The organism is Bifidobacterium sp. LH_512, assembly GCF_056356435.1.
The window spans coordinates 1-57,671 of record NZ_JBKEUE010000003.1 but is presented as its reverse complement, the minus strand read 5'-3'; the positions used below and the strand labels follow the sequence as shown (position 1 = coordinate 57,671).

31 protein-coding genes and 1 rRNA gene (1 of these 32 running past the window's edge) are annotated in these 57,671 nt (G+C 56.4%); 24 read left to right on the top strand and 8 right to left on the bottom strand.

Going from position 1 to position 57,671, the window contains the following annotated elements; translation table 11 throughout:
• Both AC1AWD_RS07045 and AC1AWD_RS07040 read left to right on the top strand, forming a co-directional pair.
• Positions 1-590, top strand: the final stretch of a protein-coding gene (locus tag AC1AWD_RS07045) for a transglycosylase domain-containing protein (protein ID WP_476565063.1). 1,843 nt of this gene lie to the left of the window's left edge; only the last 590 of its 2,433 coding nucleotides appear in the window; its start codon lies beyond the left edge, outside the window; the stop codon is at positions 588-590.
• Positions 591-775: 185 nt separating this feature from the next.
• A complete protein-coding gene (locus tag AC1AWD_RS07040; protein ID WP_476565061.1) occupies positions 776-1,888 on the top strand; it encodes an NADH:flavin oxidoreductase/NADH oxidase in 1,113 nt (370 codons plus the stop codon).
• 119 nt (positions 1,889-2,007) lie between these two features.
• Here the strand turns inward: AC1AWD_RS07040 and AC1AWD_RS07035 are convergent, their stop codons facing one another.
• Positions 2,008-3,156 carry a quinone-dependent dihydroorotate dehydrogenase gene (locus AC1AWD_RS07035; protein ID WP_476565260.1) on the bottom strand — a complete coding sequence of 383 codons (1,149 nt, stop codon included), beginning with the start codon at positions 3,154-3,156 and terminating at the stop codon, positions 2,008-2,010.
• Positions 3,157-3,489: 333 nt separating this feature from the next.
• Between AC1AWD_RS07035 and AC1AWD_RS07030 the strand changes: the two genes are divergently transcribed.
• From AC1AWD_RS07030 to AC1AWD_RS07010, 5 genes are all read left to right on the top strand, one after another.
• Positions 3,490-4,293, top strand: coding sequence for a DeoR/GlpR family DNA-binding transcription regulator (locus AC1AWD_RS07030; protein ID WP_476565059.1), 804 nt, complete (start codon positions 3,490-3,492; stop codon positions 4,291-4,293).
• Positions 4,294-4,301: 8 nt separating this feature from the next.
• The gene (gene galT / locus AC1AWD_RS07025; protein ID WP_476565057.1) at positions 4,302-5,549 is read left to right on the top strand and encodes a galactose-1-phosphate uridylyltransferase; all 1,248 of its coding nucleotides are present in this window, start codon (positions 4,302-4,304) and stop codon (positions 5,547-5,549) included.
• 48 nt (positions 5,550-5,597) lie between these two features.
• Positions 5,598-6,848 (top strand): galactokinase, encoded by a 1,251-nt coding sequence (galK, locus tag AC1AWD_RS07020; protein ID WP_476565055.1) that lies wholly within the window; start codon positions 5,598-5,600, stop codon positions 6,846-6,848.
• A 377-nt stretch (positions 6,849-7,225) separates the two neighbouring features.
• Positions 7,226-7,498 carry an ACT domain-containing protein gene (locus tag AC1AWD_RS07015; protein WP_476565053.1) on the top strand — a complete coding sequence of 91 codons (273 nt, stop codon included), beginning with the start codon at positions 7,226-7,228 and terminating at the stop codon, positions 7,496-7,498.
• A 115-nt stretch (positions 7,499-7,613) separates the two neighbouring features.
• Complete coding sequence (locus tag AC1AWD_RS07010; RefSeq protein ID WP_476565051.1) at positions 7,614-8,978, top strand: DUF711 family protein; 1,365 nt, start codon at positions 7,614-7,616, stop codon at positions 8,976-8,978.
• Positions 8,979-9,117: 139 nt separating this feature from the next.
• On the opposite strand, the gene AC1AWD_RS07005 is transcribed toward AC1AWD_RS07010, so the two are convergent.
• Positions 9,118-10,584: a DHA2 family efflux MFS transporter permease subunit gene (locus AC1AWD_RS07005; RefSeq protein ID WP_476565049.1), complete on the bottom strand. Its 1,467-nt coding sequence runs from the start codon at positions 10,582-10,584 to the stop codon at positions 9,118-9,120.
• Between the two features lie 165 nt (positions 10,585-10,749).
• A complete protein-coding gene (locus AC1AWD_RS07000) occupies positions 10,750-11,424 on the bottom strand; it encodes a tRNA (cytidine(34)-2'-O)-methyltransferase (protein WP_476565047.1) in 675 nt (224 codons plus the stop codon).
• Positions 11,425-11,444: 20 nt separating this feature from the next.
• On the opposite strand from AC1AWD_RS07000, the gene AC1AWD_RS06995 reads away from it, so the two are divergent.
• From AC1AWD_RS06995 to AC1AWD_RS06975, 5 genes are all read left to right on the top strand, one after another.
• The gene (locus AC1AWD_RS06995) at positions 11,445-12,332 is read left to right on the top strand and encodes an HhH-GPD family protein (protein WP_476565045.1); all 888 of its coding nucleotides are present in this window, start codon (positions 11,445-11,447) and stop codon (positions 12,330-12,332) included.
• A gap of 149 nt (positions 12,333-12,481) precedes the next feature.
• Complete coding sequence (locus AC1AWD_RS06990) at positions 12,482-13,111, top strand: hypothetical protein (protein ID WP_476565044.1); 630 nt, start codon at positions 12,482-12,484, stop codon at positions 13,109-13,111.
• Positions 13,112-13,674: 563 nt separating this feature from the next.
• Positions 13,675-14,661, top strand: coding sequence for a DUF559 domain-containing protein (locus AC1AWD_RS06985; protein WP_476565042.1), 987 nt, complete (start codon positions 13,675-13,677; stop codon positions 14,659-14,661).
• A 234-nt stretch (positions 14,662-14,895) separates the two neighbouring features.
• Positions 14,896-18,453 (top strand): DNA-directed RNA polymerase subunit beta, encoded by a 3,558-nt coding sequence (rpoB, locus tag AC1AWD_RS06980; RefSeq protein WP_476565040.1) that lies wholly within the window; start codon positions 14,896-14,898, stop codon positions 18,451-18,453.
• Between the two features lie 115 nt (positions 18,454-18,568).
• On the top strand, positions 18,569-22,579 hold the full coding sequence (locus tag AC1AWD_RS06975; RefSeq protein ID WP_476565038.1) for a DNA-directed RNA polymerase subunit beta': 4,011 nt from the start codon (positions 18,569-18,571) through the stop codon (positions 22,577-22,579).
• Between the two features lie 85 nt (positions 22,580-22,664).
• Here the strand turns inward: AC1AWD_RS06975 and AC1AWD_RS06970 are convergent, their stop codons facing one another.
• From AC1AWD_RS06970 to AC1AWD_RS06950, 5 genes are all read right to left on the bottom strand, one after another.
• The gene (locus AC1AWD_RS06970) at positions 22,665-25,352 is read right to left on the bottom strand and encodes a transglutaminase-like domain-containing protein (RefSeq protein ID WP_476565036.1); all 2,688 of its coding nucleotides are present in this window, start codon (positions 25,350-25,352) and stop codon (positions 22,665-22,667) included.
• The gene (locus AC1AWD_RS06965; RefSeq protein ID WP_476565034.1) at positions 25,349-26,590 is read right to left on the bottom strand and encodes a DUF58 domain-containing protein; all 1,242 of its coding nucleotides are present in this window, start codon (positions 26,588-26,590) and stop codon (positions 25,349-25,351) included. Before AC1AWD_RS06965 ends, AC1AWD_RS06970 begins: the two co-directional genes overlap by 4 nt.
• On the bottom strand, positions 26,587-27,798 hold the full coding sequence (locus AC1AWD_RS06960) for an AAA family ATPase (protein ID WP_476565032.1): 1,212 nt from the start codon (positions 27,796-27,798) through the stop codon (positions 26,587-26,589). Before AC1AWD_RS06960 ends, AC1AWD_RS06965 begins: the two co-directional genes overlap by 4 nt.
• The gene (locus tag AC1AWD_RS06955; protein WP_476565030.1) at positions 27,779-33,376 is read right to left on the bottom strand and encodes an Ig-like domain-containing protein; all 5,598 of its coding nucleotides are present in this window, start codon (positions 33,374-33,376) and stop codon (positions 27,779-27,781) included. Before AC1AWD_RS06955 ends, AC1AWD_RS06960 begins: the two co-directional genes overlap by 20 nt.
• A gap of 411 nt (positions 33,377-33,787) precedes the next feature.
• Positions 33,788-35,017 (bottom strand): serine/threonine-protein kinase, encoded by a 1,230-nt coding sequence (locus tag AC1AWD_RS06950; RefSeq protein WP_476565028.1) that lies wholly within the window; start codon positions 35,015-35,017, stop codon positions 33,788-33,790.
• A gap of 362 nt (positions 35,018-35,379) precedes the next feature.
• Here AC1AWD_RS06950 and AC1AWD_RS06945 point away from each other — a divergent pair, with 362 nt between their 5' ends.
• The 12 genes from AC1AWD_RS06945 to AC1AWD_RS06890 form a co-directional block, all read left to right on the top strand.
• A complete protein-coding gene (locus AC1AWD_RS06945; protein WP_476565026.1) occupies positions 35,380-39,900 on the top strand; it encodes a PD-(D/E)XK nuclease family protein in 4,521 nt (1,506 codons plus the stop codon).
• A 2-nt stretch (positions 39,901-39,902) separates the two neighbouring features.
• On the top strand, positions 39,903-43,964 hold the full coding sequence (locus AC1AWD_RS06940) for an ATP-dependent DNA helicase (protein ID WP_476565258.1): 4,062 nt from the start codon (positions 39,903-39,905) through the stop codon (positions 43,962-43,964).
• Between the two features lie 158 nt (positions 43,965-44,122).
• The gene (locus AC1AWD_RS06935; RefSeq protein ID WP_476565024.1) at positions 44,123-44,845 is read left to right on the top strand and encodes a GNAT family N-acetyltransferase; all 723 of its coding nucleotides are present in this window, start codon (positions 44,123-44,125) and stop codon (positions 44,843-44,845) included.
• Positions 44,842-46,197, top strand: a complete 1,356-nt coding sequence (locus tag AC1AWD_RS06930) for an MFS transporter (RefSeq protein WP_476565022.1) — start codon at positions 44,842-44,844, stop codon at positions 46,195-46,197. Before AC1AWD_RS06935 ends, AC1AWD_RS06930 begins: the two co-directional genes overlap by 4 nt.
• A gap of 55 nt (positions 46,198-46,252) precedes the next feature.
• A complete protein-coding gene (dapB, locus tag AC1AWD_RS06925; protein WP_476565020.1) occupies positions 46,253-47,005 on the top strand; it encodes a 4-hydroxy-tetrahydrodipicolinate reductase in 753 nt (250 codons plus the stop codon).
• A 138-nt stretch (positions 47,006-47,143) separates the two neighbouring features.
• Positions 47,144-48,052, top strand: coding sequence for a 4-hydroxy-tetrahydrodipicolinate synthase (gene dapA, locus AC1AWD_RS06920; protein ID WP_476565018.1), 909 nt, complete (start codon positions 47,144-47,146; stop codon positions 48,050-48,052).
• A gap of 112 nt (positions 48,053-48,164) precedes the next feature.
• Positions 48,165-50,075 carry a ribonuclease J gene (locus AC1AWD_RS06915; protein ID WP_476565015.1) on the top strand — a complete coding sequence of 637 codons (1,911 nt, stop codon included), beginning with the start codon at positions 48,165-48,167 and terminating at the stop codon, positions 50,073-50,075.
• A 108-nt stretch (positions 50,076-50,183) separates the two neighbouring features.
• On the top strand, positions 50,184-52,793 hold the full coding sequence (gene pepN / locus AC1AWD_RS06910; RefSeq protein ID WP_476565014.1) for an aminopeptidase N: 2,610 nt from the start codon (positions 50,184-50,186) through the stop codon (positions 52,791-52,793).
• 355 nt (positions 52,794-53,148) lie between these two features.
• Positions 53,149-54,534, top strand: a complete 1,386-nt coding sequence (gene glmM, locus AC1AWD_RS06905) for a phosphoglucosamine mutase (protein ID WP_476565012.1) — start codon at positions 53,149-53,151, stop codon at positions 54,532-54,534.
• A 128-nt stretch (positions 54,535-54,662) separates the two neighbouring features.
• Positions 54,663-55,316 carry a peptide deformylase gene (locus AC1AWD_RS06900; RefSeq protein ID WP_476565009.1) on the top strand — a complete coding sequence of 218 codons (654 nt, stop codon included), beginning with the start codon at positions 54,663-54,665 and terminating at the stop codon, positions 55,314-55,316.
• A gap of 241 nt (positions 55,317-55,557) precedes the next feature.
• Positions 55,558-57,066 (top strand): PolC-type DNA polymerase III domain-containing protein, encoded by a 1,509-nt coding sequence (locus AC1AWD_RS06895; RefSeq protein ID WP_476565007.1) that lies wholly within the window; start codon positions 55,558-55,560, stop codon positions 57,064-57,066.
• Between the two features lie 392 nt (positions 57,067-57,458).
• Positions 57,459-57,671, top strand: a 16S ribosomal RNA gene (locus tag AC1AWD_RS06890); the annotation flags it as partial.

Sequence of the window (57,671 nt, the reverse complement as noted above, 5' to 3'; positions counted from 1 at the left end):
TTGCATACACCCTGAATCAGGGCGTTGTACGTTCCGACGGCGCAGGCAGCGTAGCCCAGTTGGCGAATGGTCGTAAAACCTTCGCCAAAACCGGTACGCATGAAGACCAGTTGGTGACCACGGGCGGCTTCATTCCGAACGAAATCGCCACTTTCGTGCTGGTCGGTGATGTACAGAACCCGGTCGGCAATCCGATCGCCAATATCTCCATCAACGGCGAATATCACTCCTATTGGGACGGCAGTACCATCGCAGCCCCGGCATGGCGTGATTTCATGAACGCTTATGCGGAGCGCAAGCAGCTGCCAATCGATAACAAGTATGGTCAGCCTTCCAGCAAGTACACGGCGACTAGCAGTACCGTTACGCGAATCAATGGCGCGACTGTCGATTCGGGTAATTCGTACAGAAATTCCACTAATTCGAATTCCACTAATTCGATGAATACGAATGGCAATACGAATTCAAATACCACGAATAATTCGACGAATACCGGAGGCACAACCGATTCGAATAACGCCAACACTTCAAATGAGGCGAACGGTACAGCCGACGGCGGCAACACTGCTGGCGGCGACACCGGTCAGTAGTCGGCATCGCTCACAGGTTTTCCGGACAGGTGATTCGCATGTAATCGGAACCGGTGAGTAACGCAAGGTTGTGTGTGAACACTATATGAACGCCCGCCCGGCAAGGCGGGCGTTCTGCGTACAATACAAGCAGTGCGTAAAGCCGCATGATGCGTTCCGCATCACAATCGGAGAAGGACCCGCATATGGATGAAAACAAGGCCGCCAATACTGTTTCTCGTCTGTTCGAACCGTTGATGCTGCACAATGTGACCGTGCGCAACCGCATCTGGTTGCCGCCGATGGATACCTATTCGGCTTTCGCACGAGATGGACGTCCGACCCCGTTTCACTATCAGCATTACGTTTCGCGTGCCGTTGGCGGGTTTGGCTTGATTATCGTTGAATCCACGGCGGTAAGCCCTCAGGGGCGCATATCGCCGTGTGATCTGGGCTTGTGGAACGGCGATCAGATGGATGCATGGCGTTGGATCGTCAACGATGCGAAAGCCGCCGGCGCGACGATGGCCGTACAGTTGAATCATGCCGGGCGAAAAGGGTCCAGTGGATGCTTCTCAATGAACGTTCCTAACAGCCAGAGCGTGCCGGTAGACCAGGGCGGATGGCGGACGGTGGGCCCAAGCGCGAAGCCGTATGGGCATATGGCCATGCCCCACGTGCTATCGGTTGACGAGATTCATCAGATCGTGGCACAATTCCGCGACGCCGCATGGCGTGCCGCAAATATCGGGTTTGACGCGATTGAAATTCACGCCGCACATGGTTACCTGCTCTCGCAGTTCTTGGATCCGCTGGTTAATGAGCGTGAAGACGAATATGGGGGCGGTTTTGAAAACCGCATTCGCATGCTGGTCGAAGTCGTGGACGTCGTGCGTTCAGTGATTCCTGCGGATATGCCTCTGTTCGTGCGCATTTCGGCCACTGATTGGGCTGCGGGCGGTTGGGATTTGGATCAAAGCGTCGACCTGGCATGTGTGCTGAAACATCACGGTGTTGATCTGATGGATGTATCCACCGGCGGCATTGTGCCCGATGTGACGATTCCGGCGAAGCCGAAGTATCAGGTTCCGTTCTCTGAAGAAATTCGCGCGCGTGCCGAAGTTCCGGTTACCGCAGTCGGCCTGATCACCAAGCCCAAGCAGGCCGAGAAAATCGTACGCAAGGGTCAGGCTGATGCCGTGCAAATCGGTCGTGCCGCACTGCGCGATCCATATTGGCCGCTGCGTGCCGCCGACAAACTCGGCGTCGCTGTCGAGGACGCGCCATATCTGCCGCAATATGTGCGCGGCGCATTCTAATCGCGAATCCTCTGCAATTTTCAAAAAGCACATGGCTGGCCATCGATATTGACGGCCAGCCATGTGCTATATGTCATCATGTCGTATATATATGGGACATGCCAGGGCATCGCTCGCCGTCAGGCGTCGATGCCGACGGCTTCGGACACGTGCTCGAAGCCGTCGCGGCGCAGCAAATCAGCCAGACCACGCTTCAACACCGTGATTTGCTGCGGGCCGCGGTACATCAGCGAGCTGATGAACATCACCAAGCTCGAACCGTAACGAATCTTCTCGTACGCCTGCTGCGGCGTGGAGACGCCGCCGATGCCGGCGATCACAAAACGGTCGCCATATTCGCGGTATACACGGCGAATCATCTCATTGCTGGCATGGTACGTCGGGCCGCCTGAAAGGCCACCCTTCCAATCGCGCGGAATATCAAGGCCTGTGCGATCCTTCTGCAGGTTCGCAATGCTCAAGCCCTGCACATTGTGCTCAGCCAACACGTCAAGTAAATCCTTGTATTCCGCCCAGGACTTGTTCAACGGCATCTTCACCAGCGTCGGCTGCGGGCGGTCAATCTTGTCGAGCTTGGTGAACAGGCGGTCCAGTGCGTCCGGGCTCTCGTTGAACGGCTCGCCGGCCATCGTATTCGGGCAGGAAATATTGACCTCCACCATGGCGGTGCGGCCGGCCGCGCGACGCATCGAAATGCAATAATCTTCGATTCCTTCGTCGATGTCGCCGGTCAGATTGTCGTTCGTGCGGGCGATCGACACGGAAATCTGCATGGACTGCGTCTTCGTCCACGCCTGCTCCGCTCGCGCGATCACTTTGTCGGAGCCTTCGTTGGCGAGGCCCACATGCACCATCATCGAATCGTATTCGGGCAGACGATGGAACCAGGGCTTCGGATTGCCGGGGCAAGGGCGGGCTGTGGTGGAGCCGATCGTTTCGAAGCCGAAACCGGCGTTATCAAGCAGAACCGGCATCTCGCAGTTCTTGTCAAGGCCGGCGGAAAGACCGAACGGATTGGCGAAGTCGATGCCCATCACATTCGTTTCAAGAATCGGGTCGGTATAGTCGAGCATTTCACGGCACAGCCACATCAGCGGCGGAATGTTTTTGGCGATGCGGCAGAATTCAATCATCTGGTCATGTGCCTCGTCCGGGCGGTGATTGAACACAAAATTCGGCTTGATGATGTGCTTATACCCAAAGGTGAACAGATCGGTGGTCGCTTTGTTCACGGCGTCGTGCCAAAAATTTTCGCTCACATAATTCATGCTTCCCATTGTCTCACCTCACCCCGGCATACAGAGTCATCCCCGATTATTCCGCACTTGTCATTTCCGTCACATCAAGTGGTGATGTGACATTCTGCGGTGTTTCGGGTTGCCGTTCGTCATATCGGTGCTGTTGCGACGGTTTTGTGGTGTTTCGGGTTGCCGTTTTCGTCATAACAGTACTGATATGACGGTTTGGAGGAGGGGGAGATATTGATGGAATGAGCGATTTTGTGATGATTATTGTTGATGATGTTGCGTACGGTCGGCGTGTTTTGTTGGAAACGCTCAAATCAGTTTTTATTTTGGAATAATGTGTGCGATAATGTTCGAATGATATCGTCACAACGTCAGCATTTGATTTTGAGCAGGCTACGCACACGAGGAGCGGTGCGCATTACCGCTCTATCCAAGGAATTGGGCGTTTCCGCCATGACTATTCGTCGCGATATCGCCGATTTGGCTGATAAAGGCTTGCTGAAACGAGTTCATGGCGGCGCCGTCACGACCAGCACGTTGCTGAGCGAACCGCTGTTCTCTGTAAAGTCGCAGATGGACATCGGTCTCAAGGACGCCATCGCGCAGGAGGCTGTCAAATATGTGGCCCCCGGCGACGTGATCGCCATCGGCGGCGGCACGACCGCATACGTCTTCGCGCAGCATCTGCTCGAATCGCAGCAATCCTCCGGCATCACCATCCTCACCAATTCCATCCCCGTGGCGGAATTGGTGCAAGCGCTCGAATCCAAAGACGTGGAGGTCATCGTCACAGGCGGCGTCATCACCCGATCCAACTCGCTGGTCGGGCCGATCGCTGACAAAGTCGTCGCGTCCCTTCGCGTCAATACCGTCTTCTTGGGCACGCACTCCGTGTCCATTCCCAGAGGCTTCCTCATGCCCAACTCGCTGGAAGCTGCAACCGATATGGCGATGATGGACATCGCCGATCGCACCATAATCTTGACCGATCACACCAAGTGGAGCTGCACGTCGCTGTCGCTGTTTGCACGCTTCGACCAAGTGGATACGGTCATCACCGACGATGGGCTTGACCCCGAATCGGTGGCGGAAACAAGAAATCTGGTCAAGGAACTCGTTCTGGCGCACCAGAGCGAACATATTGAAGAAAGTGAGTGATTCCGACAATGAGTGAATTCGCCAATTACACTCCGGGAACATATGCGAAGGAGCATATCCGCATCACACCGACCACGCTGGCCGATGGACGCGAATTCTTCTATCTCGACGACGATCCGGAGTACGTGTCCGGTGCGAAGACGCGCGAACTGAACGATCCCCGTCAGCTTGCATACCGTTTCGCCAACCAGCTCAACGCCGCCGGTGAAGAAGTGCCGTACGCGGCTCCCGAAATGCGTCGCGATCCGCTCACCGGCGACTGGATTCCGATGGCGACCGCTCGCATGAACCGACCGATCACCGCAGGCCCGGGCGCCACCGCCAAAGGCAACCCGCTGGCCGCACGCAAGCCGGGCGACCCGTACCAGGACGGCGAAGTGCCGGACACCGACTACAACGTCGTCGTCTTCGAAAACCGCTTCCCCTCCATGGTCCGCGTTCCGGGACGCTCCGAAGACGTGGAATACATCAACGGCAACCCGCTGTGGGAAAAGAAGCTCGCCGCCGGCCGCTGTGAAGTCATCTGCTTCGATCCCGACGAGAACGGCCTTCCGGCCGACCTGCCGGTTTCCCGTCTGCGCACCGTCGTCGAGGCTTGGGCGTTCCGTACCGCCGAAATCTCCAAGATGGAAGGCATCGAACAGATCTTCCCGTTCGAAAACCACGGTGCCGAAATCGGCGTCTCCCTCGCACACCCGCATGGCCAGGTCTACTGCTACCCGTTCATCGCGCCGAAGATGGAAACCGAACTGAAGCACACCGAAGCCTACCATGAGAAGACCGGCGGCAACCTGCTCAAGGACATCATGAACGCCGAAATCGAAGCCGAAGAGCGTATCGTCATGCGCAACCACTCTTGGGTCGCCTATGTACCGGCCGCGGCCCGCTGGCCTTTGGAAGTGCATGTCGCCCCGGTGCGCGACGTCCTCACCCTCGATGAGCTGAACGACGACGAACGTTGGGACCTCGCCCAGATGTACTCCACGCTGCTCAAGCGCGGCAACGCCTTCTTCGACACCGGCGACGGCAAGGGCATGGACCTGCCGTACATCGCCGCATGGCATCAGGCACCGATCCACGACAAGCGCCGCGAGAACTACCGTCTCAACCTGCAGTTCTTCTCCTTCCGTCGCGCCGCCAACAAGATCAAGTATCTGGCGGGCTCTGAATCCGGCATGGCCGCATGGATCTCCGACACCACGCCGGAACTCATCGCCAAGCGCTTCCATGAGCTCGGCCCGATCGACATCGCCTAAGCAGTGTCCGAGCCGCGCTGAAATCTCACAACAAAGAAAGATCGTTCTATGAGCACCGTTGAATTCATCAAACCGCTGTCCCACGAAGACGGCGTGCGCATCGCCACGGACCTGTTCCGTGCCGCCTACGGCAAGGAGCCGACCGGCGTGTGGGCCGCCCCTGGCCGCGTCAACCTGATCGGCGAACACACCGACTACAATGCCGGGCTGTGCCTGCCGATCGCACTTCCGCACCGCACCTTCATCGCCCTCGCCCCGCGCGAAGACACCGCCGTGCGCGTCGTCTCCGACGTGGCTCCTGATAAGGTCGCCGAAGCGGACCTCGACGGCCTCCAGGCCGGCGGCGTCGAAGGCTGGGCCGCCTACCCGGTCGGCGTCGCATGGGCAATGCGTGAAGCAGGCTTCGACGCCGTAAAGGGCTTCGACGCCGCCTTCGCCTCCTGCGTGCCGCTCGGATCCGGCCTGAGCTCGTCGGCGGCCATGACCTGCTCCACCGCACTCGCGCTGGACGATGTGTACGGTCTCGGTTACGGCAGCACCGACGCAGGCCGCGTCACCCTGATTGACATGGCCATCCGTTCCGAAAACGACATGGCAGGCGCCTCCACCGGCGGCCTCGACCAGAACGCTTCCATGCGCTGCTCCATGGGCCACGCCATCCGCCTCGACTGCCGACCGGGTCTGAGCGCACTCGAAAGCGTCTCCCCGGAAGCCTTCGACCTCGACAAGTACGGCCTCGAACTGCTCGTACTCGACACCCAGGCTCCGCACCAGCTCAACGATGGCCAGTACGCCAAGCGTCGCGCCACCTGCGAGGAAGCCGCTCGCGTCCTCGGCGTCGACAACCTGCGCGTCACCGCCGAAGAAGTCGCCGCCGCGGCGGATCCGGAAGCAGCGCTCGCCGACGTGCTCGCCAAGCTTGACGATGAGACCATGAAGAAGCGCGTGCGCCACGTCGTCACCGAAATCGCCCGCGTCGACCGTTTCGTCGAAGCCTTCGCCATCGGCGACATCGAAGAGGCCGGACGCCTGTTCAACGCATCGCACGACTCCCTGCGCGACGATTACGAAGTTACGGTCGACGAGCTCGACGTAGCCGTGGACACCGCCCGTGCCAACGGCGCCTACGGCGCCCGCATGACCGGCGGCGGTTTCGGCGGTTCCATCATCGCCCTCGTCAACAAGGGCGAAGGCCATGCCATTGCGCAGAAGATCGCCGACGAATTCGAAGCCCGCGGCTTCAACGCGCCGCGCGCACTGCCGGCCTACGCCGCAGCCGCCGCGTCGCGTGAGGCCTAATGCCTGATCGCATGGCCCTCCCGGTAGCGGCCGCCCAATAGCGGCCCCCAATCCGGGCGGTGGTCTCAATCCGGCAGTGGCCGCCCGTCGACGGCCTCCAATCCGCAGACCCTCATTTCGTCACAACAGTACTGATATGTCGATTCTGCGCAGCTTCGCGCTTTGCCGGCATCACCGCAGCGCCGCACGTCATCACTGCAATGTTCCGTAATATCGCGTAAATCCTGCCGATGAGCCGGCACAACGCCTATACTGGGCACGTGCCGCCCATCGGCAGCTGCCCCCGCGCAATCCCGCCGGTCGGCGCGTCACACAACGGTACAACGGTATAACAGGCGCCCAAACCGTACGGCAGCGCCCAATACATAGGGAGACTCATGAACAAGGCCATCATCACCGTCGTCGGGCAGGATACCGTCGGAATCATCGCACGCGTGTGCACGTATCTTGCCGATCATAAAGTCAACGTTCTTGACATTTCGCAGACCATCATTGACGGATACTTCAACATGATGATGATCGTCGACGTCACTGCCGCCGACAACGAATTCGGCAAACTCGTGGAAGAGCTCGCCGCGCTCGGAGAGGAAATCGGCGTGCGCATCCACTGCCAGCGTGAAGAGATCTTTACGAAGATGCATCGCGTGTGATCACGTGAATTCTCAGCACGATATCCATCACGGTATTTGCTGAAGTATCTGCTGAAGTATTCAACGATGTTTGAATATTCATGACAACATTCACCGCAATAATCAAGGAACACGCATGCTGAACATCATGGAGGTCCACGAGACCAACCGAATGATCGAGCAGGAGAAGCTCGATGTGCGCACGATCACGATGGGCATTTCCCTGCTGGACTGCGCCGACAACAATGTTGACACTGTTTGCAGCAATATTTACAACAAAATCACCACGTACGCCAAGGATCTGGTGTCCACCGGCGAGGCGATCGAACGCGATTACGGCATTCCGATCGTCAACAAACGCATCACGGTAACGCCGATTTCTCTGGTCGGCGCCAGCTCTTGCAAGACGAGCGAGGATTTCGTCAAAATCGCGCACGCGCTCGACCGCGCCGCAAAAACAGTCGGCGTTGACCTGATCGGCGGCTACTCGGCGCTGGTGTCCAAGTCGATGACCCCCGCCGAGGATCTGCTGATCCGCTCGCTGCCGCAGGCATTGAGCGAAACGGAGATCGTCTGCTCGTCGGTGAACGTCGGCTCGACGAAAACCGGCATCGACATGAATTCCGTCGAACTGCTCGGGCATATCATCAAGGACATCGCCGCCCGCACGGCTGACAACGACTCCTACGGATGCGTGAAATTCGTGGCCTTCTGTAACGCCCCGGACGACAATCCGTTCATGGCCGGCGGTTTCCACGGCGTCACCGAAGGCGACGCCGTGATCAACGTCGGCGTTTCCGGTCCGGGCGTCGTCTCCCGCGCGCTCGACGAGGCGAAAGGCAAGGATTTCGAATTCCTGTGCGAAACCATCAAGCGCACCGCGTTCAAGATCACGCGCGTCGGTCAGCTTGTGGCGCAGGAGGCCTCCCGTCGTCTGGGCGTGCCGTTCGGCATCATCGATCTATCCTTGGCGCCGACGCCAGCCGTAGGCGATTCGGTCGGCGAAGTGCTGGAGAAGATCGGCCTCGAACAGGTCGGAGCCCCGGGCACGACGGCCGCGTTGGCCATGCTGAACGATCAGGTGAAGAAGGGCGGCATCATGGCGTCCTCCTATGTGGGCGGCCTGTCCGGCGCGTTCATCCCGGTCTCAGAAGACAAGAACATGATTGATTCAGCCTCTTCCGGCTGCCTGACCATCGAAAAGCTCGAAGCGATGACCTGCGTGTGCTCGGTCGGTCTCGACATGATTGCCATCCCCGGCGACACGACCGCCGCGACGATTTCCGGCATCATCGCCGACGAAGCCGCAATCGGCATGGTCAATCAGAAGACCACCGCCGTGCGTGTGATTCCGGTCGCCGGCAAGGGCGTCGGTGAGATGGCCAATTTCGGTGGTCTGATGGGCTATGCTCCGATCATGCCGGTCAACCAGACCAGCTGCGAGGCGTTCGTGACGCGAGGAGGGCGCATCCCCGCACCAATCCACAGTTTCAAGAACTGACCCCACACCCTTCGCTCCGTCGAACGGCAGCCGGGAACATACCAATATCAGAGGGGCGGCGCGGGAACGATTCCCCGCGCCGCCCCTCTGATCGTTTTCGCCTCCGTCATTCGACGGAGCGGGCGGGCGTCATCGGTGTTCAGCGCCCGTCACGTGGGCATTCCAAACCTTTCGGCTCCTTCATCATGAACGATCCGGCCAGCACCAGCACGATCAGTACCAGTCCGAACACGTATCCATAGCGGGACCCGTTCACAAAACCCTGTGCGGCGTCTCCGGACGCCTGCCCCAAACCAAGCAGACACGTGGCGACGGCAGTGCCGACGGCGCCCACCACCTGTTGCATCGTATTGAGAATCGTGCTGCCGTCCGCGGCCATCTCACGTGGCAGCCCCTTCAACGCGGCCGACTGCGTCGACTGCTGCATCAGCGGAATGCCGACCATAAACACAACATGGGCGGCGATGAAGAACAACGGCGACGAACCGACTCCGATGCACAGGAACATGATGGAACCGATGATGGCCACCACGCCGCCGATGCGTACCAATACGGCCGCGCCATGACGGTCGAACAGACGACCCGCCACAAACGAACACACCGCATTCACGACACCTGCAGGAAGCATCAGCATGCCGGCCAACGTCGAATCCAGGCCAAGACCGCGCTGCAGTTCCTGCGGCACCAGATACATCATCGCCAGCGTGCAGGCGAACGAACACGTCACCATGATCGCAGGCATGCGGAATGACGCAATGCCCAGAGCACGCAGGTCCAGTACAGGATTCGCGACATGCAGCTGACGGTGGGCGTAGAACGCGATCACGACAACGGCAACGACCAGCAGGCCGACCACCAGCGGCGAGAAGCCCATATCGGCGATCATGCTGACGCCGCCGACCAGACAGCCGAATCCGATGACGGACGCCAGCACGGACAATGCGTCCACGGACGGACGAGTCTGTTCGATCGGCGTGACGAAAAACGCGGCCGTGCAGACCAGCGCAACCACGGCAACCACGGCGAACAACACGAAGATGGCACGCCAGGAGAACGCTCCGATCACCATACCGGACAAGGTCGGGCCGATGACCGGAGCGAACATGATGACCAGGCCTGCGACACCATTGGCCGCACCCAGCATATGAGGCGGGAACACCCGCATGATGGCCGCATACATCGTCGGCAATACGATGCCGGTGCCGATGCCTTGGATGATGCGGCCGGCCAGCACCAGCGGGAATACTGGGGCGGCCGCGGACATCACGGAACCGACCAGGAAGCAGGCCAATGCCGTCAGCACAAGGCGCTTGGCCGGAATCCATTTCAGCAGGAGCCCCACGCACGGCAGCACGACGCCGATGGCCAGCATGTAGCCGACGACCATCCACTGGGCGGTGCCGGAAGTGATGGAGAAATCATCCATCAACGCGGGAAGCGCGATGTTCATCGACGTTTCGGACAGCATGCCGAGGAACGCGCCGATATACAGGCCGAGCATCACCTTATGCGGATTCCGGAAGTGGGAAACGGGCGGTGTCTGGGAACGGACGCCGCTTTCGGGGAATGTCTGATTGGACGAATGTGTGGGTGAAGATGCCGTCACTCTGCTCCTGTTCTCTGTCATGCAACAAAAAACCGCACGACCTTGGAAAACGACCTAGGCCATGCGGTTATCAAAACAGGAAATCAACCTAACACGCTTTCTGATTCTTCGTAAGTCGATTCAGCGTGTCGCCTTTGATTGCAAGCGTCTCGCCGCTGCGCGGAACTACTTGCCGCCGGCGAAATTCAGCTGACGCCATGCCTCATAGATGGCGATGGACGCGCAATTCGTCAGATTCAGGCTTCTCAGGCTCGGGCGCATCGGCAGACGCACCTGTTCGGCCACATGCGGGCCGGCCATGATGTCCATGGGATCGGGGATGTCTCCCGGTTCCGGACCGAACAGCAGAATATCGGTCGGCTTGTATTCGATGTCGGTGTACAGCTTCGTCGCATGCGCAGTGAACGCGATGATGCGGGAATCCGGCATCGATTCGACCAGATCATCGAAATTCGGATGCAGTACGACATGCGCCATATCGTGATAATCCAGGCCGGCGCGGCGCAGCTTCGTATCGCGCAGATTGAAGCCCAACGGCTCCACCAAATGCAGGATCGTGCCCGTCACCGCGCACAGGCGGATCGCTGACCCCGTATTGCCTGGAATGCGGGGGGAGTAGTAGCATAGATGAGGCGTCGATGTCTCCGCCTTCGCGGCGTCCTTTGCCGAAAGCATCGCGTCGACCACGGAAATCGGATTGCCGTGTGCATCCGTCACCAATTCGTCCGGCCCGTAGTTCGACTTGCGATAGCCGTATTCAAACATTTTCTCCACGCGGGATTCGGGATTTTCTCCCGCACGTTCGCCCACGGTTGCATCATTCATCTGTTCGTTCGTCATAGCTGCTAAGAATATGAATGATGAACGACACACAAATCATTCACCCGCTGTTCGAATGGTGGCATACCAACGCCCGCGACCTGCCCTGGCGTTTCGGCCGCGCGGACGCATGGGGCGTGCTGGTTTCCGAAGTGATGAGCCAGCAGACGCAGATGAGCCGCGTCGTGCCATACTGGCTTGACTGGATGGAACGCTGGCCTGATGCGGCTTCCTTGGCACAAGCGCCTACTGCGGATGTCATCACCGCGTGGGGGCGGCTCGGCTATCCGCGTCGCGCGTTGCGGCTTCGTGAATGCGCCGCCTGCGTTGCGAACGAATACGATAACAAGCTGCCTCGCACCTATGAGGAGCTCGTTGCCCTTCCCGGCATCGGCGACTATACGGCCAGCGCCGTGCTGAGCTTCGCATTTGGCGAGCGCGTCGCGGTGATTGACACGAATATTCGTCGCGTGCTGTCGCGTGTGTTTCTTGGTAAGGAATCGTTGGGCGGCGCGGCTTCCGCGCTTGAACGTGATTTGACGAAGCGCGTGCTGCCGCCGGGAGACGATTCCGTGACATGGAATCAGTCGGTGATGGAGTTGGGCGCGGTCATTTGCACTGCGAAGTCACCGCTGTGCGAAAGCTGCCCACTGGCTGATTCGTGTGCGTTTCTTGCTGCCGGCCGTCCAGGATTGGGGGAGCGCCGCACTCGTCCGCGCCAACGTTTCCAAGGAACCGACAGACAAGTACGTGGTTTGATTTTGCAGGCGTTGCGCGCGCTTCCGGAAGGCGGCGACCGCGTTTTGACGCGCGACGCAATCGAATCATTGTGGCCTGACCATATTCAATTGGACGCCTGCATCGCCTCATTGGATGAGGATGGCCTGATCGAGATGCTTGATGGCGGCTCTGTACGTCTGCCCGCGTAGTCGATGATCATATTTGATTGTTTTGTTCGTATTAATCGTCTGATTCTGATGATTGCAATCATCATTTCGTTTTCGTCATATCATGATGAAAAGCGGTTTGAAAAAGGCAATTCAATTATGGCATCTGTTACGGCAACGAAATCGGAGGAATGATGGCAGGCGGCGCAACCAGGCGACCTTCGAAACGCAGCAAAAAGCAGCAGACGATATATCGTCGTCGTCGCATTGTCGTGGGTATTGCCGCATTGCTGACACTGTCGTTGACGCTGTTCTGCGTGTACAGCATCGGACGTGGTATCGGTGCGGTTTCGGCGTTGATAATACATGAATCCGTCGCGCTGGATCGTGAAAACGTTTCTGAACCATTGGCTGTCAAGCCAACTGCGGATTGTGATGCCAATTCGGTGAGTTTGTCGCTGTCGGCCGCTTCGCAAAGCGTGGGCGTGGGCGGCTCCTTGGATTTCACCGCGACGATTGTACATGAGGGAGATGCAAGCTGTTTGGTCAACGGCGCAGACGACAACCGTGTGCTGACCATCACATCCGGCAATGAAACGATTTGGCGTTCCGACGTATGCCCGGCCGTCTCTCGTCCGTTGCTGATGGCGAAGGGTGATAAGGACAGCCAGACCATTACATGGAATGCGAATCGCACGGGCAGTGAATGTGTGGATGATTCCGAGCTTCCGCGTGTAGACCGCGGTACATATGTGGCGCAGCTGAGCTTGAAGGATGCGCCGAAGGCGAAAAGCGATTCCGTGACGATTACCGTGGAATGATTTCGGCGCATGTGGCAAGTGGGTTTTTGAAAAACCGGCTACCAAAGCAGACCGTATTGAAGAATGGCTTGTTTGAGAGCGCATCTGACGATTGTGTGTACCTGAACTCGTTATTCGTCTTCAAAACACGAATTTAGAACATTAAGAATGGCGGATTTCCACTATTCTTCCTATGGAAACCACAGCATGTTCGTGGAGTAGCTACACACAATCGTTAGATAGCTTCGTAATTGCGCCATTTTTCTTACTGACAGATTGCCAATAATGGGTTCATAGTGGTTTTCGGAGTTCCGGCGTGCGGTTGGGAACAAGGCGGTGCGCATGGTCTGCTGAATGCGTGGAGTATGCATGATTCCATACGCAGGCTGGATGATGGTTTCGCGTTCAGACTATGCGAATCAGGTGCGTAATGCTGAGAAGTTGAAGTCCTGCGCGGTATCGAGGCAATGAAATGCATCAGGCTGTGTTTGACGCGCAGTGTCGGAATATACGGTGTCTATCCACTTATCCACGGTGCGGGGCTTTTCTGTTGATATAAAATCCCGCTTCGTTATTGTGAAGTAATGGGTACGATACAAGGATTCAACTGGCCGGGACCAGGACGGGAAACGTCGAGATTCTTGGTCGAGAAGGAGGCTTCCGAATGCTATATCGCGGAGTATGAGCGTCTCGTTTTATTGGCTGGGCGGACTTCATTGCCTCTTGTCGCTAGCCACACCTCGGCGTTGCGCATACTTGGTGTGGAATTGCCGCGTCAATATCTTGGTGGTTTTGATGCGAATGAAATCCATCTTTCGGTCGGAACGAGTGACAGGCGATACAAACTCAAGGGAGCTGTCGTTCACAAATGTTCTCCCGAGATGTTGGAATCCTGCTCTCGGGCTGCGTCCGCTGCGTTCGAAGTCGTTTCTCCCGAGTTGGCGCTTGCGCAAATGGCTACGGTGATTCCTTTGCTGGATCTTGTTGTGCTCGGTGACTGCATGATGCGCCGAGGTGTGCAGAAACAAACCACCAAAGATCGGATAAGGGCTTTTTTGAAAGCATATCCGGGGTTTGGCGGTCATAAGCGTTTGGCCAAAGCCGTTTTTTTGATGAGGGAGGATACGGATTCGTCGTTTGAAACGAGACAGCGTATTGCTTTGGCTTGCCGCGGTCTGGGGTCCGCGCAGGTGAATGTTGAAATAGCTTCGGATCGCGAGTCTCCGTGGGTGGTTGATATGGCTTATCCGGAGTTGATGACCATTGTGGAATATGATGGCCGTTTCCATATGACCGATGCGAATCAGGGGGAGCGGGATAAAGAGAAACGAGGATGGCTTCGGTCCCGGGGATGGGAGGTTTTGGAAGTCACGAATGCGAGGCTGTCCACATCGGAGAACCGTGATTTACTCGCGTTGGATGTGGCGAAATCGTTTTCCAAGGCGTTGGATGTTCCCGTTCGCCCGTTGGCTTGCAAGCCGATCGAGTATTTGACCGATAGAAGACGCATATATCGTGCTGCAGGCCTGGAGTCCATGCAGTTGACGCACTATTTCGTCAATAGGGATTAGGCTGAAGGATTGATTGTTTCGATCTTTGCAAAGCAGTTCGCGGAATGCGATTTGGAGGCGTTGAATTCGGGAGTGTCGAATATCCCTAGGCCTTGATATTCTTATATTTTGCGTATATGCATGTCATATGGCGGGCATGCTGACAATGAAGAAGCGCCCGCGTACAGGCATATGGTGGCCGTTGAAGGCGCTTCCGGGGAATCGAACGATTTAGCGAGCGATAAGGAACGTCCATTGGCTGAGGCTACGACGAACACCACCACCATCATCGCACGCGCCGACCAGCATGATATCGACATGCGCAAGGCGTCGGACCGTGTGAACTTCGGCTCCATCCGTGAGCCTATCGATGTGCCCTATCTGTTGGGTGTGCAGACCGACAGCTTTGATTGGCTGATTGGCAACGAACGCTGGAAGAAGCGCGTTGAAGAGGATTTGGAGAACGGCACCAACACCGTGCCGCACACCTCCGGCTTGGATGAGGTCTTCCAGGAGATCTCTCCGATCGAGAACTTCGCGCAGACCATGAGCCTGACTTTCTCGGATCCGTATTTCGAGGAGCCGCGTCATACCGTGCAGGAATGCAAGGAAAAGGATTACACCTATTCCGCACCACTGTACGTGAATGCTGAATTTGAGAACGGCGATACCGGTGAGATTAAGTCCCAGACCGTGTTCATGGGCGACTTCCCGCTGCAGACCCCGCACGGCACCTTCATCATCGGCGGCACCGAGCGAGTTATCGTTTCTCAGCTTGTGCGCTCTCCGGGCGTTTACTTCGACCGTACACAGGACCGTACTTCCGACAAGGAAGTCTTCGGTGCGAAGATCATCCCGAGCCGTGGCGCATGGCTGGAATTCGAAATCGACAAGCGTGACGTGCTCGGTGTGCGTGTGGACCGTAAGCGCAAGCAGTCCGCCATCGTGTTCCTCATGGCCATCGGCATGACCAAGCAGGAGATCGCCGAGGCGTTCAAGGGCTATCCGCTGGTGCTTGATGCCTTGGCCAAGGAAACGATCGAGACCCAGGAAGAGGCTCTGACCGATCTGTACCGTAAGATCCGTCCGGCCGACACCGCGACCCCGGAAGCGGGCCGCAACCTGCTCGACTCCTTCTACTTCAACACCAAGCGTTACGATCTGGCTCGCGTCGGTCGCTACAAGATCAACCGTAAGCTTGGTCTCGAAAGCGATATCAACGACCGCAGCCTGACTCGTGAAGACATCATCTCCACGATCAAGTATCTGGTTACGCTGCATGCCGGCGACGCCACCTTCCCGGGCAAGCGTAACGGCCAGGACGTCGACCTGCGTGTGGACGTGGATGATATCGATCACTTCGGCAACCGTCGCATCCGCCAGGTTGGCGAGCTGATCCAGAACCAGCTGCGCACCGGCCTGAGCCGTATGGAACGCGTCGTGCGCGAACGCATGACCACCCAGGACGCTGAGGCCATCACTCCGCAGTCTTTGATCAACATTCGTCCGGTGAACGCCACCATCAAGGAGTTCTTCGGTACCTCCCAGCTGAGCCAGTTCATGGATCAGAACAACCCGCTCGCCGGCGTGACGAACAAGCGTCGTCTCTCCGCTCTGGGCCCGGGCGGTCTGAGCCGTGACCGTGCTTCCATGGAAGTGCGAGACGTGCACCCGTCCCACTTCGGCCGCATGTGCCCGATCGAATCCCCTGAAGGCCCTAACATCGGTCTGATCGGTTCTCTGGCAACCTTCGGCCGCATCAACCCGTTCGGCTTCATCGAAACGCCGTACCGTAAGGTTGTCGACGGTCATGTCACCGACGAAGTCGTGTACATGACCGCAGACCAGGACGCCGAACACGTGATCGCCCAGGCCAACCAGAACCTGGACGACAACGGCAACTTCGTTGATTCTCAGGCACTGGCCCGAGTCGGCGAAGAAGAGGCAGTCGATGTGCCGGTCAGCTCTGTGGACTACATGGACGTCTCCCCGCGCCAGATGGTGTCGGTCGGCGCTTCCCTGATTCCGTTCCTGGAACACGACGAAGGCCACCGCGCACTGATGGGTACCAACATGCAGCGTCAGGCCGTTCCGCTGATCAAGTCGGAACGCCCGCTTGTCGGTACCGGTGCCGAATGGCGTGCCGCCGTCGACTCCGGCGACGTGATTCTCGCCGAAAAGCCTGGCGTCGTGACCTACGTCTCCGCCGACATGATCCGTGTGATGAACGACGACGGAACCACCTCCAGCTACAAGCTGGCCAAATTCCAACGTTCCAACCAGACCACCTGCTACAACCAGGTTCCGCTGATCAAGGACGGCGAACGTGTTGAAGCCGGTACTGTGCTGGCTGATGGTCCGGCCACCGATCAGGGTGAAATGGCACTGGGCAAGAACCTGCTCGTCGCCTTCATGCCTTGGAACGGCTACAACTACGAAGACGCTATCATCATCTCCCAGCGTATCGTCCAGGACGATACGCTCTCCTCGATCCACATCGAAGAGTATGAGATCGATGCCCGTGAAACCAAGCTGGGCGCCGAAGAAATCACCCGCGACCTGCCGAACGTCGGCGAGGACGCGGTGGCCAACCTCGACGAGCGCGGCATCATCCGTATCGGCGCTGAAGTCGAAGCCGGCGACATCCTGGTCGGTAAGGTCACCCCGAAGGGCGAAACCGAACTGACTCCGGAAGAGCGCCTGCTGCGCGCCATCTTCGGCGAGAAGAGCCGCGAGGTTCGCGACACTTCGCTGCGTGTGCCTCACGGCGAGACCGGTACCGTCATCGCGGTGAAGGAAACCACCCGTGAAGACGCCGAAGAAGACGGCGACGAGCTGCCGAATGGCGTCAACCAGATGATTCGCGTCTACATCGCCCAGCATCGTAAGATCACCCAAGGCGATAAGCTCGCAGGTCGTCACGGCAACAAGGGTGTTATCTCCCGCATTCTGCCGGAAGAAGACATGCCGTTCCTCGCGGATGGCACTCCGGTCGACATCATGTTGAACCCGCTGGGCGTGCCTTCTCGAATGAACCTCGGTCAGGTGCTCGACATGCACTTGGGTTGGGTCGCTCACGCCGGATGGGACATCTCCCTCGATCCGGATCTGGAAGCCGCTTGGAAGAAGTACGTGCCGCAGGGCGCGGAAAAGGGCGCTCCGGGCACCCCGGTCGCGACCCCGGTGTTCGACGGTGTCCGTCAGGATACGCTGAAGGGCCTGCTGTCCACCACGCTGGCTGACCGCGATGGCAACAAGCTCGTCGGTTCCGACGGCAAGGCGGAACTGTTCGACGGTCGTACCGGCGAATCGTTCGGCAAGATCTCCGTTGGCTACATGTATATGCTGAAGCTGCATCACTTGGTCGACGATAAGATCCACGCACGTTCCACCGGTCCGTACTCCATGATTACCCAGCAGCCGTTGGGCGGCAAGGCTCAATTCGGTGGCCAGCGCTTCGGCGAAATGGAAGTGTGGGCCCTCGAGGCCTATGGCGCCGCATACACGCTGCATGAAATGATGACCACCAAGTCCGATGACGTCGACGGCCGCGTGCGCGTCTACGGCGCCATCGTCAAGGGCGATAACCTGCCGCCGGCAGGCATCCCCGAATCGTTCAAGGTTCTGCTCAAGGAAATGCAGTCCCTGTCCCTGAACGTCGAAGTGCTGAACGCCGAAGGCGTGGCCATCGACATGAAGGACGAAGACGACGATCCGGCCGGAGCCTCCGACGATCTGGGCTTCAACATCGGAGCCCGCCCGGATTCGGCCGCCAAGGCCGACCAGGCCATGGAGATGCCCGAGTTCCAGTGACCGATGGCCGTACGGAAGAGGCGGCATTCAGATGCAGGCAAGGAAAGTCCGCTGAATGCCGCACTCGGACGGTCCCCGAAACGTGAGCAACCAACAAAAAAGACAGGACATTAGAGTGCTGGACGTCAACGCATTTGACAAACTGAGGATTGGCCTGGCCACCGCCGACGACATCCGTAACTGGAGCCACGGCGAGGTCAAGAAGCCTGAAACCATCAACTACCGTACCCTGAAGCCGGAAAAGGACGGTCTGTTCGGTGAGCAGATCTTCGGCCCGACCCGCGACTGGGAATGCGCCTGCGGCAAGTACAAGCGCGTCCGCTTCAAGGGCATCGTGTGCGAACGATGCGGCGTGGAAGTCACCAAGAGCCGTGTGCGTCGTGAGCGCATGGGCCACATCGAACTGGCCGCACCGGTCACCCACATCTGGTTCTTCAAGGGTGTTCCGAGCCGTTTGGGTTATCTGCTGGACATCGCTCCGAAGGACCTCGAAAAGGTCATCTACTTTGCTGCCTATATGGTGACGAAGGTGGACGAAGAGCAGCGTCATCAGGATCTGCCGGACCTTCAGGAAGAATTCGACAACGAAATCGCCAACCTGGAGAAGCGCCGCAACCTCGACATCGAAGAACGAGCCAAGAAGGTCGAAGCCGATCTGGCCCAGCTTGAAGCCGAAGGCGAAGCCAAGGGCTCCGCACGCGCCAAGCTGCGCAACGGCGCCGAGCGCGATATGGCTGCGATCCGCCAGCGTTACGACGAGCAGATTCAGCGTCTGAGCGCTGTGTTCGACCGCTTCAAGTCCCTGAAGCCGGGCGACATGGAAGGCGACGTCGACCTGTGGCGTGAAATGGAAGATCGCTACGGTGATTACTTCGAAGGCTGCATGGGCGCTGAAGCCATCAAGAAGCGCCTGCAGGACTTTGATCTGGAAGCCGCTTCCAAGCAGCTGCGCGAAGAAATCGACACCGGCTCCGGCCAGCGCAAGGCCCGCGCGCTGAAGCGACTCAAAGTCGTCAACGCATTCCTGACCACCGGCAACAAGCCGGAAGCCATGGTGCTGGATGTGATCCCGGTTATTCCGCCGGATCTGCGCCCGATGGTTCAGCTGGATGGTGGCCGCTTCGCCACTTCCGATCTGAACGATCTGTACCGTCGTGTGATCAACCGTAACAACCGACTCAAGCGACTGATTGAGCTCGGTGCTCCGGAAATCATGCTGAACAACGAAAAGCGTATGCTGCAGGAAGCCGTCGACTCCCTGTTCGACAACGGCCGTCGTGGACGCCCGGTCACCGGTGCCTCCAACCGTCCGCTCAAGTCGCTTTCCGACATGCTTAAGGGCAAGCAGGGCCGTTTCCGTCAGAACCTGCTGGGTAAGCGTGTGGACTACTCCGGCCGTTCCGTTATCGTCGTCGGCCCGTCCCTGCGCATGCACCAGTGCGGTCTGCCGAAGCCGATGGCTTTGGAACTGTTCAAGCCGTTCGTCATCAAGCGTCTGGTCGACCTGAACCTCGCCCAGAACATGAAGAGCGCCAAGCGTCTGGTCGACCGCGGCGACTCCGAAGTATGGGGCGTGCTCGAAGAGGTCATCTCCGAGCATCCGGTGCTGCTCAACCGTGCACCTACGCTGCACCGTCTGGGCATCCAGGCCTTCGAACCGATTCTGGTCGAAGGTAAGGCCATCCACCTGCCGCCGCTTGCCTGCGCCGCATTCAACGCCGACTTCGACGGCGACCAGATGGCAGTCCACCTGCCGCTGAGCGCCGAAGCACAGGCTGAAGCCCGCTCGCTGATGATGGCATCCGACAACATCCTGAAGCCGGCTGACGGCCACACCGTTACCATGCCGAGCCAGGATATGATCTTGGGCCTGTATTGGCTGTCCACCGTGGTGGAAGGCGCCAAGGGCCAGGGCCGCATTTTCTCCTCGCTGGAAGAAGCCGAAATGGCTCTCGACCGTCACGAGATCGATATGCAGTCCAAGGTGCTGATTCGTATGCCTGAAGACTTCGTGCTGCCGAAGGATTGGGAACCGAGCGAAGTCAAGGTCGTTGATCCGGAACCGGGTAGCCCGGACGTGGTCAAGGAAGAGCGCTTCTCTGACGGCTCCGTGCTGTTCGCCACCTCTTACGGCCGCATCCTGTTCAACGGCACCCTGCCAGTTGACTATCCGTTCATCAACGAGCAGGCCCCGAAGGGCAAGCTGTCGAAAATCGTCGATGACATCGCAACGCGTTACTCGACCCAGCAGGTCGCCGCAACCCTGGATGCCTTGAAGGATCTGGGCTTCACCCGCGCACCGTGGTCCGGCGTTACGATGGCGTTCTCCGACATCGTCGCTCCGCCGGATCGTGAAGACATCGTCAAGGACTATGAGGCTCAGGCCGAGAAGGTCAACTCCCAGTACGACATGGGTCTGTTGACCGACGAGGAACGCCGTCAGGAACTGATCAACCTGTGGACCGAGTGCACCGACAAGGTCGCCGACGCCATGCGTGAGAACTTCCACGACGACAACAACGTGAACATCATGGTTCAGTCCGGTGCACGAGGCAACTGGATGCAGATTCGTCAGATCGCAGGTATGCGAGGCCTCGTGGCTAACCCGAAGGGCGAAATCATTCCTCGACCGGTCAAGTCCAACTACCGTGACGGCCTGACCGTGCTGGAATACTTCATCTCCCAGCACGGTGCACGTAAGGGTCTGGCCGATACCGCACTGCGTACCGCGGAATCTGGTTACCTGACCCGTCGTCTGGTCGACGTTTCCCAGGACGTTATCGTGCGTGAAGAAGACTGCGGCACCAAGCGCGGTCTGTCGATGAAGGTCGGCGAACGCGACGAGAACGGCAACCTCGTGCTGGTCAAGGCAGCCGACGGTGGCCCGTACTCCCGTCTGCTCGCCTCCGACGTGATCGATCCGGCCGACGGCACTACCGTGCTGTACAAGGCCGGCGACGCGCTGAGCATGGATGTGCTGAACGACCTTGTCGCCCACGGCGTTGAGGAAGTCAAGGCCCGCTCCGTGCTGACCTGCGAATCCAAGCGTGGCGTGTGCGCCAAGTGCTACGGCTGGTCTCTGGCCACCAACAAGCTGGTGGATGTCGGCGAAGCCGTCGGCATCGTCGCGGCACAGTCCATCGGCGAACCGGGTACCCAGCTGACGCTGCGTTCCTTCCACTCCGGTGGCGTCGCTTCGGCTTCCGACATCACGCAGGGTCTTCCGCGTGTTACGGAACTTTTCGAAGCCCGCACCCCGAAGGGCGAGGCTCCGATCGCTGAATTCGCTGGCGTCGTGAAGGTCGAAGACACCGAGCGCGGCCGTCAGGTCACACTGAAGCCGGACGACGACAGCGTCGAACCGATCACCTACCCGGTGACCCGCCGTGCTCCGATGCTGGTCAAGGATGGCGATCACGTCAAGGCCGGCACCCAGCTGATCGAAGGTTCCGTGGATCCGAAGAAGATCCTGCGCATCCTCGGACCTCGCGCCGCCCAGGTGAACATCGTAGAAGAAGTGCACACCGTGTACCGCTCCCAGGGCGTCGACATCCACGACAAGCACATCGAGGTCATCGTGCACCAGATGCTGCGCCGCATCACCGTGATCGACTCCGGCGACACCAAGCTGCTGCCGGGTGAACTCGTCGATCAGGCACGCTTCAGGGAAGCGAATATGGAAGCCGTGAAGAACGGTGGCAAGCCGGCCGCCGGCCGTCCGGAGCTCATGGGTATTACCAAGGCCTCTCTTGCCACCGACTCCTGGCTGTCCGCCGCCTCCTTCCAGGAAACCACCCGCGTGCTTACCGAAGCCGCCTTGAGCCAGAAGGTCGACGACCTGAAGGGCCTCAAGGAGAACGTCATCATCGGTAAGCTCATTCCGGCTGGCACTGGTCTGGCTCGTTACCGCAACGCTGTTGTGGAGCCGGATAAGGCCATTCGCGACACCATCTACCCGAACTTCGGTTTGGGTGGCGACGTGAACACGGACTTCTCCGACGCCGACCTGAGCGATGTGGACTTCTCCAGCATTGACTTCGGCGATCTGAAGCTCGGCGACGACTTCAACCCGGACGACTTCCTGGATGATAACGGCGGCCAGATGGACCTCGGCGAAGAGCTGTGATCGGCAACTGATGGTCACGACATGGCAGACATGGTTAGGTGACTGCTTGTAATGTGAAAGGCCTGACTTCTCGCAAACGTGGAAGTCAGGCCTTTTGCAAAGCAAGCCTGATCTTCCAACGCAGTGGCTTGGGTATGGATTGCAATATCCATCGTCGCAGCGCAAGCACCGCAGACCAATATTCCCGCGCTTGCCTCTCCGACATCACTTCATGAGAAAACATCGCCTTATCGGCTTGAGCGCACAACGCCGTAAGCGTCGTTTCATCACAATGCGTGGAGAGACGATTCGCATGGTGCTGACGCATAGTCTGCTGAGACATATGATTCTGTATGCGTTTCCGATTCGCGTTCCTGGTAGAGCGAATGTACGCGATGATGCGGGTTGTCTGATCCCTGCGCGTGCCGCTTGTATCCACACCACAATATGCCGCTAAACCGGTAAGAATCTTCCAGCCGGCAGCTATCCGTTGCGCCGGAGTTCCTTTGCGCTGCGCAACATGTATCAACATCGAGTTGAGCGCCAGCAGTCCGACAACTATTAGAAACAGTAATCCTAACGGTATTGATACTGCATACAGAGCCAGTACAAGCGGACGTGGTTGTTCGTTGTTGGTAGTTTCCGGAGCTTTTGCATTTTGCCCCGAAATAGAGCTGTGGCCGTTAGGGCGGGTCTCCTCACGGATTCGCTCAGCCAAAGGAACGCCGGGTTGTCGAATAGTCGACTGAGGATTCGGTGGCGACAAATCAAATGCATCATCCGGAATTTTGGTTTCCGAGGGCGTCGGATCGAACGCAACCCAGCCATAATGTTCAAACTGTATTTCCACCCACGCCTGTATGTCAGCTCCAGTGAATTCCACGTGATTTCCGTCAGCAGTCTGACCATCACTGGTGAACCCAAGCACCACGCGTGACGACAAGCCTAATTCTCTAGCCATTAACGCCATCGCCGAAGCGTACTGCTCACTGTCGCCGACCATAGCGTCACCAGTTAGCAGCATATCAACACGATGACTGCCATGACCTGCCAGAGATGGATAATCACCGTCAATGCCATGCGAAAACCATCCTGAACTCGATAAGGATTCCGCCAACGATATGGCGGTCTGACCAGCAGATGACCGAGATCCCGCGAGAATAGAGGCCATATCACCAACGGAAGCTGGAACATGTTGGGCGTCGGATTGCTGCATGGTCACGCCATCGCAGTCGGCTATCTCCGCGATATCGGGATTCTCGGGAATTGTTCCAGACACGGTATATGACAGGCCTGGAACCAAGCCGGGAACGAACAAGCCGGTATGCGTTTTCGCGTTATACAACATATTGATGTCATATGCGTTGAGAAGCGTTGACGCTGCCGCCGGCACTTTTTCGGAAGAAGAATTATTCCCGGTGGAATTATTCCCCATCGAAAGACCGTCATTGTTGGAATGCAATGTTATGGAATAAGTTTCTCCGGCTAAGGGAAGCCAAATGTCATCCAATCCTTCTCCAATAGTGAACGTTGCGGTGAAAGGATTACCGGAATGATCCCCGTCCATAGAAGCTCCGATCGGATGGAAGGCGTTCGCCTCATCATCGGTGAAACTCCAAATATTCCCGTCAAAATAATCCATTACGGCAATCCGGATCGGAGTACCGGCAGGAAGCCCGGTTACGGATAGTACGATGTCATCGGCATGCTGTTTGAGAAGCGACCGCATGCCTGACAGCGGACTGGATCTACCATATAAGTCAATTGGTGGCGTATACCAGTCGCGCAAGGTGATTCTGCTACCAAGTGGCATAATCATGGCTGGGCAAACAAATGCGATGATGAACAGTGTCACGATGCTGAACTTCCAATGGTTTCGCAGCAGTTGTAAAACATCGTGCCGAGAAAGATGGCGAGACGGGGGGAACCGCATAGAAAGCATTCTTCGCCGGTATAGGTTGCACCATAGAACTTGTACTGATACGATCATGCAGCCAATGCAGCCTTGAACCACGCTTCGATTGGTTTGTGTTCCGAGAAGGTTGCTGATTACAAGCGACGCCCATATCGTCATCATGCTGGCGAAGACATATTTGAAAGAAGCATTATGTTTTTCGGATTTCGTATATCTGTAAGTATTCACAGCGGTTGCGCGTGCAAATAGCGATCCCGAAAGGAACGTCATCCACAGCATAATCGTCCACAACGCGATCGGAGCGCCACCGAGCCGTGCGACGGGCTGCGGTATTCCGATAATTGTTTTCCATGAGGTGAAAAGCGACTGGAAGCCTTGGATGAGTGTCGCCGAGGTCGGCAGCACATGAAACAACGTTGTTTCATGCAACAGTACAATCGGACCGATCGTGAATTGTGCGAACAGCATTATGCCCAGTTTTGCCAGCCAGCCAAAAACACTGTCGGAAGAAGGAACGAAAGCGATGATCGCTCCGATACAGGATGCTGGAATAGCGGCCAAACACCATAGTGCGATTGAGCCATACACGTCAATCATGGCTGTGCAGGCCAGCAGCATGCAGATAACAAGAATGGGTGAATCCATGCATGCAGTCAGAATGCGCTTCGTCGACATGACGGTGGAATGCTCGAACTTATTGGCGTTTATAGTCGATTCAACGATAATCGCTTTGGGCCTGTTCCATTTAGGTCGGGTATTGATGGGATGTGAATCGTTAGAACGCGAACCATCGGAACTTCCGTGCAGTAAGCGGAATCGAGAATACTCATATATGCGCCCGATCCAATCGAATACGAAACGGATTGCGCGGGTGGTCATGGAATCTCCTTATTGAATTGCCTGAATTCAAGTAGGGATCCGACTGTTATAAGCCACCCTCCTGCAATACGACGTATGGAGGATTCTTCGTTTTCGCAAACGCGGATGATAAGAACATTGCTCGACTGGGGCGCATACGCCGTCATACCACACAACATTGCGTCGGTATGATTGGAACCGACAATTACGATGTATGACGTGTATGCGCCGGACTGCAGCAGATTCTGAACATGATCGGCGTGTGACGTGATTTTGGCGTCAAAGTCAGGCTGCAGCGAACTTGAAGTATTCAATAGCGTTCTTGCGTTCGTCCAGATGCGGCATTGATGAATATCATCAGTGCAGATGGTATGTGTTGGATGATGATCAAGTAGACTCTTCAAACCATATGACGCGTACAGACTTATTGCAGTTTCGAATTCTGCAGCCGAACCGTACGAGGCGGCGCTGGTGAATAGTACGATAAGCGGCTCAGCTTGCCGCGACGCATCGTATTGCCGAATCATCAGCCGTCCTGTTTTCGCGGTACTGATCCAATGAGCATGGCGAAGGTCATCGCCGGGTTCATATTCCCGCAATCCATGAAATTCCATATCCTGTACAGCGGCGCTGGCAGTGCTTTCTTCGTGCAATATTGAGGAATCCTTATTGCGGAAGGAATCGACAGTCATGGTGACAGGATGAATGAATATATGCGTGGCATTCGATATCGGATATTTCTTCCAGACCAACGATAAGAGATCTTCCTGATATATCAGCAAAGGTCCTGCTTCAAGTTCGGCGCGAGTCTGTGCGTGGAATGGTACGGTTACGCGAGTTTCGCTATATGCGTCGATACCGGGAATCGATAATATGACGTTGTGATCGTTCAGCGGCAAAACAGCCTCTAATTGTGGTGACGAACGCGCGCTTGAATTAGTCACGGTTATTGACATTTCGACGGTATCTCCAACGACTGCGGCATGTGGGCACACTATCGTGGCATGCATGTTGCGATGACGGCGTAGCAGCAGCGGCGCCTGCATGCAACAGGCGAAACAAAGCAAGCAGGATACGAGTAGTTCCCGCCAGTGGAACATACGAAACCCCAAGGCGCAAAGCATCATCAGACAAGCCAAGAACTTACCGACATGTGTCAAACCGATATGCGTTTTATTCCGACTATGCCGTTTTGATATGAGATTGGCGGCAACAATCCGTTGTTTCGATGCAACCGCGTAAAGAAAATCGAGGTTCATGATACTCCTGCTTCCGGTAGCGGCACAGCATTCACTACATCCGTGATGGCGTCGGCGGCGGTAACGTCAGCCATATTGGATTCAGGCGTCATCCGTATACGATGTGCCAATACAGGGACGGCAATGTCGCGAATATCATCGGGGATTACGAATTCTCGACAATCTTGAGCAGCCCACACTCGAGAGCAGCGAATAAGCGCCAATGCGCCGCGAATCGACGAACCACAGGCAACGGATTCAGTATGACGGGTCTGCTCCACGATACGTACGACATATTCGTTGATTGCATCGCTGACATACACATGTTGTGCATAATCATGCAAGGCTGCGAACTCATCCGCCGATAATATCGGTGTCGCCTTAGGCGTCGCGTTTGCCCTGCCAAGCAGCCGAAGTGACGCGTCATGATCTGGCGGACCAAGCGCAACGCGAATCAGGAAGCGGTCTAGTTGCGCGTCCGGCAGCGGGTACGTACCTACATGGTCGGTCGGATTCTGTGTGGCGATAACAAGAAAAGGTTTCGGTAAAGGGCGGCGAATTCCATCGATGGTGACGGCGCCTTCTTCCATGGCCTCCAGCAAAGCCGACTGGGTTTTGGGTGAAGCTCGATTGATCTCATCCGCGAGAATTATGGATGCGAAAATCGGACCGGGACGGAATCGGAATGTTCCATCATGCTGGTTGTAAATGGTCGTACCCAAAATGTCGGAGGGCAGCATGTCGGGGGTGAACTGGATTCTTGCAAACGACAAGGAAAGCGAGGCGGCGAGTGTGCTCGCTAACTGTGTTTTACCTGTTCCCGGAACATCCTCGAGCAGAATATGTCCCGAAGCAATTGCAGCCGCAATACACAATCGCACCGCATTTTCCTTGCCTAATATGATTGTGTTCAGGCTGTCCGATAACGCCATGTAGCTGGTTTGGAACGATTCAGAATGCGGTTTCGTTGCGATTGTGCCTGCTGCGCTGCTCCGTGCATATTGCGGGGGAGACGCTGGCACATCGCGAAGCAGCGTACGGTCGTTGATATGCGTGCGGTCATCGAAGTGCGCGCTGACGCGGTTTTGCATTCGAGGCTTGATTCGCGTCCGGTCATCAATCTGCACTTCCTTGTGCACGGGCAAGTATGCAGTTTCGTCGTTTGATCGCATGGTAATGTGCTTGGGTTGCGCAGTTTTCGGCAAGCGTTTATTCGATGTCATCATCATGGTTGCTCCTTGGCCTGGAAATCGGGGAGTCGTCTACCAATCCGGTGCCTTGCGCCAGACCCTGATCAGAAGACAATGCTTCCGGTCGTTGATTCATATGACGGCTGGTGACAATACCTTGGTCACGAACGGAATCAATGAGTTCGGGCTCACCGTTTTCGAGATGAACGGACCATGTGAAAATGCCGTCTCCCTCGAATCGGGATAAGTCGAATGTCGCCGCTGTTTGTAATGCGGGGATTCGCGTGACGTAAGCGGTTTCGCCTTCGTGGTATACGGTGACGACGAGTATTGCGGTTTGACCGTAGGTGATATTCCGCATGGTGGCGTTGATGGTATTACGGTCATCCCATCGCATGGATAGGCTTATGATTGCCGGTTGCTTGTTCGCCATATCGTTATTGGTCGCGCTGGCGGGTTCGCTTACACGCTTTTTGAAGGTTTGCTGCACGCTGACCGTTCCGCATGGCGACCATGGTTGGATTTCGTATTGATACGACTCGGATTTTACTGTGTGTTCCTCGCCTTGTACATGGAGGACGAACGCATCATGGTACGTACCGGTCGCATCCCACGTGACTATGCAATGGTTGTCGCGTGGAATGATGGAGACCCGTGCAGGCGGAGTGGGTTCGTAGGTTGGATGAACATGTTCGCCCGCATTCGTGATTGGCGACGTTTCTTCAGTCCTCAATGTGATTGAGACGCTGAGATCCGTAAAATAATCGTCACTGGTTAACGTAAATGCGTGTGACGGAGCCGCGCAAGGCACGACCGCGCTGCGGTTTTCCAGATGCAAAGCGATTTCAGAGCATGTGGTATTGCGCAAATCCGAGAGCGTGCCTGAAACGATAACGCTGTTGCCGTTGTGCTTGGCTTGATAAGCGTGCACATTCGGCATGTCTGGCGTCGACCATGGGAATGCGGGGGAGGAGGGGCGTGATTCCGGCCCGTATCCGACCGCGTTGCGCGCTTCGACGACTGCGGTCACTGACATTCCATCATGTATATGGCTGTGACTGATGTCGAAACTTGCCGAAGAAGCCGTTGCTGACGCTTCCTTGGCAATGCTGCCGGAAGGCAGCCCGATTAATGTGATGCGATATCCTACGATTTGGCTGAAATCACCTTGTGGAGCATTCCAATGCACGATAACGGTTTGATATCCTGGACGAATTTCTACACCGGTTGGGGCGGAAGGCAACTGATCCGGCGTTAGCGACACGGTATTCGAATCTGGTGAGGCGCCAACCGCATTAATAGCACGAACAACGAAATGGTATTGCTGGCCATTGCGTAACTGATCAATTGTGCAAGCGGTCTGCACCCCGCACGATTTCGTGCCGGTATTAGGACCCGACCAGGAAACTTCAAAACCAGTGATTGGCGAACCGTTGGAAGCCCCGGCATTCCAGCGGAGCATAACCATTCCATTGCCCGCATCGCAGTCTTTTTCCAACAAGCGCGGTGTTTGTGGAACGTTGATAACTGTGACATTGAAAATTTCCGTTACCCGTCGTTCGGCGCTTCCGGTCGCATCATCTATGATGAAATGGGCCGTGTAAGTTCCGGAATCGATGTGTTCCGCCGCCGTAATCGATACGACGCCGTCATCTGTACAAGAGACTGTGAACGCAGCGTGATCAATAGAGCAATCGACTAATGTCAACGGTGTTTCAGGGAATGGATTGAACGCATGCTGGAAGACATCCGTTGTTTGCTTTGAACCGGCCGCAATCGTAATAGGCGGTACGGATGCATTCGCCAAAGGTCGGTCCGAAGCGACTATTCGAACGGATATTCCTGCATGCACTACGCCTTGCGAGTACGTAATGGTAATCGGGAAATGAGCGATTCCACCTATTGCCGTATCAAAGGAAGCCTGTGCGTTCAACAGCCCATCCTGCTGTACGGTGACGGTGACTCCGTTTTGATGACCACCGCCGGAATATGAGAAGTCGGAATCATCGTATGCGCGAGTGAGCTTGAACAAATCCAACATCAGCGGATCTTCCCCTGGCATGATATCAATAACGGTATCGGTAAAAGTCGGAGGAACAACCTGCTTTCCCGATACGCTAATCGACAATGTCAATGTCGAAGTATTGATAAACGCCGTGTCTTCACTAAACCGACCATCGCTTACCGTAAACGTCAAAGAAGCCGGGCCAGAATAATCCGATTCCGCAGTGAACACAAGCGTGCTGGAATCCTTAACGAAATCGGTATTGGATGCCTTGGTGGCGCTCACTGACAATGGGTCGATAATCGGCTGTTTGCCGACTCCCACACGAACATGATCGTTGATATTGATTTCCAGCGAATCACCTGCCTCAACCGATAGTACAGGGGCTTTTGGGCGCAGCGTGGGAGGGAACACGCCATAGGCCGGAACTTGTATAAAAGCAGTTGCAGTAAGACCATGAACGGTGTCGGTTACCACATAAGGTATGAAACTTGTTTTCTCGGTGAGATCGATACTGACCGCCATCGTATTATGCGCGCTGATACGTGCACGCTCCGCAGCCGAAGGATGCACGCTGATAGACAAATCGTTTTGCGATCCGGAAGGATTAACAACCCAAGGAGACATATCCACGGTAATCGTGCGTTTATCAACGGTCTCAGACGGAGGCACTTGGTAGTCGTAGGCTATGGGTGGTGCGATAGAAGCATCCGGGTCGACAATGACGGTAAGCACCGCGCTTGCCGACAATCCCGCATCATTATGGACCCGATATACAATGTGATATGTTCCAATCTCCTGTGGGGCGGTTAGGAATATTGAATCATCGTCGAGAACCTGTGCGTTTGGAATATCGACGGATTCCAAATGCTCGTCTACAACGAGGTTGGATTCATCCGAAGACAGATCATTAGCCGTAACCTGTACGGTGGAGGTGGATGATGGGCGGAGTGTAACCGTATCATTGCGGGCAAGCATATTGGTGCTTCCATTTTCTTGGAATACGGCCACTTGTATGGTTCCCTGCGCTCGCTGTCCGGTCCAATCCTCTACGGCATAGGTGAATATATCGGTTCCGCGTGAATCCGGATACGCTTCATACATCATGTAATCGGCTCCGACGGTAGTGATTCGCCCCAGTGTCGGTGCCGTGTTACCTAATCCAAGCAATTGGAGGTCATCGCCATCCGTGTCTGTTCCTGTCAAATCAATGGGAATACGCGTCTGACTGCCTGCTTCGGCCTGCGTCTCAATATCGTCGGGAACCGGTTTGGCTTTGTGTGCGGCATCGCTGTCGTGCACGTTGATATCAATGGTTCCGGATGCGATATTACCTAGGTCGTCGTGGACCGTATACAGCAATTCGTAATGGCCGGATGCGGCATTCGCCTGATATCGGACGACATCGCCTGATATGAAAGCCAATCCTTGAAATATGTCGGGATTCGTTGGATGAACGGATTCAAGACTCAAAGTGCGTTCATGAGTGCCGATAATATGATTGAGCACCTTAATGGATACCAATCCTTCAGTTCGTACCTGAACTTCGATATTCGGCGCATGCATCGTATTGCCGGAAACATGATGAGTGTTGTTTGGAAGCACGGTGATGGTGCCAACGTCGTTTCCGTAACGGTTCGCGATTGTATAGGTTACATCGATTGGAATCTCCAGTGTTTCACGGGATATAAGATGAACGCGGTTTTCCACAATCGCGTGCGAAATCGTATTGCTTGGATCTTCCACATCGATAATCGCGGGAACGCCGCCAGTTGGGTCGATGTCATTGAGCAATGGGGCGATAATGGTTTCTCCCGAAGGATTGAGAACAGTCACATCGTTCACGGCTAAGGGCAAAGCGGCGTCTTCTCCGGACGAAGTGCGAACATCAATTCGTACGCGCCCTGTGCTCGATACAGTGCCTTGAAGCACGGAATATGACAGATAATGGATTCCTGGAGACTGGGTTTCGAATAATATGCCAAGTCCTCCTTTCAAGAGGGAGACATTCGTATTTCCATCTGTCTGCACATCAGTGATATAAGGACTGCTCGCTCCTGTGGCATGAATATGTTCCGTCATGTCGATAGTTGTGGGAGTCATGGTGAATGCCGTTACGGAAACCGGATCCAATAGCGCGGGCAAAGTACCGTTTTCTCTGATAAGAACGGATATGGTTCCTTTGCATGTTTCGATTCCGTCGCTTACGAACGCTTCCACATCAACTCTGCCTATTGGGGCTCCGTTGGGCATGAATTCCACCAGTCCATCTGAGCGCGTGCTCAACTGGGCCGGCGTCTGGCCGATGACATTCGCCCGCGTAAGCATCAAAGCGTCACCGTCAGGGTCGAAGAATCCTTCCAAAACGTTGAACTGCAGGATTCCATCCTGTTCGATGCGATACTCTATCGGCACATTGTGCCGCTGAGGAGCATGATTATCGTCGTCATGGATGTTGACGGTGACATACGCTTGCGCGGTTTGTCCAATCCCATTGGATATCTCGTAGGTGAAACGCACGCTGCCGTCAGCTGCATTGCTGGCGTCGAACTGGAGGAAACGCCCGTCATATGCCAGTGCAATATCAACAGCGTTTTTAAGCTGTTCGGAAGCGATTCGTCCAGCTGTGGTTTTCTTGGATGTGGATTGCATGGCTGCAGTCTGCCCGGATGCGGTTTGCCCAGACGTTTGTATACGTCCTATTCGTTCGATGCGTAATACGGAACAATCCGATTGAACGTCGTTGTGCAGCACGTCGAGAATCTGAATTCTTCCACGCCGTACCGTGAATTCATCGTCATTGGCTATGACAGGAACGGTATCGGCAATACAGTCCTGCATGGTGTTGTACGCATTGGCCGTGGACTGTGGAATATCTTGTTCCTGCGTGCCATCTTGACCTGCAATATCATCCCAACGGATATCCATCGGCGCCACAGATTCTGAAGGCGCCCAAGCAGTGCCATCCGTAATGTTGTTAAGCGCCACATAGCCATGATTCACACGGAAAACCAGATCTGAAGAAGATTCAATATCGTGCAGAGAGCGAAAGCCCGGCATATCTGCATCCACGTTCGGATCGCAAACAGACAGATAATTGTTCTCCTTCTGCTGCCACGCGCCATATACGCATCCGTTCAGTGAAACCGGAACCGCAGGCTCGCCGGTCTGTCCCGAGTCCAAAACAACGGGCGGCTCGTTTAAGGCATCGAAATCAATAACAGCCATCTGTCCAAGTCCTGCGACCGCAAGCCACCTCTGTTGAACGGCATCATGCGGCGAAGACTGCAATGTGATCGGTGACGCAAGGGAACTGACTTCAACAACGCCGTGCTTGGTATACACCCGATGCCCTGAAAGCATTGCGGGTTCCTCGCCGACCACGGTAAACGAATCCGCTTGCATCGAAGCTTCAGAAGTCAACGAGCATATGAACGCAATGGTCGTGTCGGAAGCATCATCCAATTTCAGTACCATGCCATCGTGCGGGCGGTATCCCCATATGGAGCCATCAGACGAAACCGTCACCTTCCCGCCGTCTCCTAATTCCATGCTCGGTTCTTTTGGGAAGACGGCATTGACGCTGTCGCTTTCGCTGATCGCCCAGACCATTCCCGTACGCGCGTGCAGGAACGCGACACTGCCTCCGCCGGTATGTACCGTGACATCATCAGGCAATATCATTGGATTTTCGTATTCAATGGTGGCCTCGTCGACTACCGTGATTCGACCGGCTTGAGCAAATGCCGTAAACGAATCATGCTGATGCAAATCGAGGTTCGCCGTGTCCACATCAACACGTGCAGTCGGCTCCTGTGAAGGAATATTCAGCCGAACCACCGCTCCATGCTCTTGCGACAACAGCCATACGCTTCCATCGTCAAGACTCATCTGACGTTTTGATACGGCGGCAATCACAATGGCGCCGATCACAATCAGCACAACCATCAACAGCCATGCGATAACGGGCAACATCCATATGCGCCGTTGCACTACACCACTCCGCAACCCTATACGCATCGCCTACACCTCATCCGTAATCGCAATATCGGTGTGATACGAGAACGACCGGTTTTCGATGCCGTCAGGCTTCACAACCTGCAAAGACGTGACGGCAGGTAACACGTCGGAAGCAAACGCAGCCATGCGGATCGCCATATAAAGTGACAGTAGGGCAACGGCAATCAGCATTCCGACGGTCAGATTCCATCCAACATAGGTATGCCGAAATTCCTGCGCATATTCTGCATCCGAACTGCCCGACACATTCCGGTCGGCCCGTTTGCGAATGCCGTATAAGCCGCCGTCGGAGCTGCGCTTCGTAGCAGGTGTGTGATTCGTATACCCGTCAGACGCTTCGCCTTGCCCCTCCACATACAGTGGCGTGGCCTCACCGAAACATTGACGCTGCACATCCTGCAATGCATGAGCGAAATCGAGAGCGGAAAAATATCGCTGCTCCGGATTCTGATTCAGTGCAATCCGAAGCGTCGTTTTCAGAGCATCAGGCACGTCCAAACAGTCAATGGGCGGGGCGTTCCGTTCATCAGGCGCTGAAACTGGCGAATCGAAGAACCTTGCACTACCGGCGTATCCGGAAGGTGGGCTTCCCGTGAGCAGCGCATACACCACGGCGGCCAACGAATACACATCCGCTGATTCATACCGGTATCGAGCATGAACGTCAAAACATTCCGGAGCCGCCCACACAGTGGAATATCCGGCCACACTGCTGGCATATACGGAATCGGCAATGCCAAAATCAGCCAACATGGGCTTGTCGGAAGCCGACAGCACAATATTGCTCGGTTTCACATCATGATGGACAATGCCACGACTATGCGCTGCCGCTAACGCATCCGCCATATGCACACCGAGCGCCGCAATCTGATCAACCGGCATTCTGCACTGTAGGCCGGCAGCCTTCACCGCGGCATCCAACGTTCCGTTAGGCGCGTATTCGCAAATGATGTAGCCTCGGCCGTCATCGGTAACCCCGGATCCAAGAATCGGCAAAATATGCGGGTGGTCGTTAATAGCCCGCATGCATGCCGCCTCATTGCGGAACAGATCATTCAACAATGCATCATGCGGTCGTCTGCACAGCTTGACCGCTACCCAGCGAGCCGATTCACGATGCTCGTACAAAGCGACCATGGCGGTGGAGCCGCTGCCAAGCGGAGCGACATACGACAATCCGGAAAGTTCAATCGGAAAGATATCGGCATCCATCTGCAATACGCAGTCAGGCATGCCAACGCATCTCTCAACACTACGTTGCATGACATCGCACAACGAAACACCGCAAACCGAAATATCACAGGGCGATGCATCGTAAAGCGAATCATCAGGACATGAAATATCGCATTGCAGTGCGCCATGCTGCATAGAGGGAACCGCAGGCGTCGCTCGGTCGGACATCATTGTCTCCTGATTCCGTTCGACCCCTCGTACGGACATCATCAATTGTACGGGTAGGTCATCGACAAGGCAGATGCCAATCAGTTGGACACGCCGTCGCGAGCACAGCCAAATCATTGCGGCGCTCGTAGACACGCCGTTGCCTCTCCGGTTGGTCCGCGATGATGATGCAAGGCGGGCCTTATCCTGAAAACATGGTTGGCGACGAAGATGTGCAGGCGTTGATAGATGGGACATTACGCACCCCAGACGGCGATTCGACGCGCGTATTGGCGGTTTCCGGCGCTCCGCACGCCGGCAAAACGGAATTCGCGCTGCGCTCGCTGCTGAAAGGCATGCAGTCGTTTGGAGAGAGCGGCGCAGTGATGACAGTGTCCAATCGTGTGATCGCGGATCGGCTGAACGGTCGCGTGATTCATGACCTGTCAGTGTTGTCGCAGGCTCGTCCGGTCACCACATTGAGCGCGGTTGCATTTCGCATCATCTCCGCGGTGCGGGCGCATGACGGCAAGCGGCCAGCGAAGCTGCTGAATGGCGCGGAACAGGATGCTTTGTTGCGTGATGTGCTTGCGGTGCACATCGCACATGCCGTCGCCGGCGATTTATGCGACGTATGCCAACTGTTGCAGCGATATTTCATGCGAGAACGCCTATGGGCGAATGTGCTGACCGGCATGGACGTGGTCAGACAAGAGCCGGCAGGCGGTATGCCAGAAAACGGTGGGGCGGAAATCGAGATTTCCAAGAAAGGCACGCCGGCAGGCGACTCTTCGGTGGATAGCGCCACGACTTTTGCTCGCCATGTCAACGACGCGTTTATCGCCCAATTGCGTGACATGCTTTCGCGTATGAACGAGCTTGGCCTGACGTATGACGATGAGCCACGGGTTATGCAATTGCTTGTGAAACAGTCTATGGAACCGATTGCGCGCGAGCGGTTGGAAACACAATGGCGACTTTCTTTCGCATTGTGGCGAGAGTATGCGGATCATATTGCAACCGCCTACCCGAACGAATACCGTCTGGACAATGCTCGGTTGTTTATCGAAGCGAGAGAATTGCTATGTTCCGAAACCGGGCAGGCGTTGCCTGAAATCGTGCCTCAACTGCTGGTCATCGATGATTGGCAGGATACGACATTGGCGGCGGTCGCAATGGTGCAGGAACTGCATGATCGCGGATGCCGTTTGCTGTTGGTCGGCAATAATGATGAGGCCGTGCAGGTTTTCCGCGGCTCGTATCCCGAATTTTTGGATGTACGGGTCGCCGAATCCGCAGCGGCGTACAATGACCATGAACCGGATTCGGACGCCGCCGCAGCGCTTATCCCCGTTGAATTAGGGCGTTTCCACGCGAAGCGTTGTGAACTGCCGCCGGTATTGTTGACGAATCGTGCTGATGGCGAAGACCCCACCATGTTGGATACGGTGGCGTCTCGAATATCGCTCGGTATTTTGAGCAATCAGGAAGGCATGGGAGCGGTGCCGGATCGCCCCGGCAAAATGCCGCAATATCCCGGTGCTTTTCCCGTTATGCCTTTGGAGGAGTCGGACGCGCGTTTGCATGATGGCACGGTACGGGTGCGTATCATGCGCTCTTCCGACGATGAAATCAACGACATCGTATGGCAGATTAAAAAAACGCATCTTATTGATTCACGTGATTTCAACGAAATGGCGGTGATCGCGCACGATAACGCAACGGTGCAGACCATCGGACGTGCGTTGCGTGAATCAGATGTGCCTGTACGATTCACATCGGTGAGCCGGCCGTTGAAGGACGAGCCTGCAGTACAGGGGTTGTTCGCCCTGGCTCAGCTCGCCAATGAACGCAATACGGTGGTGAATTCCGATGACGGCAACGGCGATTCATGGAATGATCCGACATCGTGGGCCGCTTCGATGATGCGCAGGCTGCTGTCCAGTCCACTGATGGATGCGAAAACACGCTCCGGTGGGACGCGTCCCATGCATATGCAGCGGCTGGATTCCATTGTCGACACATTGATGTCGTTGATGGACCTGCATGATCTTGCAGTGGACGCGGATACGTCGGCCGAGCCCCCCGCAGACGCTGCAGTCTCGGAGCCTTCAAGTGAGGTTCCGGAACGATTACGCGCTATTGCTGATGCTTGGCGGCGTTTGGCTGATTCGTTCCAAACGCAGTATAACGATAATTCCGCCGAGTCCGATGGCGTAATCGTCGACGATTCCTTGTTGGAAGTACCGCAGCGTGACTGGTCGGTATTCGACGACTTGTCAGTGTGGGCGTTGCTGGTTTTCGCCGATGACACCGATCAGCGAATCGTTCTTGATGCGATGCGCTCGATCGCCGTCGGTAACGGTACCAGTAATGATCTGGATGCTCTGGAACGGTGCGTTCATGCGTTGGACACAACCGCCGAAAGCATTCATCGTCTGCAATCAGCATCTGACTGGCGTGACGAGAACAATCCTGCGCAGTACATCCTGTGGGAAGCCTGGCAGGCATGCAACGTGGAGCATGATTGGCAGCAGACGGCATTGTCGGTCGGTTCGGATGGGGAAACCGCCAATGACCGTCTTGACGCATTAATGCGCCTATTCCAGTTCGCGCAAGTGTTTGCCGGTGATATTCGCGATCTTGTCGTACAAGTGCAGAATATGCAGGTCGAAGCGGATTCACTGGCTCATGTCGGCCCGATCGAGCATGCGGTGACGATTACGACTCCTGCCGGTGTGGCCGGCCGAACATGGCCTTTGGTATGGCTTCCGGCATTGCAGGAGGGAACATGGCCGAATTTGAAGGAACGCGATACGCTGTTCGGCGCTGAGGACTTGGCTGACCTGGCAATGTACGGTCGTCTTAAAAATGGTGCGCAGGATGGCGTGGACGCCCGTTTGAAACAGACTCTGTATGCGGAAAAGAAGAGCTTTTTCGTGGCTTTGACACGTGCAAACGAATGCGTGACGTTAAGTGCCGTTCATAATGATGATGCGTCGCCGTCTGATTTTCTGTACGGTCTGATTCCTGAAATGGTGCCACGCGCTGCGGAAATCACGGATGTGCGATACACATCGGTGGGCGACGGCAGTCGCGGAGGATTGGATGCTGACAAGCGCGGATTGGTGTCGGCGGCGCGTTCGATTTTGGCTTCCGCCTGCGCGATGCGGCATGCAGACAATCATGCGGATGATCATGCGGATATCACAGAGGAAACGCAGTCGGCCGCACGATTCGATAATGAAACCGATATTGAGGATGCGATTCGAGCATTGCGCTTGTTGCAACGTGAAGGCGTTGAAGCGGCGGATCCGGAATATTGGACGTTCCTTTCATCGGAATCTTCGTCTGAACGTTTGAACGCCGATCATGCTGGCCGCGCCGACCATGTCGAATGCGTCAATCGCGCCGAATACGATGTTGCCGGCGACGCCGCAACTGAAAGAAGCACGAATACGGCGGCGCCATCCGTTGCGCAACAGCATCCGCTTACCGTTTTCCTCTCCCCATCGCAGGCCGATAACCTTTGGAAATGCCCATTGCGATGGACTTTGGAAAACCGGTATGGCGGTCCGCGAGCAGGCTCCGTGCATGCCAGTTTCGGCACGCAGATTCACAAAATGGCCGAACTGGCATCCTTGGAAGGCTTGGACAGGCCTGATCATGATGAATACGGTGTCAACGTATTCGCAACGGATGAGGAGGGCGTGGCGCAGCGCATTGATGCCATCGCCGATCGCATGTTGGACCTGTACCAGGAGAACATGCCTGTGGAACGCAATCCCAGAGAGGCGGACGCCGCATATCGGCAGCGTCAAATCACGGGGCGAACGTCGACCATCGCCCACCATATCGCTGCGTATTTCGTCAAATCGACGACGGCGGAATATGCACAGAAGGGCAAGAAAGCGCCGATTCCTGTCGGCTCATTGGTGGATGCGCAATGCGAAGTGGAGTTCTCGGCTCGTTTCACATGCGATGATATTCGCTACTTGTGGAACAACACATTCCCGGAATGCCAGATGGATACGAATACGCTATTCGCGCTGATGGCGACGTTGACTGGAGGAATGCCGCAGGAGGCGGATCCGAAAATGACGATTGTGCTTTCCGGCCGTATCGACCGGTTGGAGCATCGCCGTATGCAGGATGGTCGAATCGTAACGCGTTTGTTGGATTATAAAACGGGCAAAAACCCCCATTCCGGCAAAGCGGTGTTCAATGATCTGCAGTTGGTCTGCTATCAGCTTGCGCAGCAATTCGCAGGGGCTGCCTTGCACTCCGACGCAGAGCGCAGGATACGATTCAGCAGTGCGCCCAAGATCAGTCAGGCTGTGCTGTATGACGTGTTCGCAAAAGAATATCCGGCCGAAAGCCATGGTGAGGAGACGGTATTCCAGCCCGCCTTATTTGATGGTTGTGCGTTGAATAACGTGTATTTGCCAAGACTTTACGCAGGTAAGATGAGCGTTCTCTACGACTACCCCGATCTTCCGGAGCAAGCTCCGGACGGCATTGATTCAGGACTATGGCACAGCATTGTGCAATTGCGCTACGAGCCGGCAATGTGGGCGTTGGATATGTTGTCTCGAGTGGTATTCGCCGCAGGCGCAAGACGGTCGATGACGCAACGTGCCAAGCGAGATGCCAGCATGTGCAAATACTGCCCATTCAAACGAGTCTGCCCGGCCTGGCCGGATGACAGCATCACCATTATGGAGGCGACGAGATGAGCATGGCACAGAATCCCTCGCAGCATTCGATGAAACGGAATCCGGCACCACAGCGTCCAACCGACACCGCGGAACAATCCGAAGTCGTGATGGCCGGCGCCAACGATGATGTGCTCGTAGTGGCGGGCGCCGGTTCCGGCAAAACCTACACCATGACGCGGCGCATCGTCGAACTGATCAAGCGTGGCGTGCCCGCTCAACGAATCCTCGGCCTGACCTTTACCAAAAAAGCCGCAGCCCAGCTGTTGACGAAAGTATCCGCAGCGGTCGAATCGCAGCGTTCATCCAATGATCCCGACACGGCTTTCCTCAAACCGTCCGTATACACATATGACGCGTTCTTCCAATCCATCGTGCGCCAGTACGGGCTTCTGGTCGGCATGGACCAGTCAACCCAGCCGCTAACCGACGCGGGCGCCTACCAATTGGCAGCCGACACCGTGGGCTCATGTATGAATGACATTGTCGCGGAACTCGGCATGGAATCTGATTTCTCCACTGTGGTGTGCGAAGTATTGTCGCTTACCGACGCATGCAATGCCGCCATGATCAGCGAACGATGCCCGGATTTTGCGTCTGCCGCGGCACAAGTGCGCGCATGGGATGATGCGTTCATCGCCCATATCGACAATCTGACAGCGGATTTCACCATGCCGGAAAAACTGCCGACCGACAAGGGATGCCAAATACCGAAGCGGCGAAAAAAAGATAGCGACGAAGTGTATGAGCAGCGTATAGCTGATATGCAACACAATCGCGAAATCCTTGCGGTCGATGCTGCACGTCGAATGCGCGACGTCGCCCATCGTCGCAATGTGCTGCTTCATGTGGCCGAACGCTATCAGCAGGCAAAACATGATGCGAATATGGCGGAATTCTCCGATTTCACCGTGGCGGCATTCCAACTGGTCACGAGATTCCCCTCAATCGGCGCACAATATCGCCGTCGATTCACCCACGTGTTCCTCGACGAATATCAAGACACTTCAACCACGCAGGCTGCGCTTATCGCAGCGCTGTTCCATCCGGAGCAAGGCGCATCCTCCGCGGTGAACGCGGTGGGTGATCCTTTCCAATCCATTTACGCATGGCGTGGAGCCAGCCCGGGCGCATTCAAACAATTCCAAAACGCGTTCCGCATGAGCGGACAGCCGCGCTCGCTGACGCAAACCAGACGCAACCCGTCCATTGTGCTGGAAGCCGCCAACGATCTGACCATTCCGCTGAGAACACAGCCGAGGCGCCGCAGCAGCGCATTGCAAAACGAGGTTGGCGTCAAACCGTTGCGACCGTTGGAAACCGCCGAGCGTGGAACTTTGATGCTTGCCGGATATCGTTGGGCCAATCAGGAAGTCGATGGCGTTGTACGCTTCATCAAGCAGGCGGTCAAGCGATACGGCAAACCAGATGCGGACGGCATTGACAGAAAGGCGCCGCATGTAGCGGTGCTGTTCCGTTCGAAGACACATATGGGCGAATATCGTGACGCATGTGAGGAAGCCGGATTGACCTGCCAGATCGTCGGCTATTCGGCGTTGTTCGACCGTCCGGAAATCGTTGATTTGTTCGCGGTCATGCACATTATCGCCGACCATTCGGATTCGGCGTCATTGATGCGACTGCTGGCCTCTCCCCGTTATGCGGTCAACCCGCAAGATTTGTGCGTATTGGCATCCATGGCGGAACGCATGAACGAAGAACGCCAATATCATGCCTTGGTCGAAGCCGGTCTTGTACCGGAAGGACTTACCGACGACGAACTATCGGCGGCGGTACGCGAGCATCGCGACCAGACCCGTGGCGGCGTATTCCTGTTGGATCTGCTGTTTGACGACGACATAGCGGCGATATTGGCCGATGAACCGCGGCTGAGCGATAGCGGCAAACAAGCCATTGGGCACTGTGCGAAAATGCTGTCCCTCGTGCAATCCCACGCGAATGCGCCGGTACGAGACGCTGTTCATGCCTGCATCGAAGCGTTGGATTTGGATATTGACATGATCGTCGCGCACAGCATTGCCAAAACCATTACGAATGCTTCCGCGACGGTGTCGGATACGACGTCGGCGGGATCGCTGCATGCTGCATTGACGTCGATAGAAGAATTGTCCGATTCCTATATGTCGGAATTGCAGCCTGGCCATGTGGGAACATTGCGCGGATTCGTTGCATGGTTGGATGCCATGAGGCAAAGCCCTGACGAGCCTGCCATCGGAGCGCACAACCACGCCGATGTCGTGTTGATGACCGTCCATCAGGCGAAAGGCTTGGAATGGGATGCGGTTGCTGTGGTCGGCTTGAAAAAAGGCGGTTTTCCCAGTGGCCAAGGCGATAGTCTTGCCGTGACGGCACAGGGAAGCGGTGAGTTGAGCGCCCCCATGCCGGACGCTCCGTACGGTGTGTGGACGCCACCGGAATATGTGGAAACCGCAAAAACCTGGCTATACAATGCGTGTGCGGTTCCGGTTCCGGTCCGTGCCGACGCTTCCATATTGCCAAGATTCCCGCACGACGTCTCTCTTGCGCAAGATCCACTTCACGCTTTCGACAATATGGATTGCATGCAGCTGGCCGAGGAATCCCAAGGTTTGTATCGTCATTTCGCTCAGATGGACGGCATCGAAACGGATTCGGATTTCCTTACTCAAAAGGAGGAATATGGACGACGATTGCATGCCGACGAACGTCGTCTCGCCTACGTCGCATTGACGCGCGCAAAACATGACGCGCTGCTCACGTATGCCGAAAAAGGGCAGGAAACCGAGCAGACGAAGTCAAGTGCGATTATTGACGAAGCATCCGTATTCTTCGCGGAAATATGGGATATATTCCGTAAACGCCCTGACGCAATCGTCGATATGCAGGAGGACTCGCAGCATATACAATCAGACGCACAATCTGCCGCGGATGCCGCACAATCCGATAACGAATCATCCGAACATGATCAGCCTGCGGCAAGGCCGCATCCTATCGCCTGTTTTATCGGCGATGCCGCAGCCGAATACCATCGCGCGATCGTCGACGATGCGCTTGAAGCAGAACGCCTGTACGGCGACAAGGCAAAAGAAGCGGCAAACGATAGTGCTGATATTCTGTGGCCGCGTTCGCTGGACGCGCATATTGCACAAGCCTTGAATGGCAGCGTCGAATTGGCGCGTACTACACGTATCAGCGACAATGACGATGGTGAATTCGCGCAACAGCATCCCGACGGGTTGACCGCGCATGCGATACGCGTATTGAATGATGTTGCAGGACGCTTCGGTGTCGGAGATTTGGGCGAGCATACGGATATTTCGTTGCTGAGAACAGTCGGCGCGCGGGTTGCGCAGCAGAAAGCGCAAGGTGTCACCGCATTGCAGGCTCGCGCGGGAAATATGGACGAGCGCAAAGAACGCGACTATTGGCAGAGTCTGGTGCGCCCGATTCCTCGCGTCGCCTCCGCACAAGCGCAAGCGGGCACACGATTGCATGATTGGGCTGCGCGCTTCATTATGGGGGAGCGCGCGCTGGGCAGTGGTCAGGATGATGCCGCGTTCAGCGAATCCTTTGAATCACGCGCGGATTTGCTGGCCAAACTTGACGCATCGTCCGAAGAACAACACGAGCGGCATGGCGATCTGCCGCGATTCGAACAGACCATAACGCAATGGTGTCGTCGATTGTCCACATCGGTCTGGGCACGTCGTGATCCCGTATGGGCGGAACGTCAAATCGTCGCCTACCTGCCGGGATTGCATGTGGTAACCGGAAAACTGGACGCCGTTTTCCGAGGCGGACTCAACGAGAACGATCCGACGAAAACATACACCGTTATCGATTGGAAAACCGGAAAACGCCCGCGCAGATCGGATGATATTGCGCATAAACTGGTGCAGTTGGACATGTATCGACTGTTGTTGTCGAAGATGGAAGGCGTGCCGTTGGAGAGTATCGATGCCGCGCTTTATTATCTGAGTGAACCAGACGAGGCCCGGCGCGAAGTGAGGGCCGAACAGAAAACAGAAGAGGAAATCCTTGCCGAGTTGAGCTCCGGTATTCCGGAACAATCCGACAACGACTGACATGATCGCATGCCCGTCCCCAGAGGGCGTGGCATGCGGTGTCTCCCGTGGGAGGAACGCACTGCGGGCGTCGTCGTCGGAAGGAATCCGCGACCCTCGGGGGCAAGTGTGGGCGGGCACACATGCAGGATGTGGAGAAGATTAAGGAGCTGCATGCCATGACCTCGACCAGGCATGACCATGGACCCGTACAGGATGCCGCCGCACCAAGCAACGCGAAGATGCCGCCGGCATTGACCTATCGTTCGATGCGTTGGGACGATCTTGACGCAGTCGTCGATCTTTTTGATCGAACCTGGGGACAAACGGGCGACATTGCCAAGAGCCGCTATGCCAAGTTGATTTCGCGTTATTTTATATTGCATTATGCCCAGCCGACGACGTTCGCCAATGTCGCGATGACGTCTGACGGCGTCCTTGCCGGCGTCACCTTTGCCCGTGTCGTCGGACAGCCTGTTTGCCTGCCTCAGACCACTGAAGAGATGGCAAGGGTCGTGGAGGAACTTGAATCGGACGAGACCGCCGCACGCAGATTGCAGGCCGTGAATCACATGTATGCGACTGAGCTGGTTTTGGAGCGCGAAAGTGCCGCGAACGAAACCACGCAGGGCGAATTGGAACTGTTCGTGGTCAATCCCGACATTCGAGGATGCGGGGTCGGCGGCTCGCTGTGGCGTCAATTGCATGAGCATTTCGCGTCTCGACATGTTGCCGACTTCTACCTGCATACCGATTCCAGCTGTGACGTGAGCTTTTACGATGCTCACGGCATGACGCGCATCGCGCAGCGTTTATGTGCGGAAGTCTCCGATCTTTCGGATGAAGACAGGGCGGTCGTCGAAGACATGTTCATCTATCGCGGGGAGGTCGTGCGGGCATGAGCGGCGTGAAGTCGAAAAGCGTTACGCGCGGCGGCTCTCATTACGCGCAGCTGTTCCGTATTTCCGGAGCGAAGGCTTTCAGCGCTTCCGGCGCATTGGCGCGCCTGCCGATGTCGATGATGAGTCTGGGCATTGTGCTTGCTCTCAATCACATGTATGACAATTGGACGGTCGCCGGCGTGATGAGCGCGGCATACGTCCTGTCGACCGCGGCGGTGACGCCGTTCTATGCGAAGCTATTCGACCGCTTCGGCCAGCGGCGCGTCGGGAAACTGGTGCTTGCCGTGCAGGTCGCGGCGATGTTGCTGTTCGCTTTCGCAGCGTTGATGAAGGTTCCGATTCCGTTGCTGTTCGTCTTGGCAATTCTCATGGGCCTGACGCAGTTTTCCTTCGGTGCGTTGGTCAGAACCCGATGGGCATATGTGCTGCAGAGCGAGGAGAACGGTTCTTTGCTGAACACGGCATATGCGTTCGAATCCGCCATCGATGAGATCGTGTTTATCTTCGGTCCGATTCTCGCCGCGTTCCTGGCCACATCGGTGCATCCGGTATCGCAGCTGTTCGTACCTACGATGGCCTGCGCGATCGGTGGAACGGTGTTTTTCGCTCTGCGTGATACGCAGCCGCCGGTGATGCGTGCCGTCAATGTCTCCGTCGCTTCGCAGGATGACGCCGATGTTCGTAGGGCGAATGACGATGCGTCTGTTGGCGCCGCCACGGTTGCGGACCGGTTCGTTCTTGACCGTCTGAAACGGCGTGTCGGACGCGGCAGCGGACGCAGCGTGCTCTCCTACGCGGGGATTCTGCCGTTGATGGTGGTGTTCATCGTGTTCAACATGAGCTTCACCGCTTTTGACGTGTCGATGACGGCTGTGATGAAAGGGCTTGGGCTTGAGCGGCTGCTTGGTGTGCAGCTGGCGATGATTGCGGTCGGTTCCTGCGTCGGCGCGTTGATCTTCGGTTCGCATGAATTGCGCGGGTCTCGTTGGCGTCACATGGTGATGTTCTTGGCTTTGATGACATTGGGATTCTTCGTCGTCCATATGTTGACGGGCAATTTGATTGCGATGGGCATCGCCGAAATTCTGACCGGTCTGACCGTTTCCCCGGTGTTTGCCTCCGGCAATCTGATCGTCAAGGAAAGCGTTCCGTCGGAATCCCTGACTGAAGGTCTGTCCTGGCTGTCGACCGCCGGCACGATGGGCGCATCCTTCGGGTCTTTGACGACTGGCATTGTATTGGACCATGCTTCCCCGGAAACCGGTCTCATGATGCCTTGGGTGTTCGTCGGCTGCTCGTTGCTGATCGCGTTGTCGGGATGGATGCTGTCTCATCGTGGAGGGCGCGTGTAACGTGGGATGTGATAATCGGGAAACGATAGAAGATTTGACTGGTAAAGGAGTGGCGATGATTAAGGTTTCTGTGGTTGGTGCCAAGGGCCGCATGGGCTCGCACGTGGTGGACGCAGTGAATGCCGCTGACGACGCCGTGCTGGCGTTGGCATTGGACGCGGGGGACGATCTGTCGCTGATTACGCCGGACAACACCGACGTCGTGGTGGAATTCACCGTTCCCGCCGTCGCGCTGGATAATGTGCTGGCCCTGATCTCGCAAGGCGTGGATGTCGTGGTCGGTACCACCGGTTGGACCGATGAGAAGTTGGATCGCGTCCGTGCGGCTTTGTCTGAGGCTCCTCGTGAGGGCCAGTCGGTGTTCATCGCGCCGAATTTTGCGATTTCCGCAGTATTGGCCGACTATTTCGCCAAGGTGGCCGCTCCGTATTTCGAATCCGCTGAAGTGATTGAAATGCATCATCCGAATAAGGTGGATGCTCCTTCTGGTACAGCCATTCATACGGCGCAGGGCATTGCCGAAGCGCGTAAGGCAGCAGGTTTGGGCGTGATGCCTGATGCGACCCAAACTGACGGTGGCTCTCGTGGCCAGATCGTCGAGGGCGTTCACGTGCATGCGGTGCGTCTGCGTGGCTTGAACGCCCATGAAGAGGTGCTGTTGGGCAATGACGGCGAACAGTTGGTGATTCGTGCCGATAGCTTTGATCGCATTTCCTTCATGCCTGGCGTGCTGCTGGCGGTTCGCAAGATCGCCTCCGGAGAATACGCAGGCTTGACGGTTGGCTTGGATAAATTCTTGGATCTGTGATTGATCGCTGACAAGTCGGCATGATTGCAAATTCATTATGGTGACTTCTCTGGCGGGTTGAAGCGCATTGCGCAGACCCGTCAGAATTTTTTCGCATGTATTGCGCGTGAGTCCCGACCGCGAAGTACCGTTGGCTCTATGAGTGACGGTACGATTCATCTTCTTGACCCGGCTCCGTTCGGGCGTGTTCTTCCCGCTATGGTGACTCCAATGAAGACCGATGGGACCATCGATTTCGAAGCTGCACAGAAACTGGCCAAGCAATTGGTTGCGGATGGTGCCGATGGCTTGGTCGTCAACGGTACCACCGGCGAATCTCCGACCACCCATATGGATGAAAAAGTGGATCTGGTCAAGGCTGTTCGCGATGTGGTTGATGTGCCGGTTATTTCCGGCGCTGGCTCTAACGACACCGCACATACCGTGCGTATGGTTGAGCAGACGCAGGAAGCTGGCGCTGATGCGGTGCTGGTCGTCGCTCCTTACTATTCCCGTCCGTCTCAGGAAGGTGTATTCCGCCATTATCAGGCTGTGAATGATGCGACGGATAGGCCGATTATCGTCTACGATGTTCCCGGGCGTACCGGCGTGCATATTCAGTTGGAGACCTATCGTCGTCTCGCTGAACTTGAACATGTTAAGGCCGTGAAGGATGCCACCGGCGATATCGCCGGCGCTGTGCGCAAGCGCATGGAAACCGGTTTGGTTTGGTATTCCGGCGATGATGGCCTGTTCCTTCCGTTCCTGTCCGTCGGAGCGGTTGGCATTATTTCCGTGATTGCTCATGCTGCGGCAGGTCCGATGCGCGATTTGGCCGAAGCATTCGATCGTGGCGACATTCATGAGGCGCAGCGTCTTTCCGTGCAGCTCGCTCCGCTTGTCGAAGCGTTGAACGGCAATGGCTTCCAGGCTGTTATGGCCAAAGCTTCGCTGAAAGTGCGTGGCGTGCTGTCTGACACTACAATGCGTCTGCCGAATGTCGGCCCTGGCCCGGTGGAACTTGACCGCGCCGCCAAGGGCATGCGCGAATCCGGACTGCTCGACTGAGCTTGGCCTGAATGTTTTCGCCGGCATGACACTATTGAGGACTGTGCCGGCCCTTATATACCTCGTCTGCGCATAGGCGCGGATACTGATTACAAAGAAATCCAACTAGGAAATGGCAACAGAACAAGAAACTAAGAAATCCTCTACTCGTAAGCGCTCCGGCCAGTCGGCCAAGCGCACCCGTGGCGCGGCAAAAAGCGAATCTTCTCGTACAAACGCAACGCGTTCCACATCTCGTCGCGCTTCTTCCGAGCGTTCCAACTCTCGCCGTAATTCCGCTGCGAAGCCGGTTGAGACAACGCCTCAGAGCGCTGATGGCCTGATTGCCCCTCCGAAGTACCGCAAGGGCTCGATGCGTATCGTTCCGCTCGGCGGCCTTGGTGAGATCGGCCGTAATATGAATGTGGTCGAATATAACGGCCATATTCTGTTGATTGATTGCGGCGTGCTGTTCCCTGAAGAAGAGCAGCCGGGCGTCGATCTGATTCTTCCTGATTTCCACTACATTAAAAACCGTCTTGATCAGGTTGACGCGCTTGTGCTGACCCATGGCCACGAAGATCATATCGGTGGCGTCCCGTATCTGTTGAAGCTGCGCCCGGATATTCCGCTGATTGGTTCCAAGCTGACCTTGGCTTTTGCGGAAGCAAAGTGCAAGGAACATCGCATCAATCCGACATTGGTGGAAGTGCACGGCCGCGATAAGCTCAAGGTCGGTCCGTTCAATCTGGAATTCGTCAACGTCACCCATTCGATTCCGGATGCGATGGCTGTTTTCGTTAAGACTCCGGCTGGCAGCCTCATCGACACCGGTGATATCAAGCTTGATCAGCTGCCGCTGGACCACCGCATCACTGATTTAGTTGAATTCGGCAAGCTTGGCGAGCAGGGCGTCGACCTGCTGATGGCCGACTCCACCAACGCCGAGGTTCCCGGCTTCGTCAAACCGGAAACGACGATTGGTCCGGCACTCGACCGCGTATTCGCTGAAGCCACGCGCAAGATCATCGTTGCCAGCTTCTCCAGCCACGTGCATCGTGTGCAGCAGGTTGTTGATGCGGCCCACAAGTATGGACGCAAGGTTGTGTTCGTCGGCCGTTCGATGGTGCGCAATATGTCCATTGCTGCGGATCTTGGCTTCCTGCATATCCCGGAAGGCACGGTCATCGACTTGAAGCAGGCTGCCGATGTGCAGGACGACAAGCTGGTCTACATGTGCACGGGTTCGCAGGGTGAGCCGATGGCCGCTCTTGGACGTATCGCAGACGGCAACCATCGCGATATCACCATCAACGAATTCGATACGGTGATTCTTGCCAGCTCTCTGATTCCGGGCAATGAGCACGGCGTCTACAAGGTCATCAACAAGCTTGTACAGCTTGGCGCGCGCGTCGTCAACAAGGAGAACGCCGCCGTCCACGTTTCCGGCCATTGCAACGAAGGCGAATTGCTGTACCTGTACAACATCGTCAAGCCGAAGTGCGCGATGCCGATTCACGGCGAAAACCGCCACCTGGTCGCCAACGGCCTGATCGCGGTCAAGACCGGCGTCGATCCGCAGAACGTCGTACTGGCTGAAGACGGTGACGTTATCGACCTGTACCATGGCAAGGCGGCAATCGTCGGCCAGGTGCCGTGCGGCTACGTGTATGTCGATGGTGATTCGGTTGGTGAGCTGACCGATGAAGAGCTTGAGAAGCGTCGTATTCTCGGTACGGAAGGCTTCGTGTCCAGCTTCGTCGTGGTCGATACGCAGACCGCAAGCGTGGTGTCCGGACCGAAGATCTTCCTCAACGCCGTGGCTGAAGACGAAAGCGAATTCGACAAGGTCCGCCATCAGATCATTGAACAGTTGCAGGACGCGATGATGACCGGCACGCATGACACGTATAAACTGCAGCAGCTTATGCGTCGCACGCTGGGCAGCTGGGTCGCCCGTCAGTTGCATCGCAAGCCGATGATTGTGCCGGTTGTGGCCGATATCGCGCAGGATATCGACGATTCGATGGGATTGGGCCGCTAACAGGCGTCTCAGCATCCGGTGAATCCCAAGCAGATTTAATAAAAAAAGAGACGGCGTGGAACGGCATAACCGTTCACGCCGTCTCACGTTGTCAAGAAAAGGAGAGACATGCCAGGAGCAAATCTCACCCGTATTGAGGCTCAGGAGCGCGCAGGTGTCGTTTCCGGCCCGATCCACTACAAGGTCGCACTTGATCTGACGGTTGGTCCGAAGAATTTCGGTTCCGAAGCCGTGATCACTTTCGACGCTAAGCCGGGAGCTGCCACCTTCCTCGACATCATTGCTGATGAAGTGAGCGAAGTGACGCTGAACGGCGAATCCCTCGACCCGGCAGCCGTGTATGTCGACAGCCGCGTTGAACTGGCCGACCTCAAGGAACACAATGAGGTCACCGTCAAGGCCCTGTGCCGTTACTCCAACACCGGTGAAGGCCTGCACCGCAGCGTCGACCCGTCCGATGGCAACATCTACCTGTACTCCCAGTTCGAAGTGCCGGACGCCCGCCGTGTCTACGCCGTTTTCGACCAGCCTGATCTGAAGGCTACCTTCGACTTTGCCGTGCTGGCTCCGAAGTCATGGATCGTCACTTCCAACATGCCGGTCGCTTCCTGTGAGGAACGCGATACCGTCACCGCCGAAGGCACGATGGGCGATCATGACGCTGAAACCACCAAGCAGTGGATGTTCGAAACCACGCCGGTGATGAGCTCCTACCTGACCGCCATCTGCGCCGGCCCGTATGCCGAATGGCACACCGAATACGCCAATGAGGATGGCCGCACCGTCACCATGGCCCAGTACTGCCGCCAGTCTCTGGCCGAAGCCTTCGCCAAGGACGTCGACTACCTGTTCGACATCACCAAGGCCGGTTTCGCCTTCTATGCCAAGACCTGGGGCGTGCCGTACCCGTACGCCAAGTACGACCAGATCTACGTGCCGGAATACAACGCCGGCGCTATGGAAAACATCGGCATGGTCACCATTCGCGACCAGTATGTGTTTGATTCGAAGGTCACCGACGCTCTGGCGGAACGCCGTGTCGTGACTGTGCTGCATGAGCTGGCTCACATGTGGTTCGGCGACTATGTGACGATGCAGTGGTGGAACGACCTGTGGCTCAACGAATCCTTCGCGGAATTCACCTCCACGCTCGCCACCGCGGAAGCCACCGAATGGAAGGACGCTTGGGCGACCTTCAGCTCCGGCGAGAAGAGCTGGGCCTTGAATCAGGATCAGCTGAGCACCACGCATCCGATCGTCGCTCCGATCAACGATCTGAACGACACCTACGTGAACTTCGACGGCATCACCTATGCGAAGGGTGCTTCTGTGCTGAAGCAGCTGGTCGCCTATGTGGGCCGCGACAAGTTCTTCGAAGGCATTCACAACTATTTGAACAAGCATGCCTACTCCAACGCCACGCTGGCAGATCTGCTGAGCGAACTGGAAGCCACCTCCGGCCGTGATTTGAAGGCTTGGAGCGCCCAGTGGCTGGAACAGTCCGGCATCAACACGATCACCACCGAGGTCGAAGAGAACGAAGATGGCACCATCAAGTCTCTGACTTTGAAGCAGTCCGCTGCCGCCGAACACCCGGTGTTGCGTGCTCATCGTCTGGCCGTCGGCTTCTACAACGAAGATCCGGAAACCGGCAAGATCGTGCGCACCGACCAGATCGAACTCGACGTCGACGGCGAAACCACCGTGGTCGAAGCCGCAGCAGGCAAGCCGCGCCCGGCCCTGATTCTGGTGAACGACGACGACCTGACCTACACGAAGCTGCGTTTCGACGACAAGAGTCTCGCTTTCGCCGCCGAAAACCTGTATCGCTTCGACGACGCTCTGGCTCGTTCCGTGATCTGGCTTGCTTTCTGGGATATGACCCGCGACGGCGAGCTGCCGGCCGAGCAGTTCATCGAAACCTCGCTGGCTGCTCTCGCCACCGAACACGAGTCCACCACCTTCCGCTACGCGCTGGCTCAGATCAAGACCACGGCCCGCCACTACACCAACCCGGCGAACCGCGACGCCATCGTGGAACATGTCGCCGCCGAACTGTGGAAGCTGGCTCAGGCCGCCGAAGCCGGTTCCGACGAACAGTTCCAGCTCACCTGCGCCTTCCTTGACTACGGCGTGGAAGGCGACGAAGCGTTCGCCGCCAACGCCAAGGGTCTGCTGGACGGTTCTGTCGTGCTGGAAGGCCTCGAAATCGACAACAACTTCACCTGGACCGTCATCAAGGCCTTGGCTTCGGTCAACGCCATGGATGAAGCTGCCATCGACGCTGAACTCGCCAAGCGCGACACCACCGAAAACCGCGAATTCGCCATGGGTGCCCGCGCCATGCGCGCCACCGCCGAAGCGAAGGCTTGGGCTTGGGATCAGGCGCTGCATAACGACGACCTGACCAACATGCAGCTTGAGTCCGTCGCCCGCGGTTTCGCCGCGACGCCGAACACCGAACTGGCTGAATCCTACGCGAAGGAATACTTCGACGTGGTCGACTGGGTGTGGGAGCACAAGACCTTCCACATGGCCGAAGCGCTGCTCGAAGGCCTGTACCCGGTGTATGCCGACCCGGCCAAGCTGGCCGAATACGGTGACGCATGGCTGTCCAGCCACACCGATGCCGATAACGCGCTGATCCGCATCATCCGCGGCAACGTCGAATCCACGCATCGTATGCTGAAGGTCCGCGACTACAACATCGCCCTGTAAATCAGGCAACCCTGTAGATCAGGCGACGTCATACCGCAATCGGGCTGCAGTTCCCAATCGAACTGCAGCCCTTTTCCGTACCAATCAAAAACGTCATATCAGTACCGATATGACGTTTTCTCTTCTTTTCAGACCTTCAACTGTCACATCAGTACTTGTTAGACGATTTGGCCTGCCTGCGAGCCTGTAAACCGTAATCCCGGCACCGTTATGACATTTCCCAATCTCAATCACGATTCAAAAAGGAAATCCAACGAATACGGCCGCGAAAAGGCACACGTTACCGCTTCCGCACATCGTGTTGGGTACGATGGTGCACGGAAAACACAATTCGAGTTAGCGAGGATGTGGACGTATGCCACGTATGTTCGGAACAGATGGTGTTCGTGGATTGGCCAACAGGGATTTGACTGCGCAGTTGGCATTGGATTTGGGTGATGCCGCAGTGCGCGTTTTGGGTGATAGCGGCACGAAAGACAATCATCCTGGAGGCCGTCGTCGTGCACTGATTGGTCGCGATACTCGTGTTTCCGGCGATTTTCTGGCATCCGCGCTGTCTGCCGGCATGTCTGCAGGTGGTTTCGATGTTATCGATGCTGGCATCATTCCGACTCCAGGCGTCGCATATTTGACGTCTGTTCTGAATGTTGAAATGGGCGCCGTTATTTCTGCGTCTCATAATCCGATGCCGGATAATGGCATCAAGTTCTTCGCTCGTGGCGGTTTCAAGCTGCCTGACGTGAAGGAAGACGAAATTGAAGCGGTGTTGGGGCAGGATTGGGAACGTCCGACCGGCGCCGGCGTTGGACGCGTCAGCCATGATACGGTGACGGCCACCAATTTGTATATCGATCACTTGGTGTCAACGATTGCGCCAATGGGTCTTGATAAAACGCAGTCGACCCCGTTGAAGGGCTTGAAAATCGTGGCGGATTGCGCGAATGGCGCCACGTCGGTGGTCGCTCCGGAGGCACTGCGTCGTGCCGGTGCTGACGTGATTGTGATTAACGCTTCGCCGGACGGCTATAACATCAACAAGAACGCCGGTTCCACGCATCCTGAGCAGTTGCAGGCCATGGTGAAGGCCTCCGATGCGATGATGGGCGTCGCTTTCGACGGTGATGCCGACCGATGCCTTGCCGTGGACGAGGACGGCAATATGGTCAACGGCGATCAGATCATGGGTATTCTGGCGCGCGCGAAGAAGAACGAAGGCAAACTCAATCATGACACCCTGGTCGTGACGGTGATGAGCAATCTTGGTCTGAAGCTTGCGCTGCGTTCGATGGGCATTAAAACCGTGCAGACCGCTGTCGGCGATCGCTATGTGTTGGAGGAGATGCTGCGTGGCGATTATTCGTTGGGCGGTGAACAGTCCGGCCATGTGATCAATCGCGAATTCGCCACGACCGGCGACGGCACGCTGACCGCGTTGACGCTATGCAACGAGGTGATGAAGTCGGGCCGCAGTTTGAAGGAGTTGGCTGCGGACTTCCCGCAGCTGCCGCAGCAGTTGGTGAATGTGCCGAATGTTGACAAGTTGGCTGCTTCCACGAATGCGAAGGTGCAGGCCGCCGTCGCTCGCGAGGAGAAGCTGCTTGGCGACACTGGCCGTGTGCTGCTGCGCCCGTCCGGCACCGAGCCGCTGGTGCGTGTTATGGCTGAGGCGGAAACGCAGGAACAGGCGGATGCCGTGTGCGAGCGTCTTGCCGCGGTGGTTGCGGAGGAGCTGGCACTGTAAGCGAAGATGTGTGGCTTTGCCCGCGAAACCGGTGATGCGCCCTGTTGTGCTGCCGTAATGCAACGTGCCAGAGCACATCGCAGCGCGTTGTAGCATTGATGCATTCGTGATGTTCGAAGGAGAAACCAATGTTTTCGAAGAACGCCAAAGTTGATATTGCATTGAATCGCGACGTCGAAAAGCTGATCAAGTCCGCCGGCAAGGAACAGCTGCTGCCGATCGTGCAGGCCGGCGAGCCGGTGCTGCGTCAGCAGACGGTGCGTTATGACGGCCAGCTGAGCCGCAAGACGCTGGATAAGCTGATTGAAACAATGCGTGTGACCATGTTGGAAGCGCCGGGTGTAGGCTTGGCGGCGACGCAGATCGGTCTTGGCCTTTCGCTGGCCGTGTTGGAAGATCATATTCGTGATGATGAGGATGATCCGCGTGAAATCGGCGAGCTGCCGTTCCATGTGATCATCAATCCGAGCTATGAGCCGGTCGGAGAGGAAACCCGCAGTTTTTACGAGGGTTGCCTGAGCTTCGACGGCTATCAGGCCGTGCGTAAACGTTGGCTTGACATTGTCGCCCGCTGGCAGGATGAAGACGGCAATCATCATGAGGAGCGTCTGCATGGCTGGCCCGCGCGCATTTTTCAGCATGAAACCGATCATTTGAGCGGCGAACTGTATATCGATAAGGCGGAGATCCGCAGCCTGACCACATATGAGAATCTTGAGGATTTCTGGTGTGAGGATCCCGTTCCGACGGATGCCGCACGCGAGCTTGGTTTTGAGCTGTGACGCTGTAATGATGTGATGCTGTAATGCGAGATGCTGCGACGCGGTAACGCTGTAATACGAGAAATGTAATGCGCGAATGTTTTCCGCGTTTTCGCGTTTCTGCGTTTTTCATGCAATCGCAAACATCTCGCAGCAATCATCAGCAATCAAAAACGAATCTAACAATTCGCAGCATCCCGCATATTGACGCATTCGCCCGAATGCGTTGCTGGTGGGGCGCGGTCGACTACGATGAACGGGTATGAGCAATACATCGTTTCCGGTCGACCGCGCTTGGCTTTCTCAGGCGAAGGAAGATGTCGCCCAATGGGCTGCGTCGATGCCTGTTGATGCCGATGGCGTTTCGATTGATTGGCAGTGGGTTGAAGGCCTTGATCTGGAGCATGGCATTGGTTTTGCGGGCGCATATTTGCAGAGCGATGGCATTTCTGATAGCGCTGCCGAAGATGCCTCCGACGGTGTTTCCTCTGACGATGTCCCACAGAATATCGATGACGCGAAGGCCGCCTTGCGTCATGATTATGCGACGCGCGACCGCATTGAAGCGATTCTTGCGCAATGCAATTCCACATTCATGACTGATTTTGACCGTTTGATTGTGTCATATCGTTTGCCGCGCGCGTTGGCGTATGCGAATCGTCGTTTGAACGATGAGATTGCGTTGCTGCTGCATATTGGTGTTGAGCGCCGCTGGTGGACGATGTTCCAAGATCGCCGTGGCCGCGTTACGGTGCCGGTCTTGCGTGGTGTTGATGGCGTTGACGTGTCTGACGTTCAAGATCGCAGTGCGAAAATCGCTGATGCGCGTGCCGCGCGCCGTAAGGAGACGCGTCGCCAGGAGCGGGCTGGCCGTTATGCGATGGCGCGTGCGAATCTGAGTGGTGTGACGTCGCCTGGCGGCAGCGTGACGCTTTTTGGTGACGCGCATCGTGAATTCGGCGAGGCTGATTCGCGGTCCGCGTCTCCGTCGAAAACGCCGCAATCATCGCAATATGCTTCGAATTATGGACGTCCCGATTGGCGAGACGCATATCTGCCTGGCCGTGATGTGGACATGGTTATGGGCATTGATATTGAAACCACCGGCACCGACCCCGCCCGCGTATACATCATTGATGTTGGTTTCGAATACATGAATATGGCGTCGCCGCGCCCCGAAAGCGAACGGTCGGGCTACCGTTACGAGCAGGATTCGTATGATGGCGGCGACGCGTACGGCCAGTCGCGTTTGCCGTTCGGCGTCACGCCGGCGAATGCGTTGCTTGGTAATCCGTTTATTCGCAGTTTGACAGGCATTGATGTGCGTGATCGCGGGGTGGGGTATCGCCTTTTCGACGAATGGCCTGAAGCACAGCGAGGATTGCTGCAGCGATTGGAACAGCAGCCTTATGTTGCGCATAATGCAACATTCGAACATGGCTTTTTCATGTTGAATATCGCAGGATATGCGGAAAGCTATCGCGCCGGCCGCATTACGATTCTTGACACGTTGCCGATGAGTCGGCGTTGGGATGAGGGATCGAAGCCTGATGAAACCCATCCGTATGGCGACAATACGTTGGAAGCATATGCGAAAAGGCAGGGCGCACTGCCGGCTGATGCGTCGGAGCGTCATCTGGGCCTTGAGGATTCGCACATTATGTTGCTTGCGATGAAGCATCATTTGATGATCTTGAGGGACGAAGGCCGTGGCCCGTGGGGTGCTGAAGGCAAGTCCGGTGTCGGCGGCAAACGTTGCGGTCGTCGTTGATTTTGTGAATTTTGCCGCTGTTGCGACACGCCGTGGGATGCGTGTGTTTGCAACGGGTCCCGTGGTCCCGCGCGTCTTCCGGTTTGCGCTTTCGTCGGGCGGCGTGTAGGTTTATCCCTTGCTGCCGCACGGTACGGCGCCGGATGGTTCCGGTCGGCCTGTTTCGTTGCGTGTGGTGGTGGTTTGAGAACTCAAGAGCGTGTCTGTACTACTTATGCTTTATGTAAGTCAATGATTGCCAGTCCGATTCCCGCTTCCCCTGTCCGGGGGAGTCGCCGAGGGGCGTTTGATGGGGGTCGGGGTTTTTGTGTGCGCGTCCTTCCTTATAGGACGTGCTCGTCTTTTTTCTTATTGTTGGAGTCATCTATTCGGATGCTCTTCATGAAGGTTTTTTTGTGGAGGGTTCGATTCTGGCTCAGGATGAACGCTGGCGGCGTGCTTAACACATGCAAGTCGAACGGGATCCGGCCAAGCTTGCTTGGCCGGTGAGAGTGGCGAACGGGTGAGTAATGCGTGACCAACCTGCCCCATGCACCGGAATAGCTCCTGGAAACGGGTGGTAATGCCGGATGCTCCCCAGGGATGCATGTCCCTGGGGGAAAGCG

Coding starts and splice junctions, on each gene's coding strand:
- AC1AWD_RS07010 (WP_476565051.1), top strand. CDS start 7,614: ATGCTGAACATCATGGAGGTCCACGAGACCAACCGAATGATCGAGCAG.
- galK (WP_476565055.1), top strand. CDS start 5,598: ATGAGCACCGTTGAATTCATCAAACCGCTGTCCCACGAAGACGGCGTG.
- AC1AWD_RS06915 (WP_476565015.1), top strand. CDS start 48,165: ATGGCAACAGAACAAGAAACTAAGAAATCCTCTACTCGTAAGCGCTCC.
- pepN (WP_476565014.1), top strand. CDS start 50,184: ATGCCAGGAGCAAATCTCACCCGTATTGAGGCTCAGGAGCGCGCAGGT.
- AC1AWD_RS06935 (WP_476565024.1), top strand. CDS start 44,123: ATGACCTCGACCAGGCATGACCATGGACCCGTACAGGATGCCGCCGCA.
- AC1AWD_RS06960 (WP_476565032.1), bottom strand. CDS start 27,798: ATGATGATGACATCGAATAAACGCTTGCCGAAAACTGCGCAACCCAAG.
- AC1AWD_RS06985 (WP_476565042.1), top strand. CDS start 13,675: ATGGGTACGATACAAGGATTCAACTGGCCGGGACCAGGACGGGAAACG.
- AC1AWD_RS06930 (WP_476565022.1), top strand. CDS start 44,842: ATGAGCGGCGTGAAGTCGAAAAGCGTTACGCGCGGCGGCTCTCATTAC.
- AC1AWD_RS06965 (WP_476565034.1), bottom strand. CDS start 26,590: ATGAACCTCGATTTTCTTTACGCGGTTGCATCGAAACAACGGATTGTT.
- AC1AWD_RS07015 (WP_476565053.1), top strand. CDS start 7,226: ATGAACAAGGCCATCATCACCGTCGTCGGGCAGGATACCGTCGGAATC.
- AC1AWD_RS06950 (WP_476565028.1), bottom strand. CDS start 35,017: ATGCCTGACTGCGTATTGCAGATGGATGCCGATATCTTTCCGATTGAA.
- AC1AWD_RS06970 (WP_476565036.1), bottom strand. CDS start 25,352: ATGACCACCCGCGCAATCCGTTTCGTATTCGATTGGATCGGGCGCATA.
- dapB (WP_476565020.1), top strand. CDS start 46,253: ATGATTAAGGTTTCTGTGGTTGGTGCCAAGGGCCGCATGGGCTCGCAC.
- galT (WP_476565057.1), top strand. CDS start 4,302: ATGAGTGAATTCGCCAATTACACTCCGGGAACATATGCGAAGGAGCAT.
- glmM (WP_476565012.1), top strand. CDS start 53,149: ATGCCACGTATGTTCGGAACAGATGGTGTTCGTGGATTGGCCAACAGG.
- AC1AWD_RS07035 (WP_476565260.1), bottom strand. CDS start 3,156: ATGAATTATGTGAGCGAAAATTTTTGGCACGACGCCGTGAACAAAGCG.
- AC1AWD_RS06900 (WP_476565009.1), top strand. CDS start 54,663: ATGTTTTCGAAGAACGCCAAAGTTGATATTGCATTGAATCGCGACGTC.
- AC1AWD_RS07040 (WP_476565061.1), top strand. CDS start 776: ATGGATGAAAACAAGGCCGCCAATACTGTTTCTCGTCTGTTCGAACCG.
- AC1AWD_RS06945 (WP_476565026.1), top strand. CDS start 35,380: ATGGTTGGCGACGAAGATGTGCAGGCGTTGATAGATGGGACATTACGC.
- AC1AWD_RS07030 (WP_476565059.1), top strand. CDS start 3,490: ATGATATCGTCACAACGTCAGCATTTGATTTTGAGCAGGCTACGCACA.
- AC1AWD_RS06995 (WP_476565045.1), top strand. CDS start 11,445: ATGAACGACACACAAATCATTCACCCGCTGTTCGAATGGTGGCATACC.
- AC1AWD_RS06940 (WP_476565258.1), top strand. CDS start 39,903: ATGGCACAGAATCCCTCGCAGCATTCGATGAAACGGAATCCGGCACCA.
- AC1AWD_RS06955 (WP_476565030.1), bottom strand. CDS start 33,376: ATGGTCTGGGCGATCAGCGAAAGCGACAGCGTCAATGCCGTCTTCCCA.
- AC1AWD_RS06895 (WP_476565007.1), top strand. CDS start 55,558: ATGAGCAATACATCGTTTCCGGTCGACCGCGCTTGGCTTTCTCAGGCG.
- AC1AWD_RS06990 (WP_476565044.1), top strand. CDS start 12,482: ATGATGGCAGGCGGCGCAACCAGGCGACCTTCGAAACGCAGCAAAAAG.
- AC1AWD_RS07000 (WP_476565047.1), bottom strand. CDS start 11,424: ATGACGAACGAACAGATGAATGATGCAACCGTGGGCGAACGTGCGGGA.
- dapA (WP_476565018.1), top strand. CDS start 47,144: ATGAGTGACGGTACGATTCATCTTCTTGACCCGGCTCCGTTCGGGCGT.